59 protein-coding genes and 2 pseudogenes (1 of these 61 running past the window's edge) are annotated in these 55,425 nt (G+C 54.3%); 34 read left to right on the top strand and 27 right to left on the bottom strand.

Annotated features, from left to right (window positions below):
* Positions 1-64, bottom strand: partial view of a hypothetical protein gene (locus CKV94_RS04520; protein WP_035580624.1) — the start only. The gene continues 353 nt to the left of window position 1, outside the view; only the first 64 of its 417 coding nucleotides appear in the window; it begins with the start codon at positions 62-64; its stop codon lies off the left edge, out of view.
* On the opposite strand from CKV94_RS04520, the gene purB reads away from it, so the two are divergent.
* Positions 63-1,430 carry an adenylosuccinate lyase gene (purB, locus tag CKV94_RS04515; protein WP_003823651.1) on the top strand — a complete coding sequence of 456 codons (1,368 nt, stop codon included), beginning with the start codon at positions 63-65 and terminating at the stop codon, positions 1,428-1,430. The two genes, CKV94_RS04520 and purB, sit on opposite strands and share 2 nt — an antisense overlap.
* A 56-nt stretch (positions 1,431-1,486) precedes the next feature.
* Here the strand turns inward: purB and CKV94_RS04510 are convergent, their stop codons facing one another.
* The 5 genes from CKV94_RS04510 to hemN form a co-directional block, all read right to left on the bottom strand.
* On the bottom strand, positions 1,487-1,855 hold the full coding sequence (locus CKV94_RS04510; protein ID WP_003823649.1) for a DUF4298 domain-containing protein: 369 nt from the start codon (positions 1,853-1,855) through the stop codon (positions 1,487-1,489).
* A 110-nt stretch (positions 1,856-1,965) separates the two neighbouring features.
* Positions 1,966-2,880, bottom strand: a complete 915-nt coding sequence (gene era, locus CKV94_RS04505) for a GTPase Era (protein ID WP_003823648.1) — start codon at positions 2,878-2,880, stop codon at positions 1,966-1,968.
* Between the two features lie 85 nt (positions 2,881-2,965).
* Entirely contained in the window at positions 2,966-3,397 is a 432-nt protein-coding gene (locus tag CKV94_RS04500) for a hypothetical protein (protein ID WP_003823646.1), read from the bottom strand.
* Between the two features lie 137 nt (positions 3,398-3,534).
* Positions 3,535-4,308: a ribonuclease III gene (gene rnc / locus CKV94_RS04495; protein ID WP_003823645.1), complete on the bottom strand. Its 774-nt coding sequence runs from the start codon at positions 4,306-4,308 to the stop codon at positions 3,535-3,537.
* Between the two features lie 265 nt (positions 4,309-4,573).
* Positions 4,574-5,959, bottom strand: coding sequence for an oxygen-independent coproporphyrinogen III oxidase (gene hemN / locus CKV94_RS04490; protein WP_003823643.1), 1,386 nt, complete (start codon positions 5,957-5,959; stop codon positions 4,574-4,576).
* A 175-nt stretch (positions 5,960-6,134) separates the two neighbouring features.
* On the opposite strand from hemN, the gene CKV94_RS04485 reads away from it, so the two are divergent.
* Together CKV94_RS04485 and trkA are read left to right on the top strand one after the other, a co-directional pair.
* Positions 6,135-6,860 carry a helix-turn-helix domain-containing protein gene (locus CKV94_RS04485; RefSeq protein WP_003823642.1) on the top strand — a complete coding sequence of 242 codons (726 nt, stop codon included), beginning with the start codon at positions 6,135-6,137 and terminating at the stop codon, positions 6,858-6,860.
* A gap of 82 nt (positions 6,861-6,942) precedes the next feature.
* A complete protein-coding gene (trkA, locus tag CKV94_RS04480) occupies positions 6,943-8,352 on the top strand; it encodes a Trk system potassium transporter TrkA (RefSeq protein WP_003823641.1) in 1,410 nt (469 codons plus the stop codon).
* An 89-nt stretch (positions 8,353-8,441) separates the two neighbouring features.
* Here trkA and CKV94_RS04475 read toward each other — a convergent pair whose 3' ends face one another.
* Positions 8,442-9,314, bottom strand: a complete 873-nt coding sequence (locus CKV94_RS04475) for a lysophospholipid acyltransferase family protein (protein WP_003823640.1) — start codon at positions 9,312-9,314, stop codon at positions 8,442-8,444.
* On the opposite strand from CKV94_RS04475, the gene CKV94_RS11110 reads away from it, so the two are divergent.
* The 3 genes from CKV94_RS11110 to CKV94_RS04465 all read left to right on the top strand — a co-directional run bounded on the left by CKV94_RS11110 (position 9,313) and on the right by CKV94_RS04465 (position 12,855).
* Positions 9,313-9,468, top strand: coding sequence for a hypothetical protein (locus tag CKV94_RS11110; protein ID WP_003823639.1), 156 nt, complete (start codon positions 9,313-9,315; stop codon positions 9,466-9,468). The genes CKV94_RS04475 and CKV94_RS11110 overlap by 2 nt on opposite strands.
* A 250-nt stretch (positions 9,469-9,718) precedes the next feature.
* On the top strand, positions 9,719-11,167 hold the full coding sequence (locus CKV94_RS04470; protein ID WP_003823638.1) for an aminoacyl-histidine dipeptidase: 1,449 nt from the start codon (positions 9,719-9,721) through the stop codon (positions 11,165-11,167).
* Positions 11,168-11,445: 278 nt separating this feature from the next.
* Complete coding sequence (locus CKV94_RS04465) at positions 11,446-12,855, top strand: amino acid permease (protein WP_003823635.1); 1,410 nt, start codon at positions 11,446-11,448, stop codon at positions 12,853-12,855.
* A gap of 157 nt (positions 12,856-13,012) precedes the next feature.
* On the opposite strand, the gene CKV94_RS04460 is transcribed toward CKV94_RS04465, so the two are convergent.
* Entirely contained in the window at positions 13,013-13,591 is a 579-nt protein-coding gene (locus tag CKV94_RS04460; protein WP_003823634.1) for a LemA family protein, read from the bottom strand.
* Between the two features lie 112 nt (positions 13,592-13,703).
* On the opposite strand from CKV94_RS04460, the gene CKV94_RS04455 reads away from it, so the two are divergent.
* Together CKV94_RS04455 and CKV94_RS04450 are read left to right on the top strand one after the other, a co-directional pair.
* Complete coding sequence (locus tag CKV94_RS04455) at positions 13,704-14,684, top strand: hypothetical protein (protein WP_223417320.1); 981 nt, start codon at positions 13,704-13,706, stop codon at positions 14,682-14,684.
* 162 nt (positions 14,685-14,846) lie between these two features.
* The gene (locus CKV94_RS04450) at positions 14,847-15,926 is read left to right on the top strand and encodes a hypothetical protein (protein WP_003823632.1); all 1,080 of its coding nucleotides are present in this window, start codon (positions 14,847-14,849) and stop codon (positions 15,924-15,926) included.
* A gap of 160 nt (positions 15,927-16,086) precedes the next feature.
* Here the strand turns inward: CKV94_RS04450 and CKV94_RS04445 are convergent, their stop codons facing one another.
* The gene (locus tag CKV94_RS04445; protein ID WP_003823631.1) at positions 16,087-16,938 is read right to left on the bottom strand and encodes an MBL fold metallo-hydrolase; all 852 of its coding nucleotides are present in this window, start codon (positions 16,936-16,938) and stop codon (positions 16,087-16,089) included.
* Between the two features lie 97 nt (positions 16,939-17,035).
* Here CKV94_RS04445 and CKV94_RS04440 point away from each other — a divergent pair, with 97 nt between their 5' ends.
* Together CKV94_RS04440 and CKV94_RS04435 are read left to right on the top strand one after the other, a co-directional pair.
* Positions 17,036-18,022 carry a GlxA family transcriptional regulator gene (locus tag CKV94_RS04440; protein WP_003823630.1) on the top strand — a complete coding sequence of 329 codons (987 nt, stop codon included), beginning with the start codon at positions 17,036-17,038 and terminating at the stop codon, positions 18,020-18,022.
* A gap of 94 nt (positions 18,023-18,116) precedes the next feature.
* Positions 18,117-20,024 (top strand): ATP-binding cassette domain-containing protein, encoded by a 1,908-nt coding sequence (locus CKV94_RS04435; RefSeq protein ID WP_095114598.1) that lies wholly within the window; start codon positions 18,117-18,119, stop codon positions 20,022-20,024.
* A gap of 51 nt (positions 20,025-20,075) precedes the next feature.
* Here CKV94_RS04435 and CKV94_RS04430 read toward each other — a convergent pair whose 3' ends face one another.
* The 3 genes from CKV94_RS04430 to CKV94_RS04420 form a co-directional block, all read right to left on the bottom strand.
* Positions 20,076-20,411: a thioredoxin family protein gene (locus CKV94_RS04430; RefSeq protein WP_002641729.1), complete on the bottom strand. Its 336-nt coding sequence runs from the start codon at positions 20,409-20,411 to the stop codon at positions 20,076-20,078.
* A gap of 92 nt (positions 20,412-20,503) precedes the next feature.
* A complete protein-coding gene (locus CKV94_RS04425) occupies positions 20,504-21,004 on the bottom strand; it encodes an OsmC family protein (RefSeq protein ID WP_223417298.1) in 501 nt (166 codons plus the stop codon).
* Between the two features lie 46 nt (positions 21,005-21,050).
* Positions 21,051-21,899: an aldo/keto reductase gene (locus CKV94_RS04420; RefSeq protein WP_003824814.1), complete on the bottom strand. Its 849-nt coding sequence runs from the start codon at positions 21,897-21,899 to the stop codon at positions 21,051-21,053.
* A 128-nt stretch (positions 21,900-22,027) separates the two neighbouring features.
* On the opposite strand from CKV94_RS04420, the gene CKV94_RS04415 reads away from it, so the two are divergent.
* Positions 22,028-22,909 (top strand): LysR family transcriptional regulator, encoded by an 882-nt coding sequence (locus tag CKV94_RS04415; protein ID WP_095114597.1) that lies wholly within the window; start codon positions 22,028-22,030, stop codon positions 22,907-22,909.
* 79 nt (positions 22,910-22,988) lie between these two features.
* Here CKV94_RS04415 and CKV94_RS04410 read toward each other — a convergent pair whose 3' ends face one another.
* The 3 genes and pseudogenes from CKV94_RS04410 to CKV94_RS11460 all read right to left on the bottom strand — a co-directional run bounded on the left by CKV94_RS04410 (position 22,989) and on the right by CKV94_RS11460 (position 25,816).
* Positions 22,989-24,626: an NAD-dependent malic enzyme gene (locus CKV94_RS04410; RefSeq protein WP_003824810.1), complete on the bottom strand. Its 1,638-nt coding sequence runs from the start codon at positions 24,624-24,626 to the stop codon at positions 22,989-22,991.
* Positions 24,627-24,949: 323 nt separating this feature from the next.
* Positions 24,950-25,420, bottom strand: a pseudogene (locus CKV94_RS11465) (LysR substrate-binding domain-containing protein); the annotation flags it as partial.
* A gap of 18 nt (positions 25,421-25,438) precedes the next feature.
* Complete coding sequence (locus tag CKV94_RS11460) at positions 25,439-25,816, bottom strand: LysR family transcriptional regulator (RefSeq protein WP_003824808.1); 378 nt, start codon at positions 25,814-25,816, stop codon at positions 25,439-25,441.
* A 107-nt stretch (positions 25,817-25,923) separates the two neighbouring features.
* Here CKV94_RS11460 and CKV94_RS04400 point away from each other — a divergent pair, with 107 nt between their 5' ends.
* Together CKV94_RS04400 and CKV94_RS04395 are read left to right on the top strand one after the other, a co-directional pair.
* Positions 25,924-26,154 carry a DUF2798 domain-containing protein gene (locus CKV94_RS04400; RefSeq protein WP_003784226.1) on the top strand — a complete coding sequence of 77 codons (231 nt, stop codon included), beginning with the start codon at positions 25,924-25,926 and terminating at the stop codon, positions 26,152-26,154.
* A gap of 192 nt (positions 26,155-26,346) precedes the next feature.
* Positions 26,347-27,027, top strand: a complete 681-nt coding sequence (locus CKV94_RS04395) for a type 1 glutamine amidotransferase domain-containing protein (RefSeq protein ID WP_003778834.1) — start codon at positions 26,347-26,349, stop codon at positions 27,025-27,027.
* 84 nt (positions 27,028-27,111) lie between these two features.
* On the opposite strand, the gene CKV94_RS04390 is transcribed toward CKV94_RS04395, so the two are convergent.
* Positions 27,112-27,609, bottom strand: a complete 498-nt coding sequence (locus tag CKV94_RS04390) for a MarR family winged helix-turn-helix transcriptional regulator (protein ID WP_003824806.1) — start codon at positions 27,607-27,609, stop codon at positions 27,112-27,114.
* A 103-nt stretch (positions 27,610-27,712) separates the two neighbouring features.
* On the opposite strand from CKV94_RS04390, the gene CKV94_RS04385 reads away from it, so the two are divergent.
* From CKV94_RS04385 to CKV94_RS04330, 12 genes and pseudogenes are all read left to right on the top strand, one after another.
* Positions 27,713-28,378, top strand: a complete 666-nt coding sequence (locus tag CKV94_RS04385; RefSeq protein WP_003824805.1) for an NAD(P)H-dependent oxidoreductase — start codon at positions 27,713-27,715, stop codon at positions 28,376-28,378.
* A 15-nt stretch (positions 28,379-28,393) separates the two neighbouring features.
* A complete protein-coding gene (locus CKV94_RS04380; RefSeq protein WP_223417321.1) occupies positions 28,394-28,753 on the top strand; it encodes an aspartate/glutamate racemase family protein in 360 nt (119 codons plus the stop codon).
* 171 nt (positions 28,754-28,924) lie between these two features.
* A complete protein-coding gene (locus CKV94_RS04375) occupies positions 28,925-29,779 on the top strand; it encodes a HamA C-terminal domain-containing protein (RefSeq protein WP_035581231.1) in 855 nt (284 codons plus the stop codon).
* Positions 29,776-31,908, top strand: a complete 2,133-nt coding sequence (locus CKV94_RS04370; RefSeq protein WP_003824802.1) for a DEAD/DEAH box helicase — start codon at positions 29,776-29,778, stop codon at positions 31,906-31,908. The genes CKV94_RS04375 and CKV94_RS04370 overlap by 4 nt, the downstream gene beginning before the upstream one ends.
* 153 nt (positions 31,909-32,061) lie before the next feature.
* Positions 32,062-32,919, top strand: a complete 858-nt coding sequence (locus CKV94_RS04365; protein WP_003824801.1) for an EamA family transporter — start codon at positions 32,062-32,064, stop codon at positions 32,917-32,919.
* 185 nt (positions 32,920-33,104) lie between these two features.
* The gene (locus CKV94_RS04360; RefSeq protein ID WP_035581228.1) at positions 33,105-33,866 is read left to right on the top strand and encodes an SDR family oxidoreductase; all 762 of its coding nucleotides are present in this window, start codon (positions 33,105-33,107) and stop codon (positions 33,864-33,866) included.
* 85 nt (positions 33,867-33,951) lie between these two features.
* A pseudogene (locus CKV94_RS04355) lies at positions 33,952-34,242 on the top strand (FAD-dependent oxidoreductase); the annotation flags it as partial.
* A 51-nt stretch (positions 34,243-34,293) separates the two neighbouring features.
* On the top strand, positions 34,294-34,752 hold the full coding sequence (locus tag CKV94_RS04350; protein WP_003824797.1) for a methyltransferase family protein: 459 nt from the start codon (positions 34,294-34,296) through the stop codon (positions 34,750-34,752).
* A gap of 188 nt (positions 34,753-34,940) precedes the next feature.
* Complete coding sequence (locus tag CKV94_RS04345; protein ID WP_035581225.1) at positions 34,941-35,774, top strand: bifunctional transcriptional activator/DNA repair enzyme AdaA; 834 nt, start codon at positions 34,941-34,943, stop codon at positions 35,772-35,774.
* Complete coding sequence (locus CKV94_RS04340) at positions 35,764-36,390, top strand: alpha-ketoglutarate-dependent dioxygenase AlkB family protein (protein WP_003824795.1); 627 nt, start codon at positions 35,764-35,766, stop codon at positions 36,388-36,390. Before CKV94_RS04345 ends, CKV94_RS04340 begins: the two co-directional genes overlap by 11 nt.
* A 190-nt stretch (positions 36,391-36,580) precedes the next feature.
* Complete coding sequence (locus CKV94_RS04335) at positions 36,581-37,045, top strand: Imm63 family immunity protein (RefSeq protein WP_003824793.1); 465 nt, start codon at positions 36,581-36,583, stop codon at positions 37,043-37,045.
* A gap of 83 nt (positions 37,046-37,128) precedes the next feature.
* A complete protein-coding gene (locus tag CKV94_RS04330; protein WP_003824792.1) occupies positions 37,129-37,494 on the top strand; it encodes a hypothetical protein in 366 nt (121 codons plus the stop codon).
* A gap of 128 nt (positions 37,495-37,622) precedes the next feature.
* Here CKV94_RS04330 and CKV94_RS04325 read toward each other — a convergent pair whose 3' ends face one another.
* Positions 37,623-38,003: a carboxymuconolactone decarboxylase family protein gene (locus CKV94_RS04325; protein ID WP_003824791.1), complete on the bottom strand. Its 381-nt coding sequence runs from the start codon at positions 38,001-38,003 to the stop codon at positions 37,623-37,625.
* A gap of 79 nt (positions 38,004-38,082) precedes the next feature.
* Between CKV94_RS04325 and CKV94_RS04320 the strand changes: the two genes are divergently transcribed.
* Positions 38,083-38,442, top strand: coding sequence for a MerR family transcriptional regulator (locus tag CKV94_RS04320; protein WP_003824790.1), 360 nt, complete (start codon positions 38,083-38,085; stop codon positions 38,440-38,442).
* 100 nt (positions 38,443-38,542) lie between these two features.
* Here CKV94_RS04320 and CKV94_RS04315 read toward each other — a convergent pair whose 3' ends face one another.
* The gene (locus tag CKV94_RS04315; RefSeq protein WP_064086599.1) at positions 38,543-38,950 is read right to left on the bottom strand and encodes a hypothetical protein; all 408 of its coding nucleotides are present in this window, start codon (positions 38,948-38,950) and stop codon (positions 38,543-38,545) included.
* A 212-nt stretch (positions 38,951-39,162) separates the two neighbouring features.
* Between CKV94_RS04315 and CKV94_RS04310 the strand changes: the two genes are divergently transcribed.
* Positions 39,163-39,636, top strand: a complete 474-nt coding sequence (locus CKV94_RS04310; protein WP_003824788.1) for an OsmC family protein — start codon at positions 39,163-39,165, stop codon at positions 39,634-39,636.
* 157 nt (positions 39,637-39,793) lie between these two features.
* Here the strand turns inward: CKV94_RS04310 and CKV94_RS04305 are convergent, their stop codons facing one another.
* Together CKV94_RS04305 and fabG are read right to left on the bottom strand one after the other, a co-directional pair.
* Positions 39,794-41,017, bottom strand: coding sequence for a beta-ketoacyl-ACP synthase (locus CKV94_RS04305; RefSeq protein ID WP_003824785.1), 1,224 nt, complete (start codon positions 41,015-41,017; stop codon positions 39,794-39,796).
* The gene (fabG, locus tag CKV94_RS04300; protein ID WP_003824783.1) at positions 41,017-41,745 is read right to left on the bottom strand and encodes a 3-oxoacyl-ACP reductase FabG; all 729 of its coding nucleotides are present in this window, start codon (positions 41,743-41,745) and stop codon (positions 41,017-41,019) included. Before fabG ends, CKV94_RS04305 begins: the two co-directional genes overlap by 1 nt.
* Positions 41,746-42,302: 557 nt before the next feature.
* Between fabG and CKV94_RS04295 the strand changes: the two genes are divergently transcribed.
* Positions 42,303-42,689 (top strand): PH domain-containing protein, encoded by a 387-nt coding sequence (locus CKV94_RS04295; protein ID WP_157727248.1) that lies wholly within the window; start codon positions 42,303-42,305, stop codon positions 42,687-42,689.
* A gap of 80 nt (positions 42,690-42,769) precedes the next feature.
* Here CKV94_RS04295 and CKV94_RS04290 read toward each other — a convergent pair whose 3' ends face one another.
* The 6 genes from CKV94_RS04290 to orn all read right to left on the bottom strand — a co-directional run bounded on the left by CKV94_RS04290 (position 42,770) and on the right by orn (position 47,985).
* Positions 42,770-43,321, bottom strand: a complete 552-nt coding sequence (locus CKV94_RS04290; protein WP_003824779.1) for an OmpA family protein — start codon at positions 43,319-43,321, stop codon at positions 42,770-42,772.
* A 184-nt stretch (positions 43,322-43,505) separates the two neighbouring features.
* Entirely contained in the window at positions 43,506-44,105 is a 600-nt protein-coding gene (locus tag CKV94_RS04285; protein WP_003824778.1) for a hypothetical protein, read from the bottom strand.
* A 275-nt stretch (positions 44,106-44,380) separates the two neighbouring features.
* A complete protein-coding gene (ampD, locus tag CKV94_RS04280; RefSeq protein ID WP_003824775.1) occupies positions 44,381-44,944 on the bottom strand; it encodes a 1,6-anhydro-N-acetylmuramyl-L-alanine amidase AmpD in 564 nt (187 codons plus the stop codon).
* A 274-nt stretch (positions 44,945-45,218) separates the two neighbouring features.
* Positions 45,219-46,868: a glucose-6-phosphate isomerase gene (gene pgi, locus CKV94_RS04275; RefSeq protein ID WP_003824774.1), complete on the bottom strand. Its 1,650-nt coding sequence runs from the start codon at positions 46,866-46,868 to the stop codon at positions 45,219-45,221.
* A 7-nt stretch (positions 46,869-46,875) separates the two neighbouring features.
* Positions 46,876-47,271: an energy transducer TonB gene (locus CKV94_RS04270; protein ID WP_003824772.1), complete on the bottom strand. Its 396-nt coding sequence runs from the start codon at positions 47,269-47,271 to the stop codon at positions 46,876-46,878.
* A gap of 126 nt (positions 47,272-47,397) precedes the next feature.
* The gene (gene orn, locus CKV94_RS04265; protein WP_035581242.1) at positions 47,398-47,985 is read right to left on the bottom strand and encodes an oligoribonuclease; all 588 of its coding nucleotides are present in this window, start codon (positions 47,983-47,985) and stop codon (positions 47,398-47,400) included.
* 127 nt (positions 47,986-48,112) lie between these two features.
* On the opposite strand from orn, the gene CKV94_RS04260 reads away from it, so the two are divergent.
* The 6 genes from CKV94_RS04260 to tehB all read left to right on the top strand — a co-directional run bounded on the left by CKV94_RS04260 (position 48,113) and on the right by tehB (position 53,096).
* Positions 48,113-48,751 carry an MBL fold metallo-hydrolase gene (locus CKV94_RS04260; RefSeq protein WP_003824770.1) on the top strand — a complete coding sequence of 213 codons (639 nt, stop codon included), beginning with the start codon at positions 48,113-48,115 and terminating at the stop codon, positions 48,749-48,751.
* 301 nt (positions 48,752-49,052) lie between these two features.
* Positions 49,053-49,496, top strand: a complete 444-nt coding sequence (locus tag CKV94_RS04255) for an MliC family protein (protein ID WP_035581216.1) — start codon at positions 49,053-49,055, stop codon at positions 49,494-49,496.
* A gap of 294 nt (positions 49,497-49,790) precedes the next feature.
* The gene (gene tsaA / locus CKV94_RS04250) at positions 49,791-50,477 is read left to right on the top strand and encodes a tRNA (N6-threonylcarbamoyladenosine(37)-N6)-methyltransferase TrmO (RefSeq protein ID WP_003824767.1); all 687 of its coding nucleotides are present in this window, start codon (positions 49,791-49,793) and stop codon (positions 50,475-50,477) included.
* A gap of 562 nt (positions 50,478-51,039) precedes the next feature.
* Positions 51,040-51,522: a pilin gene (locus CKV94_RS04245; protein ID WP_035581213.1), complete on the top strand. Its 483-nt coding sequence runs from the start codon at positions 51,040-51,042 to the stop codon at positions 51,520-51,522.
* 74 nt (positions 51,523-51,596) lie between these two features.
* Complete coding sequence (locus CKV94_RS04240) at positions 51,597-52,076, top strand: pilin (RefSeq protein WP_003824763.1); 480 nt, start codon at positions 51,597-51,599, stop codon at positions 52,074-52,076.
* Positions 52,077-52,232: 156 nt separating this feature from the next.
* Entirely contained in the window at positions 52,233-53,096 is an 864-nt protein-coding gene (tehB, locus tag CKV94_RS04235) for a tellurite resistance methyltransferase TehB (RefSeq protein WP_003824762.1), read from the top strand.
* An 81-nt stretch (positions 53,097-53,177) separates the two neighbouring features.
* Here tehB and CKV94_RS04230 read toward each other — a convergent pair whose 3' ends face one another.
* Positions 53,178-55,049 carry an ABC transporter ATP-binding protein gene (locus tag CKV94_RS04230; RefSeq protein ID WP_003824761.1) on the bottom strand — a complete coding sequence of 624 codons (1,872 nt, stop codon included), beginning with the start codon at positions 55,047-55,049 and terminating at the stop codon, positions 53,178-53,180.
* Positions 55,050-55,425: the final 376 nt, after the last annotated feature.

Below are 55,425 nucleotides of genomic sequence, written 5' to 3'. Positions count from 1 at the left end.
AGCCTTCTCGCTTTTCGGGTAGAATACCGCCGTTTTGTTGGCCTTTTTTCATAGGAAACCACATGTCTGCCCTGCTTGCCCTTTCCCCGCTCGACGGCCGCTATGCCGCCGCCGTTGAAGCCCTGCGCCCCGTTTTTTCCGAATACGGCCTGATCCGCGCTCGCGTGCGCGTGGAGCTGGAATGGCTCAAATCGCTGGCTGCCGCGCCCGAAATTAGCGAAGTGCCGCCTTTTTCTGCCGCCACTTTGGCCGAAATCGATGCCGTGATTGCCGGTTTTTCGCCTGAACACGCTGCCGAAGTGAAAGCCATCGAAGCCACCACCAACCACGACGTGAAAGCCGTGGAATACTGGCTAAAACAGCGCTTCGAGAGGCTACCTGAAATCCAAAAGGCAAACGAATTCATCCACTTTGCCTGCACCAGTGAAGACATCAACAACCTTTCCCACGCCCTGATGCTGCGCGAAGCCCGCGATAGTGTGCTGCTGCCCAAGCTGGCCGAAATCGCTGCCAAGCTGCGCCAAATGGCACACAGCTTGGCCGCCCAACCCATGATGAGCCGCACCCACGGCCAGCCCGCCACCCCCACCACCCTAGGCAAGGAAATCGCCAACGTGCTTGCCCGTTTGCAGCGCCAAACCGCCCAGCTGGAGAAACAGGAGTTTTTGGGCAAAATCAACGGCGCCGTAGGCAACTATAACGCCCATCTCTCCGCCTACCCCGATATGGATTGGGAAGCGCATTGCCACCGCTTTGTCGAACAGTCGCTTGGGCTCACCTTCAACCCCTACACCATCCAAATCGAGCCGCACGACTACATGGCCGAGTTCTTCCAAACCCTCAGCCGCATCAACACCATCCTCATCGATTTCAACCGCGACGTGTGGGGCTATATTTCCCTTGGCTATTTCAAACAAAAAGTGAAGGCCGGCGAAGTCGGTTCCTCCACCATGCCGCACAAAGTGAACCCCATCGACTTTGAAAACTCCGAAGGCAACCTCGGCACCGCCAACGCTATCCTCGGCTTCATGGCCGAGAAACTGCCCGTATCTCGCTGGCAGCGTGACCTGACCGACAGCACCGTGCTGCGCAACATGGGCGTGGGCGCAGGCTACACCCTGCTCGGCTGGGCCGCCCACCTGCGCGGCCTGAACAAACTCGAAGCCAACCCCGCCGCCATGCAGGCCGACCTCGACGCCACCTGGGAACTATTGGCCGAGCCCATCCAAACCGTGATGCGCCGCCACGCCGTGCCGCAGGCCTATGAGCAGCTCAAAGCCCTCACCCGCGGCCAAGACGGCATCACACCCGCCACCCTCCAGTCCTTCATCCGCGGCCTCGACATCCCTGAAGAAGCCAAAGAGCGCCTGCTCGCGCTTACCCCCGCGCTGTATGTGGGCAAGGCGGAAGAGCTGGCCAAGCGGATTTAAGGCCGCCTGCTGACATCCAACAAAAAGGCTACCTGAAACTTTCAGGTAGCCTTTGTTTATTCATCGGTTGCTGCTGGATCGAAGTGGAAGCGGTTTTGCGGATCGAGCTCGCGGGTGGCGGCGCGCAGCCAGGCCCAGGCCAGGTCGTATTGCTGCTGGAAGGCGTTCCATAGGGCGTCTTCGCTCATGATGCTGTATTCGCCTTCGGTGGCCAGGGAAACGGGCAGGCCGCTTTCGATGGCTTGGTGCAGCGGCATATATTCGCGGTCGTAGAAATCAGACATTTCGCGCATCAGCTGCATGGCGTGCTGCCATTGCTCCTGAGCGGCTTCCAACTCGGGCAACAGGCGCTCCCATTCGCGGTAGAGGGATTGAATGCGGTCGATGCGTGCTTGGGCGGCTTCGGGGGTGATGGGGTTCGACATATTGCCTCCGGTGGGGATGGTTGGGTGAAATGTGGTGTTTGGTTGATATAGGTGGCAGGCGGGCAGAAATGTTGAGGCTACCTGAAAGCATGCGCTTCAACGAAGCATCCCTACAGCCCGAATTCCTGCAGGAAGCGGGCATCATCCGCCCAGCCGGATTTCACTTTCACCCAAACCTTGAGGAATACCTTGGTTTCAAACAGTTTTTCCATATCCAGCCGGGCTTCGGTGGAGATTTTTTTCAGTTTTTCGCCGCCTTTGCCGATGATGATGGCCTTTTGGCCGTCTTTATCCACCAACACGGCGATGTAGATGCGGTATAGCCCGTCTTCTTCTTCAAATTGTTCTACCGCCACGTTGGCGGCATAGGGCAGCTCTTCGCCGAGGTGGCGGAACAGCTTTTCGCGCACGATTTCGGCGGCCAGGAAGCGGGCAGAGCGATCGGTTACCGCGTCTTCGGGGTAGAGCGGCACACTTTCGGGCAGGTGGGGGCGCAGCCGGGCGAGCAGCTCGCCGATGCGCAGCCCATGTTTGGCGCTCACGGCTTCCGCGCCAGCAAAATCAAACTCTCGGCACACGGTTTCGATAAATTCTTCCAATTCGGCCTTGCTGTTGGCGCGGTCGATTTTGTTCACCACCAAAATCACGGGCAGGTGTTTGGGCAGCAGGCGGATCACGGCGCGGTCGGCTTCGCTGAAACGCATGGCTTCCACCACGAAAGCCACCACATCTACGCCGCCGATGGCTTCGGTAACGTTTTGGTTGAGCCGGTCGTTGAGCGCGTTGCGGTGGCGGGTTTGGAAGCCGGGGGTGTCCACGAAGATGAACTGGCTGCGCTCATCGGTATAAACGCCGGTGATTTTGTGGCGAGTGGTTTGGGCCTTCTTGCTGGTGATGCTGATTTTCTGGCCGATGAGGTGGTTCATCAGCGTGGATTTGCCCACGTTCGGCCGGCCAACGATGGCCACGAAGCCGCAGCGGAAGGCGGTTGGATGTTTGGTGTTGGAATAATTCATGTTGTTCATATGGATATATTTTCAGGTAGCCTGTGCGGAATGCTCAATAGGCTACCTGAAAACGTGGGCTTCAACAAAGCTAAAATGTAGCGGCTTAGTTTTTAATGCGAACTTTGTCTTCTGGGTTGCCGAACACGATTTCGGGCAGATTCCACTGTGCCATGAGTTTGTTCAGCGCTTTGATTTTCACCATGCGCACGGGTTTGCCGGCCAGAATGGGGGCGTTGATGGCGAAGCGGTTGATGCCGAGCAGGAAGTTGATGCACTCCTGCACCAACATATCGTTGCCTTCAAAGCGGATTTCGGTGGCGCTGGTGAGCATGCCGGTGCCTTTGGCCCACACGCCTTTGTCGTTCAGTTTATAGCCGTTCTCCTGTGCCCAAGCTTGCCATTCGGGTGAGTTTTCCGCACCTTCCGGCACGTGGATGCGCAGCTCGGGATAGTCTTTTACCGCGTTTTTGGAGGAGAACCATAGGAAGAAAATGCCGATAAATGCGCCGAATAAGACGCTGAACACAAAAACCATGATTGAATCCTTTATTAAGTTGAAAATGAGTGGCTAATATATAGCATGCCGTTTTCTGTCGGTAAATCCTGCCTGTAAGGCTTGTTTGTATTAGCTCAAATATTATTGGCCTGAATGATAGCGGCATCAGCAGCGATTCAGGCACGGGATTGGCGGTGTTTTTTGTTTTTGCCGGGCAGGGGGTGATGTTCCTGCAGCCAATCCAGCGCCTCTTTGGCCGCAGCTTGTTCGGCGGCGCGGCGGCTGGCGGCTTGGGCGCGGGTGATGTGGGCGAGTTCGCCCAGATCGCAGGCGATATCGAAACGGGCATCACAGCCCTCGCCGGACTGGTGTTCAATGCGGTATTTGGGCAGGGGCAGGCGGCGGGCTTGCAGGGCTTCTTGAAGCAGGGTTTTCGGGTCTTTGCCCTGGTTGCTTAAGTCGATGTTGGCAATGCGCCGGGCAAACAGGCGGCGCACGGTTTGCTCGGCGGCGGCGAAATCGGCATCGAAGCTGATGGCGGCCAGCAGGGCTTCCACGGCGTCGGCCAGGATGGAGGGGCGGTCGAAACCGCCGCTTTTGAGTTCGCCCACGCCCAAATAAAGCGCGTCGCCCACGCCCATGCTGCGGGCGATTTCGGCGAGCACGTCTTGGTTGACCAAATTGGCGCGCAGGCGGGAGAGTTCGCCTTCGCTATAGCCGGGGAAGGCGTCGAACAGCATTTTGGCCACGCTGTAATCTAGGATGGCGTCGCCGACAAACTCGAAGCGTTCGTTGTTTTGGGCGCTGTAGCTGCGGTGAGTAAGCGCCTGCTCGAAGAGGCGGGGATTTTGGAAGCTGTGGCCGAGATGGCGTTGCAGCTCTTCGCCGGCCCGGGCGCGGCGCGGATCGGGCTTCGGGATCTTGCGGGGTTTGGCGGTGGGTTTGCTCATGATGGCGGGATTATATCGGGTTTGGCGGTGCGGCGCAGGCAATAGATGATTTTCAGGTAGCCTCTATGCGGTTTGCGAGAGGCTACCTGAAAAGTGGCGGATTATAGCGAATGGAAATAAGGATGCTGCTGCCTTGCCATACCGGCTGGCCTGCCTGCGGCTCGCTGCCTAGCCCATTCGTTTTATCCACTATGCTTTGCTTGCCTTGCAGCTTATGTTTTCAGGTAGCCTTTGTTTGCCAGATAAAGGCTACCTGAAACCTTATTTACACGGTTTGCGAATACTTGGCGGCGGTGTCGCGGGAACGTAGGTGGCAGTCGAACACCATGGCGATGTTGCGGATGAGGAAGCGGCCTTTTGGGGTGACGGTTAGGCCGGTTGTATGGAGCTCAACCAGGCCTTTGGCGGCGAGGGTGGTCATATCGGCCAGCTCGGCGGCGAAATATTGGGCGAAGGGCTGGCGGCATTCGGCTTCGTAATCGGCAAACTCGAGGCCGAAGCGGCACATGAGGTCTTGGATGAGGCGGCGGCGCAGCAGGTCGTCTTCGTCGAGCAGGTAGCCGCGGAACAAGGGCAGCCGGCCGGCATCGAGGTCGGCATAGTAGGCTTCGAGCTGGCGCTGGTTTTGGCTGTAGATGCGGCCGATTTTGCCGATGGAGGAGAGGCCGACGGCGATGAGGTCGCAATCGGCGTGGGTGGAATAGCCTTGGAAGTTGCGTTGCAGGCGGCCTTCGCGCAGGGCAACGGCGAGTTCGTCTTGGGGCTTGGCGAAATGGTCCATGCCGATGAAGACGTAGCCTTCGCTGCCCAGCCGCTGCACGATTTGCTGGAGCATGTCGAGCTTGGTGTTGCTGTCGGGCACGGCATTGGTGTCGATGCGGCGCTGGGGTTTGAAGATGTGCGGCAGGTGGGCGTAGTGGTAAACTGCCAGCCGGTCGGGGGCGAGGGCGAGCACTTTATCCAGCGTTTGCTGCATGGTGGCGGGGGTTTGGTGCGGCAGGCCGTAAATCAAATCGACGCTCACGGATTGGAAGCCGGCTTCGCGGGCGGCATCGATCACCACACGGGTTTCTTCTTCGCTCTGGATGCGGTTTACGGCTTGCTGCACTTGCTGGTCGAAATCCTGAATGCCCACGCTCATGCGGTTGAAGCCGAGCGAGCCGAGAAACAGCACGGTTTCGCGGCTTACTTTGCGCGGGTCGATTTCGATGGAGTATTCGCCTTGCGGCATCAGGGTGAAGTGCTCGCGGATAAGGCTGAATACGAAATTGAGCTGGGCATCGGAGAGGAAGGTGGGGGTGCCGCCGCCGAAGTGCAGCTGCGCCAATTCGGGCTTGCCTTGCAGGAGTTCGGCCTGCAGGGCGAATTCTTTTTTCAGGTAGCCTAGGTATTGGTCGGCGCGGGTGGTGTCTTTGGTGATGATTTTGTTGCAGCCGCAGTAGTAGCAGATGGTGTTGCAGAAGGGGATGTGGATATAGAGCGAGAGGGGGCCGGGCGTGCGGTTTTGCACGGCTTGGATGTAGTCTTCGGCGGTAAAGCCTGTGTGGAAGCGGTCGGCGGTGGGGTAGGAGGTGTAGCGCGGGCCGTTGGCAGGCAGGGAGGCGATAAGCTTGCGGTCGAAGATGATTTCTTGGGTACGGTTGGCAGACATGGTAGTGGTTAGATTGCTGTTATTTTTTGATAAATATGCGGTAATAGGTTTTGTTTGTGAAATCGGGTAAAATGCCGGTGTTTGGCAAATTGCTCCGACTATTGCCGGGCGGTAAGTATAAACGATAATTGCCGCCGCTTCATAAGCTCAGATTGCTTAGAAAGTTAGCACACACATGAAAGCCATGCCCCACTCCACAACTTGCTCGCGCTGCGTTTTTAAAGAGCTATGCCAGCCCAATGCCGCGATTGCGGTGGTGGTAGAGCGTGTTGATGCGGTTATCAAACGCAGCCGCCGCCTGAAAAAGGGCGATTTCCTGTTTCGCAACGGCGACGGGTTTGATTCGCTGTTTGTGGTGCGCACCGGTTTCCTGAAAACGGTTATCGCCAGCCACGACGGGCGCGATCAGGTTACCGGTTTTTTTATGTCGGGCGAACTGGTGGGCATGGACGGCATCTGCAACCAAATACACTACTGCGATGCGGTGGCGCTGGAAGACACGGAAGTGTGCGAGCTGCCCTATGCCAGCATGGAGGAGCTTTGTGCGGCGGTGCCGGAATTGCAGCTGCATTTCTACCGCTTGTTTAGCCAGGAAATTGTGCGCGATCAAAATGTGATGCTGCTTTTGGGCAATATGCGCGCCGAAGAGCGGCTGGCGGCGTTTTTGCTGAATTTGTCGCAACGGCTGAAAAAACGCGGCCTCTCGGCCAATGATTTTATTTTGCGCATGTCGCGCGAGGAAATCGGCAGCTATTTGGGGCTGAAGCTGGAAACAGTGAGCCGCACGCTCTCCAAATTCAGCCAAGAAGGGCTGATTGAAGTGGAATACAAACATATCCGCCTGCTCAAGCCCGAGCGGCTCAAGCAGCTGGCTTCCGGCCTCCAGCCTGCTGTGGTTTAAAGCGGCATCCTGGATTTATCTTTATTTCCCAACCGCTTGGCAGGCTACCTGAAACTATGCTTGCCAAGCCCAATTTTCCAATATGAAAATCCTCATCTTAGGTAGCGGCCAAGTGGGCACTGCCGTGGCACAGAATTTGGTGGAAATCCCCAACCACGACGTGACCATTATCGACAACGATCCCGAAGCCCTGCGCAACATCGGCAGCAAGCTCGATGTGCAAACCCTGCTGGGCAACGGCTCTTCTCCCGCCGTGATGGCCGAAGGCGGCGCCTACGACACCGACCTGCTGCTCGCCCTCACCCGCCACGACGAAACCAATCTGGCCGCCTGCAAACTGGCTTCCAGCCTGTTCAACATCCCCAACCGCATCGCCCGCGTGCGCCTTTCCGATTATTTGGAGTTCACCGGTCCCGACGCCGAAGAAGATAACGACGGCCGCGGCACGCTCGATTTGTTCGGCGTGAGCGAATCCATCTGCCCCGAACAACTGGTTACCGAGCGGCTGGCCGATTTGCTCTGCCACCCCAGCGCCCTGCAGGTGCTCACCTTTGCCGAAGACAAAGTGCGCATGCTCGTGGTGCGCGCGCAAAGCGGCGGGCGGCTATTGGGACAGCCCATCCACACCATCCACGAACACCTGCCCGAAGGCACCGACTGCCAAATCTGCGCCATCTACCGCAACAACAAGCTGATTATGCCCACGCCGCAAACCGTGATTCAGCAGGGCGACGAAGTATTCGTGGCGGCCGCCACTTCGCAAGTGGCCGAAGTGTTGCGCGAATTGCGCCCGCAGCAGCAGCCCACGCGGCGTGTGATGATTGCCGGCGGCGGCCAAATCGGCTTCCGCCTTAGCCGCCAGCTGGAAGACCGCTTCGATGTGAAAATCATCGAAATCAATGAAAAGCGTGCCGAATGGCTTTCGGAAAACCTCAACAGCACCCTGGTGCTGCACGGCTCCGCCGCCGACGAAAGCCTGCTGGAAGGCGAATACATCGACGAAATCGACGTGTTCTGCGCGCTCACCAACGACGACGAAAACAACATCATGGCCGGCATGCTGGCCAAAAGCCTCGGCGCCAAACGCGTTATCGCCATCGTTAACCGTTCCAGCTATGTGGATTTGCTGCAAGGTAATACCATCGACATCGCCGTATCTCCCCACTTGGTGACTATCGGCTCAATTTTGGCGCACATCCGGCGCGGCGACGTGGAAGCCGTCCACCCCCTGCGTGGCGGCAATTCCGAAGCCATCGAAATCGTGGTACACGGCGACAAAGATACGTCCAAGCTGGTCGGCCGCCGCGTGAGCGCCGTGCGCTGGCCCAACGGCTGCCACGTTGCCGCCGTAGTGCGCGATGAAGAAGTGTTCATGGGGCATCAAGACGTGCAGCTGGCCGACGGCGACCACATCATCCTGTTCGTAGCCCGCCGCCGCGTGGTGAGCGAGTTGGAAAAACTGATTCAAGTGCGCATGGGCTTTTTTGGCTAGAAACAGCGGCTTGGAAATAACAACAGGCTACCTGAAAACAAAAATGGTTTTTCAGGTAGCCTTTTTGTATGGCAGGCCGAAGGTGTTGATTATTCCTGCGGTGGCAGCGGGGCACCAGAAGGATGTTTGTAGCGGTTGTACGCAAACAGGTATTGCTCGGGGAAACGGCGCACCCAGTTTTCCACATTGCGATTGATGATTTCGGCGTCGTGGGCTTTGTCGCCGTTGAAGCTGCCTTCCACGGGCTCGATGTGCAGGGCGAAGCCGCGGCTTTCAGGTAGCCTGATGCCGGCGAAAAACAGGGGGCGTACGTTTTTTACTTGCGCAAGGCGGCCGGCCAGGGTCATGGTGTAGGCGGGGCGGCCGAAGAAGGGCGCCCATACGCCGTCGCCATGTTCGTCGGGCACGTGGTCGGGCAGGACGATGGTGGCTTCGCCCTGGCGCAGGGCTTGGATGATTTGCTTCACGCCGTGCAGGTTGGTAGGGGCGGTGCGGCCTTTGTCGCGCACGCGGCCGGCCTGCATGATGTCGTCTAAAACTTTGATTTTCGGCGGCTTATACATGGCGGTGAGCGGGAAGGGCAGGCGGTGGCTGATGTAGCGGCCGGCGAGGTCGTAGTTGCCGATGTGGGGGGTGATGAGCAGCAGGCCTTCGCCGGCATCGAGGGCGGCCTGGATGTGTTCCCAGCCGTGGGTTTCCACGAATAGTGCGGCCACCTGCTCGGGGCTGCGGAAAAAGGCCAGCGGCAGCTCGAGCGCGCCTTTGGCAGTTTCGCGGAACACGGCGCGGATGTGGGCAGCATCGTTGGGCAGGCCGGCGGTGTGCAGGTGGTTGCGGATGCGTTCGCGGTCGGCACTGGCGAAACAATAAAGCAGGCCGCCGGCGCGGTTGGCGATGAAGTGCAGCACGGAAAGCGGCAGTACGGCCAGGGTGCGGAAGAGGAAGAAAACGAGGGTGCGCATGGGGATGGCGTTAGGGATGGGTTGGGGCGGTTTGGGCAGTATTGTAATGGAAAAGGGGGCGGGCAAGCCAATGGCGGAAAGGCTACCTGAAAGTATGGGTTCGAACGGAGTTAAAAGCCCAAACGGGTTTATGGTGTTGGCGCTGGTGTTTTAACTGCGTAGAAACGTAGGCGTAGTAGCGCCAAGATATCGCTTATTTCGCTGAAATTTATGCTTTAGTTGCGCAGAAACTCAGCCTTGGCTTAGGCAAAATATCAGTTTCAGGTAGCCTTTTGCCGGCTTGCCTGCCGTGCGATGCAGGTTTAAACTCAAGCCGCTTATTCGCGCCGATGCGTTTGCCATACAGTATCGGCTCTTGCTTCGGCTACATTTTCAGGTAGCCCATCATTCCCAAAGGAGACTCTATGAATCCGCTTCATTCTTTGCAGCCGCAGGCTGTTTGGCAGTGGTTTGCCGATATTTGCGCCATTCCGCACCCCACTTATCAAGAAGCCGCGCTGGCTGAAATGATTGTTTCCCGCGCCAAGGAAAAAGGCTTGGCGGTGCAGCAAGACGAAAAGGGCAATATTTATATCCGCAAGCCAGCGCATGGTGCGGGCATGGCCGATAAGCCCGGCGTGATTTTGCAGGGGCACATCGATATGGTGGCGCAAAAAACCCCCGATTCGCCGCACGATTTCGCCACCGACCCCATCCGGCCGCAAATCATCGATGGCTGGGTGCACGCCACGCAAACCACGCTGGGCGCAGATAACGGCCTCGGTTCGGCCATGGGCTTGGCCGTGGCTTTTGCCGACGATATCGAGCATCCGCCCTTGGAAGTGCTGCTCACGGTGGAAGAAGAAATCGGCATGGACGGCGCGCGCCAAATGCGTGGCGACTTGCTGCAAGGCCGTTATTTGATCAACTTGGATACCGAAGAAGCCGGTTGCGTGTATGTGGGTTGTGCCGGCGGGCGCGATGCCGATTTGAGCCTGCCTTTTGCCACCGAAGCCGCCGAAGGGCAGCATGTGCGCATTACCGTGTCTGGTTTATTGGGCGGGCATTCCGGCATCGATATTCACCGCGGCCATGGCAACGCCATCAAGGTGTTGGCCGATTTGTTGGCACGCCTGCCGGAAGAAAGCGGCTGGCGGCTGGCCGTCTTCCACAGCGGTGCGTTGCGTAACGTGATTCCTTCCGAGGCAGAAGCCGAAATCGTGCTGCCCCAGGCATTTGTTGGTGCGCTGGCCGAACTGGCCGACACCGTACGTGCCGAAACGCAAAACGAATTGGGCAAGTTTGCCGATAAATTGGCGATTCAGGTAGCCCCGCTCGGCCAGGGTGCACAAGCTGCCAGCCATGCCGACAGCCGCCGCATGATTGATTTGCTCGCTGCCGTTCCCAGCGGCGTACTTAAATGGAGCGAAGAGTTCGACGGCGTGGTGGACACCTCCAACTGCTTAAGCGTGGTGCACACGAAAGACGGCAAATTTACCGCCTCTATGCTGTTGCGTTCGCTGCGCGAACGGCCGAAAGACGACTTCTGCCGCCTGCTCGGCTCAATCGCCCGCCTCTCCGGCGCTACCCTGCATACCGAACAGGACTACACCGGCTGGGAGCCGCATATGTCGTCTGCCTTGCTGCAGAAAACCATCGAATCCTTTGCCGCCGTACGCGGGCAGCAGCCGCAAATCGAAGTGGTACACGCCGGCCTGGAATGCGGTTTGATGCAAAAACACCTGCCGCACACCGAAATGATTTCCTTCGGCCCGACCATCAAAGGCGCTCACTCGCCCAAAGAGCGGGTGCAGATTGATACCGTGGAAGAGTGCTGGCGCATTTTGCTGGATTTGCTCAAGCGGATTGCTTAATGAATTAAACGAAGCATTGAAAATCCCTGCCGACCAGTTGTTCTGGTCGGTATTTTTCATGCGAAATCGTATTTTTTAGGGGAAAGGCTTGCTAAAAAATGGATTGGAAAGGGATTTTAAATAACGATAATTTAATATTTTCCATAAAAATCAGTTGCCTATACTCTATTGGCTGGGTTATATTCCGCTTCGGGTTGCCGCAATGCTGCGGCGGCCGATTAAGTTAGCGCGGATGAAGCTCAAACTTCATCCGCGCTAGGAAGTACAAAGGAATACCCGTGAGCACTAACCAAGAAACCCCGCATAGCCTGCAACGCAACCTAAAAAACCGCCACTTGCAACTCATCGCCATCGGCGGCGCCATCGGCACCGGCCTGTTTATGGGCTCGGGCAAAACCATCCATCTGGCCGGTCCTTCCGTTATCCTCGCCTACATCATCATCGGCGCTTTCCTGTTTTTCATCATGCGCGCCATGGGCGAGCTGCTGCTCTCCAATCTCGAATATAAATCCTTCACCGATTTCACCCACGACTTGCTCGGCCCGGCCGCCGGTTTTTTTGTGGGCTGGACCTATTGGTTTTGCTGGGTGGTAATCGGTATGGCCGACATCATCGCCATCACCGGCTATACCCAATTCTGGTGGCCGGATGTGCCGCTGTGGCTGCCCGGGCTGCTGTGCATCATCCTCATGGCCAGTATGAATTTGCTCACGGTAAAACTCTTTGGCGAAATGGAATTTTGGTTTGCCCTGGTGAAAATCGTGGCCATTGTTGCCCTGATTGCCGTGGGCTGCTTTTTGGTGGTTAGCGGTTTTGTTGATCCCACCTCCGGCGAAAAAGCTTCGCTCAGCCACTTCTGGAATCATGGCGGTCTTTTCCCCAACGGCATCGGCGGCTTCTTCTCCGCCTTCCAGATTGCCGTGTTCGCCTTTGTGGGCATTGAGTTGGTGGGCACGGCTGCCGCCGAAACCAAAGACCCGGAAATCAACCTGCCCAAAGCCATCAACCGCATTCCCGTGCGCGTGATTATTTTCTACGTACTGGCCTTGAGCGTGATTATGGTGGTAACACCCTGGGACGAAATCGATCCCGCCAAGAGCCCGTTTGTAAACATGTTTACCCTTATCGGCATTCCGATTGCCGCCGGGTTGGTCAACCTCGTGGTGCTCACGTCCGCCCTTTCTTCCGCCAACGGCGGCATGTTTTCCACCGGCCGCATGTTGTATGGTTTGTCCGAAGCCGGCGTGGCTCCGCGCATGTTCAGCCGCCTCAACCGCAACGGCGTGCCTGCCACCGGCCTGCTTTATTCCTGCCTCTACCTGATTGTGGCCGTATTTCTGCTGTATCAGGAGGGAGACATCATGGCCATGTTCACCGTGGTTACTACCCTCTCCAGCATCGGCTTCATTTTCGTGTGGGCGATTATTCTGCTGGCCTACCTCAAATACCGCAAAACCCGCCCGCATCTGCACGAAAAATCCATCTACAAACTGCCCGGTGGTACCGCCATGGTGTGGGTGTGCCTCGCCTTCCTCGCCTTCGTGCTGGTGCTCTTCTCGCGCGATGCTGACACCCGGCTGGGGCTGATGTGCATGCCCATCTGGTTTGCCGCCTGCACCGTGCTGTATTGGGTACTGTATGCGCGCAAACACAGCCGTGCCCCAACCCCACAGCAGTCGCAGCAATAGCGGCAGAGAAAATACAAGGCTACCTGAAAGTTGTTGCTCAAACGAAGCTGAAATAGTTTTCAGGTAGCCTGATCGATGTAATCCAATGCTTCACGAAAAAGGCTACCTGAAAACGGAAAACCCGCTTTCAGGTAGCCTTTAAACCTATTGCCAGCCCTTAAAACCTCACCTCAGGCGGCACTTGGTGTTTGGCACGGTCGGGGAAGTCTAACAGCTGTGCCGGCTGCCGATGGCCGAAGTAGGCGGCGATGATCTTGTGCGGAAACAGTTGGCACAACGTGTTGTAGCCCATGGCTGCATCGTTATAAGCCTGGCGGGCGAAGGCGATGCGGTTTTCTGTGCTGGTGATTTCCTCAGCCAGCTGGCGCATATTGGTGGCAGCCTGCAAATCCGGATAGGCCTCAATCTGCACCATCAGGCTGCGCACGGCCTGGGTGAGCTGGGTTTCGGCGGCAGAAAGCTGCGCCACCGCCTCTGCATTTTCCGGCCGTGTGCCACCCAACACGCCGGCAGCCTGATTGCGCGCCTGCGTAACCTGCGTAAAGGTGTCGTTTTCATGTTTCAGGTAGCCTTTGGCGGCGGCCACCAAGTTGGGAATCAAATCATGCCGGCGTTGCAGCTGCACGCCGATTTGGGAGAAAGCATTTCGATATTGGTTTTGCGCGATCACCAGCCGGTTGTACACCATCACGCCCACCACGCCGCATGCGCCCAGCAGCAAAAGAATCCACAGCATCACGGTCTCCTGAAAGTGTTAAAATTACCAGCCCATCTTACCATATAGTTTGTGCGAACAGTGGCTTGAAGCGGTTTCAGGTAGCCTGCAATCTATTCTCGGAATATTCATCGTGCTAAACCTCCCCACTCTTATCTCCAAAACCCCGCATGCGCTCTACCGCGCCATGTTCTTCTACATCGTTGTCGCATTCGGCATCGGCTGGTTTCTGCCCGTAAACGGTGTGCTATGGGGCATACTGCTGGCCACCGCGCTGGTGCTGTATCTGCGCATCCGCTCGCTGGCACGCGGCGAGAAACGGCTTTACGACCGATTCCCCGCCAGCAAAAGCGGCATCTCTTCGCTGCAATGGATTTATCTGCTGATTGCCGTTACGGGTATGGTCGTCGCCTTTTACGGCGGCACGGCGGCCTCATACGGCGAATTGCGCGAAGCACGCGGCATCGTTCCCGCCAAACCATATAGCCAAATCTCCGAATGTTATGCCCGGCAGGAGGCTAAACAAAAAGACCTGTTCGATTGGATACTGCCCTACAATGCCTGCCGCTATAAAAGCAGCATCAGCTACCTTCCCTTCCCTAACGGCGGTGAGACCCTGTATTTGAACTGTGCCGCCAATCTTTACGACGCTTGCGAACTCGCCTACGCCCATGCCGGCAAACCGGCCGTAGTGAAATACAGCGGCTCGCGCCTGTATGAAATGCAAGTGGACGGCGTGCAAATCTACCGCTATGCCGAACAAGCCGCCCGATTCAACCGCGAGCGCAAATCCGCCCTGCTGGACGCGCTCATCGCCGTGCCGCTGTTCGCCCTGCCGCTGATGTGGTTCCACCGCCGCTTTGACGACTGGCAGAACGAGCTGGCCGAAGGCGAAACCGTGCCGGACGAAACGCCGCAATGGTGGAAATACACCGTGTTGTGCTGCTGGTATCTGCCGCTTGCCGCCGCCTTTGCATGGGCGGGCATCGGTTGGTGGCGCAATATAGACGAGCCGATTGCCTTGACCATCGGACTGCTGTTCATCGGCGCGTTGCTGTTTTTCACCCTGCGCGGCGCGTATCGCGTGTTTGTTCCGAAGCAGCCTGCATCCTAAAACGGCTTCACATCAACGGATAGCAATTGTCCACACAGCCGCTGACCACATTCAGGCCGTCTGAAAGCAGAGGCTTCAGCAAAATGAAAACTCCGTTTCCACCAAGAAACGGAGTTTCCGCAAAGTTAAAGCCAAAAAAGCAGCCTGCACAAAGGACACCCCATGCACTACCAATCGCTCAACGCCGCGCTGGAACAATACAGCGGCAACCTGACCCACCATCCCGCCTCCCCCAACAGCCTCGCCCTGCATATCGACCGTCAAACGCAAGGCTACCTGAAACTCCACACGCCCGACGGCATCAGCCTCAGCCTGACTTGCCACGATGAACCCGTGTTCTGGTCGTTCTTCAGCCACGATTTATACGACACTTACCTCGTCCGCAGCTACGCCGAAAGCTGGCAGGCATACCAGCCCGTCGGGCACATCGGCAGCCGCGTAAACGAACACATCGCCCGCCAACCCGCTGCCGAACAAGGCCTGTTGTGGAACAAATATTTCATCAAACAACTCGCCGCCCACAACGCAGGACTGCTCGGCATCGGCGAATGGCACTTTGACTACCGCCCCGCCCAACCTCTGCCGCCGCAATGGGGCGAATGCTGGCACGACACCGCCGTGGGGCAGCCTGAAACCGACGAAAACTACGCCCAATGGCTGTTTTCAGGCAGCCGTTTCGACGCACTGGACAACAATTTCTACACCCAAACCGAACGCTTCATCGCCCTGAAAACCCACCACGCCGAAGACGGTCGTCTGAAATACTGGCGCAAACGCGCACGGCAAAACCAACTGCCGCCCGTCTTGGTATACGAACTCCCTGCCCTATCCGACCGCTGGCTGATTTTAGACGGACACCTGCGCCTCGCCGCCGGGCTCGCCGAAGGACAACTACCACCCGTCATCACCATTCAAGCCACCACCGCCCGACACAGCCGGCAAACCGCCGCCGAACACGAAACCGCAAAAGCCGCCGCCCTGTCGCAATACGAAAAAATCGCCCGACAAACCGACCACAATCCCCAAGCCTTAAACGCCGTCAGCCAGCACATCGTCCAAGCTTTCGATACTCGCCCCTACCTGCTGCACACCACCCGCGCCGCCGCCGATATCGCCCCGAAAACCTGGTTGCAACAACTGCAAACCTACGCCGCACAACACGGTTTCGCCGAAGAATTTGAACGCGTTTGGACAACGAAATCATGGCCGATGAAACGAATTCCCGCTTTTCAGGCCGTCTGAAAGCGCAGCTTCAACGAAGTTAAAACGGAGTTTCCGAAGGAAGCTAAGTTTCTGCGGAGCTAAAACGAAGTTTCTGCACAGCCCAAAGGCTACCTGAAAGCCAAAAGCAGCCTGCACTTAAAAAACAAGGTGCAGGCTGCTTAGGGTAATGTGTCGTTTATCAATCCAGCTTCACGATTTCTCCGTCTTCCGGAACGTTCACACGGCTTTCAATGCCTTGACCGCGTATAAATTTACGCATATCGGCGCGGCTGACGGCGGTATGATTCACGGTATCCATGTGTACGGTGATGATTTTGGCTTTAGGCATGACTTGGCTGGCTTTTAATACATCAGCCGTCCCCATAATAATGCCGTCTGAAATGCCTGAAATCAGCGCGTAGCCCGTGTTCATAATCAGATAATCGGGTTTGTAGCGGTTCAATGCTTTGTTTACATCTGCCGTCCACACAGTATCACCCATAATATAAGCGGTTTTATGTCCGTTGCTTTGGAATACCACACCCATTGCATCACCTAAGATTTCGGCTAGCTGCGGGTTGGCATACATGGCTTCTGTACCGTGTACGCCGCCGGTTTTGCTGATGGTTACGCCGTTGAAGACGGCGCTGCCGTTCAACACGCGTACATCAGTAAAGCCTTGGCTGCGGATTTTTGCCGCGTCGGCTTGGTGCTGCACATATACAGGCAGGTTTTTCGGAATGGAACGTGCGGCGGTTTCGTCCCAATGGTCTTCGTGAGTATGGGTAACGATAACTGCATCCACACCGTCCAAAATTTTATTCACGCTCATCGGCAGCCCGACCAGCGGCATTTTGGCTTGGTTATTGAACGTGCCGGCAAAGCCGTTCATGGAATGCTTGGGGGCGAAAAACGGGTCAATCAAAAACGTCTGCCCCGCATATTCGACTTTGGCGGTAGCGTTACGGATATGTTGGTATGAATCGTCTGCCCAAGCGGAAAAGGCTGTCGCGCCCAAAACAGTGGCAAGAATAAATTGCTTGGATTTCATTATGTTGCTCCTTAAAAAATCATGGAGCGTATTTTAAGCAGCAGGTGTATCGGCTAAAATAGGCAATATTGCCAATAAACGTAAGGATAGTGCCAAAATGTCGTCTGAAAACGAGCGTAACGAGTTTCGCCAAAATCAAACTGTCCCTAAAATTGTGCTATATGCTCAATCGGGCATGAATGATTTTGTCTTCAACATTCCCTTTTCTGTTTTTCAGACGACCTATCGGGACAATCCACTCTTTGACCTGAAAATCTGTTCCGATGACAGCAAAGACGTTATCACGGCACTGGGCGCAAGCATTCCCGTACACGGCGGCTTGGATTTGACGGAAGAAGCCGACATCATCGTCATCGCAGGCTGGCGCAATATTGAAGAAGCCCCGACACCCGAGTTGAGCGCACATTTACAGAAAGCAGTACAACGTGGTGCGTATATCACCGCCCTATGTTACGGCACTTACGCCCTTGCCTACACAGGACTTTTAGACGGCAGAACCGCCGCCACCCACTGGCTTGCCGAAGACGACTTTGTCCGCCGTTTCCCTAAAATTCATCTGGATACCAACCGCCTATATGCGGAAGACGGCAACTTTTTAACATCGGCAGGTGCGGCGGGCGGGCTGGATTGCTGCCTGTACCTCGTCCGCAAAATCCACGGTGCAACCGTTGCCAACGACCTTGCCCGTACCTTGGTTGCGGCACCACACCGCGAAGGCGGGCAGGCACAGTTTATCCACCGACCTGTCGAACGTCGTACCGCCGATGACAAAATCAATCACTTATTGGACGAACTGCGCCAAAACCTTGCCACCCCATACCGCTTGGACGATTTGGCAAAAAAATTAGCCGTTTCCCGCCGTACCTTTATCCGCCATTTTTCTCAAGCCACAGGCATGAATTTCGGTGAGTGGCTCACCACAGAGCGGCTATGGCAGGTACAGGATTTGTTGGAAAATACGGATTTGCCGATAGAACGCATCGCCGAACAAAGCGGCTTCGGCAGCGCGTCAAACCTACGTTTGCAGTTCAAAGCCAAGTTTAAAATCAATCCGAATGCCTGGCGGAAAGTATTTGGCAGATAGCTAAACACAATACCCCCTCCAAGTGCAGGCTGCTTTTAAAGGCCGCCTAAAACCCCAAAAACCAGCCTGCACCCCAACCAAACAAGGACTTACCATGACCATCCTCCAAGCCGAAAACCTATCCTTCGCCTTCGGGCACGTTGCGCTGCTCGACAAAGCGTCTTTCCAACTGGCCGCGGGCGACAAAGTCGGCCTGATCGGGCGCAACGGCGCGGGCAAATCCAGCCTGCTGAAAATCCTCGCCGGCGTGCAGAAGCCCGACGACGGCCAGCTCATCCTGCAAAACGGGCTGAAAACCGTGTATGTGCCGCAGGAGAGCTTTTTCGACGGCGCGGCCACTGTATTCGACATCGTGTCCGAAGGGCTGGGCAGCCTGCGCGGCGTGCTGCGGCGGTACCACGAAATCGGCCGTGAGCTGGCACACGGACAAAACGACAGCATTATCAAAGAATTAAACGAACTGCAAAACCAAATCGAAGCGCAAAACGGCTGGCAGTTCGACGCGCTGGTGAGCCAGACCATCGGCGAGCTGGGGCTGCCTGAAAACGAAAAAATCGCCAATCTGTCCGGCGGGCAGAAAAAGCGCGTCGCGCTGGCGCAAGCGTGGGTGCAGAAGCCCGACATCCTGCTGCTGGACGAGCCGACCAACCATTTGGACATCGACGCGATTTTGTGGCTGGAAAACCTGCTGAAAAACTTTTCAGGCAGCCTGATTGTGATTACCCACGACCGCCGTTTTTTGGACAATGTGGCCAACCGCATTGTGGAACTCGACCGAGGCAGCCTGCGCTCCTATCCCGGCTCGTTCGCCAAATACAGCGAGAAAAAGGCGGAAGAACTGGCGGTGGAAGCCGAACACAACCGCCTGTTCGACAAATTCCACGCGCAGGAAGAGGCGTGGATTCGCAAAGGCATCGAAGCGCGGCGCACGCGCAACGAAGGCCGCGTTAAGCGTTTGGAAGAATTAAGGAAACAGCGTGCGGCGCGCCGCGAACGGCAGGGGCAGGTGTCGTTCAAACTCGATTCGGGCGAGAAAAGCGGCAAAATCGTCGCCGAGCTGGAACACGCCTCGTTTGCGTACGACAACAAACTGATTATGAACGATTTTTCCGCCGTGATTCAGCGCGGCGATAAGATTGGACTTATCGGCGCGAACGGCATCGGCAAAACCACGTTTTTGAAGCTGATTTTGGGCGAACTCGCGCCGACCGGCGGCAAAATCCGCCTCGGCAGCAAGCAGGAAGTGGCGTATTTCGACCAATTCCGCAGCGCGCTGAATGAAAACGACACCGTGTTTTACACGCTCGGTCAGGGCAACGATTATGTGGAAATCGGCGGCAAAAAGCGGCACGTGATGGGCTATCTGGAAGACTTCCTGTTCCACCCCGCCCGCGCCCAGTCGCCCGTGTCGTCGCTCTCCGGCGGCGAGCGCAACCGCCTGCTGCTGGCCAAACTGTTCACCCGCCCCGCCAACATTCTGGTGCTGGACGAGCCGACCAACGATTTGGACATCGACACGCAGGAATTGCTGGAAGAACTGCTGCGCGACTACGCCGGCACCGTGTTCCTCGTCAGCCACGACCGTATGTTTTTGGATAACGTGATTACGCAGAGCATTGTATTTGAAGGGAAAGGCCGTCTGAAAGAATACATCGGCGGCTATCAGGACTATGCCGATGCGAAAGCGCGCGAAGAGAAAGTACAGGCTGCTTCCACCCCCGCCGCCAAGCCCGAAAGGCCGTCTGAAAAAGACAAACCCAAGCCCAACCGCACGGCCAAGCTGTCGTACAAAGAACAGCGCGAACTCGACGCCCTGCCCGACGAAATCGCCGCGCTGGAAGCCGAACAGGCCGATTTGAACGCCCAACTTTCCGCCCCCGAAATCTTCAAAGACTACGAAAAAGCCGGCAGCCTGCAAGCGCGCGCGGAGGAAATCGAAACGCTGCTGCTGGAGAAATTGGAACGGTGGGAGATGCTGGAAGGGAAGCAGAACGGGGGGTGATTTTGAGGGTTCAGGTAGCCTGATAGGGCGTCTGAAACATTGATAGACCAGTTACTGATGTCCGCTTTCTGCTACTTTTGTCCATTTTGCCAATGTCTGCTTCATTTGTGCCTGAGGGATGAAGCGGGCCATCCGTTCTACTTCCTTGCCTTGATAAAACAGCAGCCATGCAGGTGCGGTCAGCACGTGGAAACGTCCGGCCATTTCGGGTATTTCAGCAATATCGGCTTTTACGGCATACACATTTCCTTCCTCCGCCAAAGCTGAGTCAAGCTGGGCGGCCACGACCGTACAAACACCGCAGATTGGGGCTTTGATGTACAGTGATACTAAAGGGTGTGTGGCGATGGCCTGTTCGATGTCTTTCAAAGTGTGCAGTTGTTGCATGTCATGTCCTCCTTTGAGCGATTAAGCCCTTTTCTAGTTGTCCAGAAAAGGGGCTTTTAACGAAATGAAAACAAGAAAACGTTTTGAGTCGTCTAGATTTTTTCCACAACCACTTTTGCCCGCGCTTTCAGGCTGTTCAACACTGGCGAGGTGGCGGCGGAGCGGTCGGCGAAATTTTGCAGGGTAGGAAGGTCGGCATCGGCTTTTACTTTTACGGTTAGCACCAGATTATCCAGTCCGCCGTAGCCATCTTCCATGCCGCACAGTTTGGCCATGTCGATACCGCCGCTTGCGGATATTTCAAACTGTTCCAGTTCCACGCCTGCTTGTGCTGCTTGCAACTCGAAACCTATGGCGCAGCAGCCTGCAGCAGCACCGATCAGGTATTCCATCGGACTTGGGGCGGCGTTTTCACCGCCCATGTTTTTCGGTTCGTCTGTGGTAAAGGCAGGGAAGCGGCGCACGGAGATTTCGTTCTTCGTGCCGGATACCCAGCGCGAATCGGCGCGCAATGCTGCCTTGCCTTTTGTATGGTCGTTTTCAATCGCTGCCATGGTAGTTCGGAAACGTTCGATATCTAACCCGTTAATCATGTTTTGTCCTTTCATATGATGAATTGCAGATGGTTTTTCGCTACACTTACACGTCCATTTTCCACGCGGCGATACGTTTCAAATTATCCACCGTGTCGTGATTGACGATAGCGTCGAACGTGCCGTCCAGTTTGGCAATTTCGGCTTTGTCTTCATCACTGAGAGCAAAATCAAAGACATTCAGGTTTTCCGCCATGCGTTCGGGTTTGGTGGATTTTGCCAATACAATGATGCCACGTTCCACCAGCCAGCGGGTAATCACTTGTGCCACAGATTTGCCGTATTTCGCACCGATTTTGCTTAACACGGGATTGTGGAAAATATCGTTTTTGCCTTCAGCAAACGGTGCCCATGCTTCCACGGCGATGCCTTCAGCCTGCAAAGCGGCAACGGCTTCGGTTTTTTGTTGGAACGGATTGATTTCAATCTGATTGGCTTGCGGCATCACTTTATTGAATAGTCCCAAATCCACCGCGCGTACGAGCGAAAAATTGCTCACGCCGATGGCGCAGATTTTGCCGGCTGCCTGATATTCTTCCAGCGCGCGCCATGTGCCGTAGCTGTCACCGTAAGGCTGATGAATCAGCACCATATCGATGTAATCCAAATTCAGACGGCCCAATGAACGATCCAACGAGGCTTTGGCGGCTTCGTAGCCGAAATTTTCCACCCAAATTTTGGTGGTAACAAACAATTCTTCGCGTGCCACGCCGCTGTTTTTAATCCCCAAACCGACTTCGGTTTCATTCATATAAATCTGTGCCGTGTCGACGTGGCGATAGCCTGCCTTGATGGCGGCAATCACGGCCTGTTCGGTTTCTGCAGGCGGAATTTGGAATACGCCGAAACCAAGTGCAGGAATTTGTACGCCTTTGTTTAATTTGATGTTTTGCATGATATTGTCTCCTGTTTGTTCTCATGAAAGTGTAGCCATTTTAGCCCGTGTTTTTATTGAGATAAATTAGGTTTGGTTTTATGATGTCGTGAATTAAATTCACTAATCACCTAAAACGGGGTAGGAAAATGCAGAACTTTAACGAGCTGAATTATTTTTTGACGCTGGCGCAAACGCAGAGTTTTGTGAAAGCGGGGCAGCTTTTGGGGATTTCTTCTTCGGCGTTGAGCCACAGCATGAAAAATCTAGAAACGCGGCTGAACCTGCTCCTGCTCAACCGCACTACGCGCAATGTGTCGCTGACCGAAGCGGGGCAGCAGCTTTTCGACCAACTTTCTCCACTTTATCAAGCCATAAACCAAGAAGTCGATGCGTTAAATGACTTTTTGAATACACCATCGGGGCTGATTCGTATCAATGCTCCGACGCTGGCGGCGGAAGCGGTGTTATACCCGAAATTAAAGCCGATTTTGAACCAATACCCGAAAATCCGCTTGGAAATCGTGGTGGACGATCGTTGGGCAGATATTGTGAAAGAAGGGTTTGATATGGGCGTACGGTTAGGCAACGATGTAGCGAAAGAGATGATTGCGGTGCCAATTTCCGCACCGCTCAAAATGGCGTTGGTCGCCTCGCCCGATTATTTGGCGCAACACGGTTCGCCGAAAAATATTGACGATTTGCAGCAGCACCGCCTTATCGGCACGAAGCTCTCCGCCGAACACGGCACGGTGATGCAGTGGGAATTCAAATACAAAAAAGAGCTGATTACATTCACGCCCAAATCGCAGTTTTCCATCAACAACCATCTACGCCTGCAAGCCGTTTCAGACGGCCTCGGCATTGCATGGGTGGCACATATGAGCGTGGCAGATGCACTCAATTCGGGGCACCTGGTCGAGCTGTTGCCTGAGTATGCGATGACTTACGAACCGCTTTACCTCTATTACCCCAGCCGCCGCGGGCATTCGAATGTGTTTAAGTTGATAGTGGATGCGCTGCGGATGTAGGCTACCTGAAAAATAAGAAGCAGCCTGCACTTCAATCAACAAAGTGCAGGCTGCTTTTTGCTTTCAGGTAACCTTATAGCTATTCATATACCGCCTGCCACATTGCGTCCTGCACCGCCTGTACCCAGTTTTCAGGTTGCTTGGTCGCTACACCGTCCTTGACCGCCTGTTTGGCAACAGCAACAGCAACAGTAGCAGACGATGCACGCAGGTTATTCACCGATGGCAGGAGCGACGCGCCTTCGTCCTGTGGATTGACTTGCGAGGCGACTGCTTCAGCTGCAGCCAGCAGCATCCCGTCAGTAACGTGTTTCGCACCGGAAACGATAACCCCCAGCCCCAACCCCGGGTAAAGCATGGCGTTGTTAGCTTGACCGATTTCGTAGTTCACGCCTTTATACGGCACGGGTGGCACAGGGATGCCGACAGAAATGAGCGCTTTGCCATCCGACCATTTTATAGCCTCACTCGGCATCACTTCGATTTTCTCGGTCGGGTTAGATAACGGCAGCAGAATTGGGCGCTCTACGCCCGCACATAGGGCTTTGACTACGTCTTCAGTGAATGCGCCGTGATCGGTGGATGTGCCAATCAAGATAGTCGGTTTTACTTGTTTTACAACTTCGAGCAAGCCGATTTTACCGTCCGTTTTCGCCCAATCGGCAACTTCGGCGGCGGGACGTGCATATTCCTGCTGGTAATCGGGCAAGCCGTCCATGTCGTCAGTAACCAGTCCGTTGATGTCAATCAGCCATACGCGTTGTTTCGCTTCTTCGCGACTCAGACCTTCGCGCTCCATCGCTGCACTGATTTGGTCGGCCATACCCGTACCTGCGGTGCCTGCACCATACACCACCAACCGCTGTTCGGCAAAGGTCTGTTTGGTCACTTTCAGGCCAGAGAATACGGCAGCCATCACAATCGCACCCGTTCCCTGCATATCGTCGTTGAAAATACGGTATTGGCGACGGTTCTCCATCAAAATGCGGCGGGCGTTGGACGGACCAAAGTCTTCAAAGTGCAACAGCGCATTGGGGAACATTTCAGCAGCAGTTTTCAGGTAGTTTGCAATCAATGCGTCGTAGCGTTCACCACGCACGCGGGCATGGCGATTGCCCAAATAAGCGGGATCATTGAGCAGGGCTTCATTATCTGTACCCACATCTAGATTCACAGCAATGGTGCGGCTGGGATGAATGCCCGCAGCAGCAGTATAAACTGCCAGTTTGCCGACGGAAATATCCGTGCCGTTCACACCCCAGTCGCCGATACCCAAAATCTCTTCCGCATCGGAAACCACAATCAAATCTACATCATCTGCACCCAAGCCCAGCGTTTCAAACGATGCACGGATGTTTTCAGGATGGTTTACATCCAGATAGACAGCTCGCGAACGGCGGTAGTCGCGGCTCCATTTTTTAATTGCTTCGCCGACAGTGGGGTCGTAAACGACGGGCAGCATTTCGGCTAGATGGTCAATCAGGAGTTTGTAGTACAGTACTTCGTTGCGGTTGTGCAGTTGATCGAGAAAGATATATTTTTCAATATCTTTTTCATAGGATGAAAACTGGCGGTAAGCACGCGTGGCCTGTTGTTCGAGCGTTTCCACAACGACAGGTAGGCGGCCGGTCAGGCCATATTTTGCTCGCTCTTCCAACGTGAAAGCGGTATCTTTGTTGGTGAGAGGGTTCTGTAGGATAGCGGGGGTGTTGCTCATATTGTGTCTCCTGTGAAGGTTAGGAAAAGCTCGTCCGAAAAATGGACTGTTATATTGTACTTAAAAAAATACGGATTAAAAGTTAATTTAACAACCTAGAAAGTCCTTAAAAGTTGATGATTAGCCTTTTAAAGACTAATAACGGACGTGTCACAATGAAACTGAATCTAAACCACGGCGAAATTAACAAACGTATCAGCAAGGCCATTGCTAAATATCGCCAAGCAAGCGTAGCCTACTTGGGTAGGGTGTGGTACACACGCACGTGGTTTTCAGTTTTCGGGTAACCTTTTCAGGCTACCTGAAACAGTGCAGGCTGCTTTTTATTGTGCCGACATGTGTTCCAACACCTCCGCGAAGTAATCCGCCACCGCCCTGACGCTGGGGCTGCGGCGTACGTCTTCGTGCATCACCAGAAAGAGTTCCGCTGCGAATTCAGGTAGCTGGGCATCCGGATTGAGTGAGACGGGATGCAGCCTGTCAGCGGGGAAAACGGCGAAATCAGGCAGGATACCGATGCCGATTTGTTCGCACACGGCTTGTTTGACAGCGGCGAAGTCGTTGCTGGCGAAGGAAATGTCGGCATCTTCGCCGATTTGTTCGGCAAACCAGCGGGAAAAACGGGTGTTTACGGCAATTTGCACGAAACGCCAGTCTTCGCGGCGGATGGTTTTCAGGTAGCCTTCATGGCCGTAGATGCGGTAGGAGAAATGGGCGATGCGGCGCACGGCAAGGTCGTTTTGGGTGGGGCGGACGAGGCGCAGGGCGATGTCGGCTTGGCGGCCATGCAGGTCGGCGAGTGCGGCATCACTTTAAATGATAAGACGTATGTCGTTGTGTTTGCGGTAGAAATCGGCAATGTGGGGCATCAGCAGGAGTCGGGCGACGAATGGCGGTGCGGAAATGACGACGCTGTGCCGCAGCTCGGCCTGTTCGCGCGCGGTACGCTGCAACATGCTTATATCTTTACAGATTTCGCAGGCATGGCGGTAAAGCCGTTCGCCTTCTGGGGTGAGCAGGTAGCGTTTGCCGATGCGGTCGAACAGGCGCAGGCCGAGTGCGTTTTCCAGCTGGGCGATTTGCCGCGAAACGGTGCTGTGCTGCACGCCCAGGTGTTCGGCAGCAGCGGTAAGGGTTTGTTTTTCCACGAGAGTGGTGAAGTGGCGGATGCCGTTCCAGTCCCAATCCATTATTGCTTCCTTTGTGTATTTTTTGGCTGTGTTTGCCAATTTATCTTATTTTCGTTTTTTTATAAACGGTTTAAACTGCACGATATGGATTTTTTGAGGGGAGCGAGATGAAAAAATTGCCGAAAAAATACGCGGGCGTATTGTTTTCTTTTTACGCCTCAGCGGTGATGGTGCTGATTGTGAGCGCGGTGCTGGTGGCGCTGAATACCGGTATCGACGCGGGCTACCTGCAGCGCTTGTTGAAATCATATTTGATTACTTGGCCGGTGGCATTCGCCAGCCTGCTCGGCGTGCGGCCGTTGGTGGTGAAATGGGTGGCGGCTTCGGTGGCGGATTGAGGCTACCTGAAAACATGAATAAAGCAGTGACAACCCTAATTGCATCAAAGTGCAGGCTGCTTTCAGTTTCACAAAAGCTCCGCTTTTCATAGACAAACTAATATTGTTTTTAAATTTCAGACGGCTGAATACAGCCAAAAGCTCCTCTGAAAACCAGCCTTTATTTACCAACCTTGCAGACAGGAGACACACATGTCCGACAAACCCATTCTCTACGTTGTAACCAGCAATGCCGTTAAAGGTGCAAGCGGCCAGCCCACCGGCTTTTGGTTGTCCGAACTCACGCACCCCATGCACGAAACCGAAGCCGCCGGGCACCGAAGCGAAATCGCCGCCATCCGAGCCGGAGTCGCCCCCGTTGATGCCGACAGCCTGAATATGGATGACCCCGTGAACGCCCATTACTGGCAGCAAACTGACCTGCAACAACGTTTGCAAGCTGCGCCCGGGCTGGGCGGTCTGAACGGCGCGGACTATTCCGCCATTCTGTTTACCGGCGGCTACGGTACGATGTGGGATTTCCGCGAAAGCCTTGACGCGCAACGCCTTATCCGCGAAGTGTACGAAAACGGCGGTATCGTTGCCGCCGTCTGCCACGGCCCTGCCGCGCTGGTGGACGCGAAACTTTCTAATGGCGAATATCTGGTCAGCGGCAAAAACGTTGCCGCTTTCACCAACGCCGAAGAAGAAGCAACGGGCGGAGCTAAAATCGTCCCCTTCCTGCTGGAAACCGCGCTCGTTGAACACGGCGCAAAACACCATGCCGCGCCGAACTGGGCGGAAAACGTGGTGGTGGATGGCCGTCTGATTACCGGTCAAAACCCGGCATCCGCCAAAGGCGTAGGGGTGGCGTTGGCAAAGGCATTGGGTTGATGAAGTGAAAAAAGCAGCCTGCACTTTGGAAATTGAAGTGCAGGCTGCTTTTTATTGTGCCAATTTTATGTTTTCAGACGGCCTTCACGTCTCCAAAGCCCTCAACCACGCCGCCAATCCTTGTTCGAGTTGCGTGCGGGTGTCCGCATCCAGCTTTTCCAGCAGCCGCTTTTCGTTTTCCACATGCGGGAACACGGCTTTTTCAATCAATTCTTCACCTTTATCTGTCAGGCGGACCAGCAGGCTGCGGGCATCGTCCGGGTTGGGCAGGCGGTCGATTAAGCCTTGGTTTTCCAGATTTTTCAGGCGCGTGGTCATGGTGCCGGACGTTACCATCAGCGATGAGAACAACTCGGTCGGGGTCAGCGTATAAGGCGCGCCACTGCGGCGCAAAGTGGCCAGCACATCGAACGAGCCTTCGGTTAAACCGTATTCTCCGTAAACTTTCTCCAGTTCGCGCGCGATGACGGCAGCGGCGCGTTTCAGACGGCCGATTAAAAGCATATTTTCGGCGGCCAATTCAGGCAGTTCCTGCTTCCATTGGGCAACGGCGCGGGCGGCTGCATCAAGGTGTTCGGTCATAGAATGCTCCGTTCGGTTTAAATGGCGATTATTTTATCTTGACCTCAAGCTAATCTCCATTTATATTTAACTTGAATTCAAGATAATTTTGCTGGAGAAAACCATGTTTGCCGATAAGCAAGCCGTTTTAAACGCCTTCCGTTTCCGCCACGCCTGCAAAAGTTATGATGCGGCGAAGAAAATCCCTGCCGATGATTTTGCTTATATTTTGGAAACCGCACACCTGTCTCCCAGCTCGTTCGGGCTGGAACCTTGGCGGTTTTTGGTGGTACAAAACCGTACTCTGCGCGAAGAGTTGCGCGACATCGCATGGGGCGCGGCGGAAAAAATCATGGATTGCAGCCATTTTGTGATTTTGTTGGCACGCACACAGGCTGCCATGCAGACGGATTATCAGGAAAAAATCTGGGGCGGCGTGCATGGTATGCCGTCTGAAACTTTTGAAATGATGCAAGGTTTTTTTAACCAGTTTGCCGAAACCGATTTTGTCATTGCCGATAATCCGCGCTCGTTTAACGACTGGGCAGCCAAGCAAACCTATATCGCGTTGGCGAATATGATGACCGCTGCCGCGTTGATTGGTGTGGATTCCACGCCGATGGAAGGCTTTCAAAAAGAAAATGTGGAAAAACTGCTGTCGGAAAAAGGTTTAATCAATCTTGACGAATACCGCGTCAGCGTCATGGCGGCGTTTGGCTATCGCGCAGGCGAACCCAAGCGAGCCAAAACGCGGCAGGCGGCGGGGGATGTTGTTCAGTGGGTGGAATAAACGGCGGTCGACGCCGTGAAAAAACAAGGCATGGACACGGTCGGGCTTTTAGGGACGCGCTTTACCGTGAGCGACGGCTTTTATACCGACTTTATGGGAACCCAAGGCGTGAAAACCATCGTCCCCACCGCGGCCGAACAGGGCGAAATTCACCGCATTATTTTCGACGAACTCTGCAAAAACAAAATCCTGTCCGAATCCACCCGCTATTTTTGCGACGTAATCAGCCGCCTCAAACAGGCAGGCGCGGCAGGCATCATCTTAGGCTGCACCAAAATCTGCCTGATTGTGAATGAAGAAAACAGCCCGCTGCCCGTGTTCGACAGCACAAAAATCCACGCGCTTGCGGCAGTGGATGAAGCGCTGGCGGGGTAAGGTCGTCTGAAAATACAGTTTTGTAGCGTGGGCTTTCCTGCAATTTTTGACGGACGGTAAAGTGATGGTGAGAGTATGAACCTTTTTCATTCTACAAAAGTTGTGTAAGATATAACTTGCTTAAAGCTAAAAACAATTTTCTTTTTGGGTGTTAATTAAGCGAGCCAAACTATGGATTATCCAGAACCACCAGCACCTTTTTTAGAAGTAAAAATTCACAAACTTGATATCACCCCTCCTATATCATCACTATGTGCAGGTTATGAATGCGGTGAATGGCGTTCATCTCAGCTTGCTGAGCATACAATGGAATGGCTACCTGAGTTTTGCCTTACCGCTAGTGAGTTGAAAAGCCTCAAGCCTGGAAACGCTTTTAGCATGATTAAGAAAGCTGCTAGAATGGTTTATCAAACAGAGAAATATAAATCACGTGGGGAATTTGGAGAGCTGTTCTTGCATATGATATTACGGCAAATCTATAAATCTATTCCCGCCATCAGTAAAATTTATTTTAAAGACTCCGTCAATCATACCGTTAAGGGATATGATGCTGTTCATATCGTTCAGATAGATGGAAAACTGGAGTTATGGCTTGGTGAAGTTAAATTTTATAACAACGCCGCTGATGCGATACGAGATGTTATAGCTGAAATTCAAGAACATACAAAGCAGGATTATTTAAGAAATGAAAAAATGCTTTTAGCCAATAAAATTGATCCTAATTCATCATTCTATCCGACATTATCAAAATTGCTTGATCAAAATACATCTCTTGACGAGTTATTTGATTGCGCTTGCATCCCTATTCTTATCACTTATGATAGCGGCACTTTGAAAAAACACAACAAAACAACAGATGACTTTAACAAAGAGCTGGAAGAAGAAGTTTTAGCAATTAGACAGAAAATTGAGGAAAAAATGTCCAACCTTAATTTACCAGTTAAAATCCATCTTTTTTTGCTTCCTCTTCAAGAAAAATCTGTGTTAATTCAAAAATTAGATGAACAGTTAAAAAGGCTGCAATGATACTTACAAAAAATGAAGTTGAAATAAAACTAAAAGATAGCAGAGAAATAAATCCTGACGATGCTTTCTTAGTTCTACAGTCTATGTGTTTTTTAGCCAATAAGGATCCTGAAGATAATGAGATACAGCAATTGCTTCTTCGTGTATTGGATCGAAAAGAAGAATTTAGTCCATTTATAGAAGTAGTAAATGGATTAATTCGACATTTTGGTCTTTATCCTTATTTGGATACGAATACAATTACTGTAAAAGATGCCATAGCAAGAGAAATTCATAGACCATCTTTGTTAGCAAACGATGATAACAACCAAAATATAGAAGATGAAGGTTTTGTATTCCACAGAGTACAGGCTGAAGTATTTCAATATTTGATGGATGGAGAAAATATCATACTAAGTGCCCCAACCAGTTTTGGAAAAAGTGCCTTAATTGATTCTCTAATTGAAAGTAAAAAGTTTGATAATATCATTATCATTGTACCAACTATCGCCTTAATCGACGAAACGAGAAGACGAATATCCGTATTAAAATGCGATCACAAAATTATCACACATGCTTCACAAGAGTTACAATCAAAAAATATATTTATTCTCACCCAAGAAAGAGCTATCGACTTTCCCGATTTGCCCAATTTTGATATTTTTATTTTAGATGAATTTTATAAGCTAGATCCAAGGGAGGATTCTGAAAGAGCAATGACTTTGAATCATGCCTTGTATAAATTACATAAGAAGTCCAAGCAATTCTATCTGTTAGGACCAAATATACAAAATGTACCTGAAGGACTGCCTGATCGATTGCAGTGTAAATTTATTCGAACCAATTATTCAACTGTCGTTACTGAGCTTATCCGAGTTGGATCAAATAAAGATCCATTTAATGATGAACTACTAAGTTTATGCAATAGCATTCAGGGCTCTACCTTAATATTCTGTTCATCTCCAAATAAAGCAAGAAAAATTACTGAACTACTTGCTAACCATTGTACTCAAATTGGTGAAGGATTAACGGATGCTGCCGATTGGGTTGCAGAAAATTATCATCCTGATTGGACGTTAGTGAAAGGTTTGAGAAAAGGTATTGGAATGCACCACGGTCAAATTCCAAGAGCGATAGCGCATCTTTGTGTGAAAGGTTTTAATGAAGGGAAATTACCATTTTTAGTCTGCACATCCACCCTGATTGAGGGTGTAAATACAAAAGCAAAAAATGTGATTATTTTTGATAACAAGATTGCAAACAAGAAATTTGATTTTTTTACTTTTAACAACATAAGAGGACGTTCCGGAAGAATGTTTCAGCATTTTATTGGACGTGTCTATTTATTCAATGATCCTCCTCAAGAGAAACTTCCTCTTGTTGAAATACCCGTATTTTCTCAAGAAGAAAATGCCGAAGAATCTCTTCTTATTCAACTTGATAAAACAGATATAACAGAACGGTCTTGGAACCGAATACAGAAATATTATGATCAGGATATTTTAGATATTAGTGTTCTACGCAGCAATTCAGGAATTAATCCAGATCTTCAAATCAATTTTGCCAATTATTTAATAGTAAACCGGATAGAGTTATCAATTTTAGCTTGGAAAAGCACTCCTACATATGATCAATTAGAACATTTGTGTTGCCTGATCTGGAAGTATTTTCTTAAAGGTAAAAAATTTCATAAGGTATCATCTGGCCGCCAATTAGCTTTTAAAATAAATCAATTAAGAAATAATGAAATTAAGGAAATTATATCGAATGAAATAACTCAAGAGAAAGAACCTGATGAAGCTGTAGAAAATACGCTGAGTTTCATTAGACAATGGGCACAATTTCATTTTCCTAGGTTGGCTATGGCTGTTTGTAGAATACAAAATGCAGTCGCTGAAAGATTAGGAGTTGCCCAGGCAGACTATTCTTTCTTTTGTGCGCAAGTAGAAAGCTTATTTACAGATTCAGCCCTAGTGGCTCTTGATGAATACGGGTTGCCCCTGCCTTTAGCAGAAAAGTTAGAGAATATGTTAAATTCAAATGGATCACTAGATACTGCTCTTAAGAATCTATCTATATTGAATTTTGATAAATTGAGTTTAACTATATTTGAGAAAGAAATGCTTAATGATGTAAAGAAATCTATTTAACTTTAACTCACCTGTGCCTGTACATTTTAATACAAATGTGCAGGCTGCTTTTTCAGCTATTCCCTAAGGTCATCTGAAAACCTTTCCCTTAATCCAGCGGCTTAAACTATCTTGATTTCAAGTTAAATAACCCAAACCTTCAGGAACAACGTCATGACAAGCCGCGCCGCCATTCTTCTTTCCACCGCGCTTGCTCCCGTGATTTGGGGCAGCACTTATCTCGTTACCACCGAATTTCTGCCGCCGAACCGCCCGTTCACCGCCGCGCTTATCCGCGTGTTGCCGGCCGGGCTGTTGCTGCTGGCGTGGACGCGCAGGCTGCCTCGGCGCGGTGAATGGGGCTTTGTCGCCCTGCTCGGTTTTTTAAACATCGGCTTTTTTCAGGCCATGCTGTTTGTGGCGGCGTACCGTTTGCCGGGCGGTTTGGCGGCGGTGCTGAGTTCCACGCAGACGCTGATGGTGCTGGTGTTCACTTGGTTAATCGGCAAAACCATGCCACCGAAAGCGGCTTGGGGCTGGGCGGCGGCGGGCGTGGCAGGGATTTCGCTGTTGGTGCTGTCGCCGCAGGCGCGCTATGACACGCTGGGCATTTTGGCGGCACTGGCGGGCGCGGCGGCGATGGCCTTGGGCGTGTATTTGTCGAAACACCGCCGCACTTCACTGCCCGTGCTGGCGTTCACCGGCTGGCAGCTGTTTATCGGCGGACTGTGCCTGCTGCCCGTCCCCTTATTGGCCGAACCGCCGCTGGAAGCGTTAAGCGCGGCCAACCTAGGCGGCTACCTGTATCTGTGCCTGTTCGGCGCGGTGCTGGCCTATGTACTGTGGTTCGACGGCATCGCCAAACTGCCGCCCGCCGCCGTGTCGTCGCTGGGATTGCTCAGCCCCGTCTGCGCCTTCGTGCTGGGCTGGCTGTTCCTCGGCCAGGGCATGGACGCAAAATCGCTGGCGGGCTTCGCACTGGTGCTGGCTTCGATTTTCGGGGTGCAGCGGGCGGTGGGGAAGACTGGCTGAAAGCGGATCTTCAACGAAGTTAAAAAGAAGTTTCTGCGAAGCTAAAAAGCAGCCTGCACTTTGTTTGCCAAATGTGCAGGCTGCTTTTTCTGTCCGTACTTCAATCTCATCAACAATCGGGTCGCTTTCACCTAGGCCTTTCCCTAAACTTGAGCCGTTTTCAACAGCAATATTGGGAAAAGACTATGTCAAATCTATTGGATTTAAAAGATAAAACAGCCGCCGTCATAGGTGCGTCGTCAGGCATCGGGCGTGCCGTTTCGTTACTGTTGGCGGAACACGGTGCCCATGTTGTTTTGTGTGCCCGCCGTACCGACAAATTGGAAGAAACCGCCGCCCTGATTCGTGCACACGGCGGACGGGCGGTTACCGTGGCAGGCGATGCGGTGTTGCCTGAAACGCACGAAACGGTTGTCCGCACGGCGCAGCAAAAGTTCGGCGGCTTGGACATCGCAATCAACAATGCTGGCACGCTGGGTGCGTACAAGCCTCTGGCGGAGCTTTCCCCCGAAGAATGGCGGGCTACGCTGGACGGCAATCTGACTGCCGCCTTCCTCGGCGCACGCAGCCAAATCCCCGCCATGCTGGCACGTGGCGGCGGTGCGATGGTATTCACGTCCAGCTTTGTCGGCACCAGTTGTGCCCTGCCGAACATGGGTGCATACGGCTGTGCCAAAGCCGCACTTTCCGCATTGGCCAAAAGCATTACCGCCGATTACGCCGCCCAAGGCATCCGCGCCAACGCCCTGCTGCCCGGCGGCACGGACACGGAAATGATGTCTGCCGACCCTCAACAGCGCGCGTGGGCAGAAGGGCTGCACGCGGTCAAACGCATTGCCCGCCCGGAAGAAATCGCTGCCGCGATTTTATTTTTGGTCAGCCCGATGAGCAGTTTTACCACGGGTGCGGCAATATCTGCGGATGGGGGAAATTCGGCGGTAAAATAGGTTTTCAGACGGCCTGAAAGCGTAAAAAAGCAGCCTGCACTTTGTGTTGTGAATGTGCAGGCTGCTTTTTCTGCTTTCAGACGACCTGCGTTCCGGGTTGGAACTCTTGTACGCACTCTATGCCGCCCATCCCGCCTTTGGCGAAGCCGACATTCTCGAAATCGCCACCGGTCTGCACCCAACGCTCAACCACCACAACCCATAAATCCGTTACAGCCGCGCCCAACGCCTGATTGAAATCAAAGGCCTTTTCCGCCACGGTTTCATGATTTCCCCCACCGTAACCGCCGCCGTCAGATTGGCAGTTGCCCTGTTTGACGGAAAAGACGCACCCGAACGTGATGAAAAAAGCGGTTTGACTTATACTGAAGAATAAGTTGGGAATCGTCTGAAAACGTCGCCCTATCAGTTTTATAAAGGTAACAATATGAATTTAGAAACCAAAATTCCGCCGCCGGCGATATGTTTTATTTGTGCGTTGTTGATGTACATCTCTGCCCAAGTGTCGGCGTTAGCCGGCATATTGCCGCGCTTTCCTATATTGCTGTCGGTTGTTTTGCTGGTGTTTGGGACGGCGTTGGGCGTATTGGGTATGTGGGCGTTTCGCCGTGTGCGCACGACCGTCAGCCCGTTCAACCCCGAACAAACCGAACACTTTGTTTCAGACGGCGTGTTCCGTTTCAGCCGCAACCCGATGTATGCGGGCATGGGCTGCTGGCTGGTTGCATGGGCGGGCTATTTGGCTCACCCACTGCCGTGGTTGTTTTTGGCTGCATTTGTTGCCTATATGACACGCTTTCAAATCATGCCCGAAGAACGCGTCTTGGCACAAAATTTCGGTGCAGAGTACGAGTCTTACTGTCGGCGCGTTCGCCGTTGGTTATAAAAGCGGAAGCCAAGCTGGGCAAACTGACGCTGTTGTAACTCAAGACCGTCTGAAAAGCAGCCTGCACTTTGTGTTGTGAATGTGCAGGCTGCTTTTTTATGCCCGAACCGCAACCCCATCAACAATCGGGTCGCCCCCCCCGCCCGCTTTGTGCGTATCCTAATGCCATGAAACTTCAAAACAACTCCATGTCCCCGAATCAAACCCGCCAATTCACGCGCATTGCCCGCGCCATCGAATACCTTTACGACCATGCCGCCGAGCAGCCCGATTTGGCGCAGGTGGCGGCAGCAGTGCACGTCAGACCCGAACACTTGCAGCGTGAATTTTCCGCATGGGCGGGCATCAGCCCGAAAAAAATGCTGCAACACATCAGCATCAGCCGCGCCAAGGCCGCCCTGAAAAATAGCGAAAGCGTGGCGGAAGCGGCGCACAGCGGCGGATTGAGCGGCACGGGACGGCTGCACGATTTGTTTATAAACATCGAAAAAATGACACCGGGCGAAGACAAAAACGGTGGCGCAGGCCTGCAAATCCATTACACCCTGATTCCCGGCCTCTTCGGCGACCTGTTGGCAGCAGCAACAGACAAAGGCATCTGCTTCATGCGTTTTTCAGACGACCCTTCAGCCGCCCTGAACGAATTGCGCGCCGAATATCCGAACGCCCGCCTAATCGGGCAGGAAACCGCGTTCCACCGCCGAGCCGCCGATATCTTCCGCACCCGGTGCGGCCGCATTACCCTGCACATCAAAGGCACGCCCTTCCAGCTCAAAGTCTGGCAGGCGCTGCTCGATATTCCCGCAGGCAGCCTGCAAAGCTACGGCACAGTGGCGCAGGCCGTCGGTTCGCCCAACGCCGCGCGAGCCGTTGGGATGGCCATCGGGCAGAATCCCGTTGCATTACTCATCCCCTGTCACCGCGTCATCCGCGAAAGCGGCATCATCGGCGGCTACCGCTGGCAACGCGGGCGCAAAATGGCGATATTGGCTCACGAATTGGGAGACGCTGATGACGCTTGACCTCTTCCCCGAAACCGCCAACCCGCACGCCAACCTTCTGCCCTACGACGGCATCGTCAGCGATTTCGGACGAATTTTCACCGCCGCCGAAGCTGACCGTTATTTTGAAATTTTGCAGCGTGATATTCCCTGGCGGCACGACGAAGCCGTGATATACGGCAAACACATCATCACCGTCCGCGAAGTCGCGTGGTACGGCGACACGTCCTACAACTACGGCTATTCCGGCGCAAACCGTATCGCCCTGCCGTGGGGTGGCGTCTTGCCCGAACTCAAAAACCGCGTGGAAGCCGCCATCGCCGGCATCTGCCCCACCCGCTTCAACTCCTGCCTGCTCAACCGCTACAACAACGGCAACGAAGGCATGGCATGGCACAGCGACGAAGGGCAGGGGCTGGCCGAAGACAGCGCCATCGCCTCCCTCAGCCTCGGCGCAGCGCGCAAATTCGCCTTCAAACACAAAGAAAGCAAGGAAAAACGCGAAATGTGGCTGGAACACGGTCAGCTCATCGTCATGCACGGCGAAACGCAGAAACACTGGCTGCACACAATCCTGAAAAGCACCCGCATCCAAGAGCCGCGGATTAATCTGACGTTTCGGGTGATGGCGGGATAGAATAGAAAAAGCCGTCTGAAAACTGAAAAGCAGCCTGCACTTCACCAATCAAGCGCAGCCTGTCCCAATCCCGTCAAAGAATCCCCCATACAGAAAACCACCGCCAAACTCTATTTCAACGAAACGGCCATTTTGAACCGACGGGGAAGAACCTGAAGCCTACACCCCACAAACCCGCAAGGAGAACATCATGTCTGCCGAATCCCTCGCCATCCTGCGCCAAAAAATCCGCCAAGTTTGCGATACACTCCTCGTCGCCGTGCGCCGCGCGGGGCTGCCCGACGACTGCCTGAACTGGCTCTATTTCGCCGACAGCACCACCGAAGCCTTTTCAGACGGCACCACCATCACCTACCGCGATTACGACCCGCACGCCCCATACCGCTACATCACCGCCGAACGCGGCACAATTTACTGCGACGAAGGCGCTGCCGACCTGCACCGCTTCCTGTATTACCCGCTGCAAGACATCACCCACTATATCGCCGGACAATACGAACTGGACCACCGCCAGCCCGACCAAGACTTCCGCCGCATCCTGTTTGCCAAACAACTCGAACTTTTGGCCGCTATCCACCCCGATTACGCCGCATGGCGCAAAGCGGAAATAGACACCATCTTGCAGCAACACCCCTATCGCGACGGTGCAGCCTGAAAACGAAGTTTCCGAAGGAAGCCGAGTTTCTGCGGAGCTAAAAAGCAGCCTGCACCCCATGTTCCCAACGAAAGGCCCGAACCATGTGCGATTACTGCGCCGACCTGCATCCCACCGTCCGCATCAAAACCCCGCAAAAACTGTCGAAAATACTGCTGCGCGCCGCCGACCGCCTGGCAGACGGCACGCTGGCAGACATCACCCTCGCCTACGCCAAAGTCCGGCGCATCAGCCCCGACTATGTTCAAACCTTCGCCCGCAGCGGCTACGTCATCGATACCGACCCGCAGGGTAACCGCCGCCTGCACGGCTGGTACGATTTCCTGACCCACTATTTCCAATGCACGCACTGCAACGCCGTGTTCGAAATTGATGCCGAAACCTACCACGGCAGCGGTGGCGAATGGAAAATGCTGGAAGTGGCGGCCAAGCGTTTCCCGGCCGCCTGAACACGCAAAAAGCAGCCTGCACTTTGTTTTGTGGATGTGCAGGCTGCTTTTCGTTTCGCAGAAACTCCGTTTTAACTTCGTTGAAGCTGCGCTTTCAGGTAGCCTTTTTAGGTTTCAGGCAGCCTGCATCACTCCGCCGACGCAAACACCTCCTTCGCCACAAACACCGCATTCAGCACCTTCGGAAAACCCAAATACGGGATACATTGGATAAACGCCTCCACAATTTCATCGCGCGTCAGCCCCACGTTCAGCGAAGCATGGATATGCACGCGCAACTGGTTTTCACAGCCGCCCTGCGCCGCCAGAGCCGCCAGCGTTACCAGCTCGCGCTGCCGCACATCAAGCTGCGGGCGTTGGTAAATCTCGCCGAATGCGAAACCGATGATGTATTTGCCCAAATCAGGCGAAATATCCGCCAACGCCTGCATCACCTTGTCGCCCTGTTCGCCGTCGATTTCGTTCAGCTTTGCCAAGCCGCGTGCCATTAAATCCTGATTATTCAACATTTTTCGTCTCTGTATCAAAATAGGCAAAATTGCGCAGGCAGGTTAAACTATCAAGCGTACTTTATAGCAAGGAGATTTGATGCAGACCAAGGAATTTGCCGAGCAAACGGGTTTGTCCGCCGCCACGCTGCGCTACTACGAGCAGGAAGGGCTGCTGTGCCCCGAACGCAACGCCAACGGTTACCGTGAATACGGTGCGCGCGATTTGGAATGGGTGGGCTTCATCCTGCGGCTGAAAGACATGGGTGTGCCGCTGGCGCAAATCAAGGAATACGCGCGGCTGCGGCATTTGGGCGATGAAACCGTCCCCGAACGTTACCGGATTTTGCAGGAACATCAGGCGGCTTTGGAACGCAAACGGCAGGAATTGGACGCTCATTGGGCGTTTTTGGAGCGGAAGCTGGCGTGGTATCGTGAGAAGATGGGCGGGCGGGGATAAGCAGCCTGAAAGCGTGAAAAGCAGCCTGCACATTGTTTTATGAATGTGCAGGCTGCTTTTTGTGTTTCAACTTCGTTAAAGCGCGCGCTTTCAGGCGGACTTATCGGGGCGGCCGTCCCATAACATGATTGTTACAATTCACGCGCCATGAATTGCTGAGCGCCCAGTGATAATCGATGATGATGCCTTCCGAATTGGTGAAAAAGGTGCGGTCGCTGTGCTGGCCGTAGCAGACGTTGCTGTAATAGTTGGTGATGATGGGGCCGTTTTGGCTGCTGCCTTGGTATTCTTGGCCGCCGGGGTAATAGTAGGTGAAACGCCAGAAATAGGAATAGCGGTTTTCGCCCACCTTGATGCGTGCAGTGTCGGGCGCGCGACCGTAGCGTTCGTAAACGATATCGATGGGTTTGCCGACATAGCGTTTCATACTGGAATCGAGGCTGGAGCAGGCGGCGGACAGGCAAACAAGGCCGGCCAGAAGCGCGGTGCGGACAAAGGAAATGGACATGGCGTTCTTTCTTCGGGTAAAACAAAGTGCGGGATAATAAAGAAAGAAAAGGAATCGGGCAAGGCGGCCGTCTGAAAAAGCAGCCTGCACATCCAATCAATGCACGGAAATCCGGATATTTGACTGCGCCGCCCGTTCGGTATAATCCGTGCAGGCTGCCCTCAAAACGCAGTTTCAACGCAGCAAAACCACCAAGCCACAAGGAGACATCCATGAGCAAACAACACACCTACCGCGCCACCGTCGAATGGACGGGCAATTTGGGCAGCGGCACATCGTCCTACACCGCCTATTCGCGCGACTACACTGTCCAAATCGCCGGCAAGCCCGACTTGTTCGGCTCGTCCGACCCCGCCTTTCGCGGCGACGAACACCGCCACAACCCCGAAGACATGCTGCTGGCCGCCGTTTCCGCCTGCCACAAACTCTGGTACCTGCACCTGTGCAGCGCCGCCGGCATCACCGTCACCGCCTACACCGACCACGCCGAAGCCGTGATGGACGAAGGTAGCCGCACACAGCCTGGCAGGTTCGTCAAAGCCACGCTGCGCCCGCAGGTTACCATCACCCAAGCGCAGCACATCGAACAAGCCAAAGCCCTGCACCACGAAGCGCATCGTTTGTGCTTTATCGCCAATTCGTTGAATTTTGAGGTGGAATGTGAGTGTGAGATTGTGGTGGAGTGAGGGCTGATAAAACGCAGCTTATATCTGAATATTTAGGCTACCTGAAAGTTTCAGGTAGCCTTTACAGTAGTGTCTACCCAAACATGTGCAAACAAACGAAAGGCTACCTGAAAATATTTCAAACCGCTTTCAGGTAGCCTCTTAGTTGCCACGAGCCTTACCAACGCTTGAATATTAGTGATGTATTTACGCCGCCGAAGGCGAAGTTGTTGTTCATCACGTATTCGGTGTCGATGCGGCGGCCGGAGCCGGTGAGGTAGTCGGCTTCGCCGCAGCGGGGGTCGATGTCGTTCAGGTTCAGCGTGGGGACGAACCAGCCGCTGCGCATCATTTCGATGGCAAACCAGGATTCGAGTGCGCCGCAAGCGCCGAGGGTGTGGCCGAGGTAGCTTTTTTGCGAGCTGATCGGGATGTGGCCGAACACGGCGGCGGTGGCTTGGGTTTCGGCGATGTCGCCCTGTTCGGTGGCCGTGCCGTGGCCGCTGACGTAGCCGACGGCGGAGGGCGGCAGTGCGGCGTCTTCGAGGGCGAGCTCCATGCAGCGTTGCATGGTGCGCATCTCGGGGCGGGTGATGTGGCTGCCGTCGCAGTTGGCACCGTAGCCGACGATTTCGGCGATGATGTGCGCGCCGCGTGCCTGTGCGTGTTCTAATTCTTCCAGCACCATCATGCAGCCGCCTTCGCCGAGCACGAGGCCGTCGCGTGCGCTGTCGTAGGGGCGCGGGGTGAGTTCGGGCTCGTGGTTGCGGCGGCTGGCGGCGTAGAGGCTGTCGAACACGTAGGCCTCGGAGGGGCAGAGCTGGTCGGCGCCGCCGGCCAGCATCATGGGGATTTTGCCGTATTTGATGGCTTCGTAGGCGTAGCCTATGCCTTGGCTGCCGGAGGTGCAGGCGCTGGAGGTGGGAATCAGGCGGCCGGTGAGGCCGAAGAAGATGGCCACGTTGGCGGCGGTGGTGTGCGGCATCATGCGCACATAGGTGTTGGCGTTGAAATTGTTAGGTTGGTGGGCGAGCAGCAGGCCGATGTCGAGCACGTCGGCAGTGCTGCCGCTGGAAGAGCCGGCGGCCACACCCATGCTGCCGTTGCGAATAACGGGATCGCCGAGCAAGCCTGCCTGCTTCAGTGCTTGTTCGGCGGCATCGGTGCAGTATTGCGCCAGCGGGCCCATGCTGCGCAGCTGTTTGCGCGTCCAATGTGCGGGTGGCGCGTAGGCGGGTAGCGGCGCGCCGAGGCGGGTTTCCATTTCGGGGAAGGCATCCCACGCTTCCATGCGGCGCACGGCGTTTTTGCCTGCGCGGAAAGCGGCTTCGATTTCGTGCCACTCGCGGCCGAAGGCGCACACCGCGCCCACACCGGTAATCACCACCCGTTTTGTTTTCATCAACACAATCCTCCGTTTACCGCAATGACCTGCCGCGTGATGTAGGCGGCGTGTTCGCTCATTAAAAAGCGCACGGCATGCGCCACTTCTTCAGGCAGCCCCATGCGTTGCGCCGGAATGGCTTTCAAAATTTCCTCCACCGGCACGTTTTCGTCCAAAATTTCCGTATCGATCAGGCCGGGGGCAACGCAGTTGACCGTAATCTTGCGTTTGGCCAGTTCCACCGCCAAAGCCTTGGCCGCGCCAATCAGCCCCGCCTTCGACGCGCTGTAGTTCACTTGCCCGCGGTTGCCGATCAGGCCGGACACGGAGGCCATGCACACAATCCGCCCCGGCGCGCGGCGGCGGATCATCGGCATGATGAGCGGGTGCAGTACGTTGTAGAAGCCGTCCAGATTGGTGCGCAATACGCGGTCCCAATCCTCGTCTTCCAGCGCGGGGAAGGCATTGTCACGTGTCAGCCCCGCATTCAGCACCACGCCGTAATACGCGCCATGCACTTCAATATCCGCTTCCAGCACGCGGCGGCATTCGGCGCGGTTGGCCACGTCAAACTGCAACACCCGCGCCTGCCGCCCTAACGAACGGATTTGTTCCGCCACCGCTTCGGCCTCCGCCATGCGGCTGCGGCCGTGCACCACAATGTCGAAGCCGTCTTGTGCCAAGGCCAAAGCGGCCGCACGGCCGATGCCGCGGGTGGAGCCGGTGATGAGGATGGTTTGGGTCATGGTGTGTTCCTTTGATATGGGTTGGCGGCGGCCTATGTCGAGTGGAGGCTACCTGAAAACAAAGCGCGGCAAGTTTCCACCAAGCTGAAGTTTGAGCTGTATTTGGATTGGATGCGCAGCACGTGGATTGTACCTGCGAACCGGATTTGTCGGAATGGCTAGGCGGCTGTTTTGGCATTTCGTTGCCGTTTCATATTTGGATGGCATTGAAATTCTGTTTTCAGGTAGCCTGTGGCGGCTTGAGGCCGTCTGAAAGGGTGGATGTTAATGAAATTATCTGTATGCAGGCGGAAGTTTTGGTGAGGCCATGTGAGATAGCATGAAATTGGAGGTATGGATTGAGTGCTACAATACCCATGCTTCATTACCCGTCAGGAGGGAACATGCTTCAACGCTTCACCGACCCGAACGAAAACATCTTATGGTAGGGCAAGCCGCACCGTTTTTTATACATATTGGGCAATCCGCTGATTTATCCGTTCGCCCTGTGCTGGGGCTTGTTCGACTTGTTTTTTATCGGCAAGTTTAATGCCGCATCGCACGGTTTGTTCCCGTATGTGAATTTTTTTATACTTTTTCATCTGGCTCCGGTGTGGTACGCCATTTTTTCGCCGGTTTACCGCTTCTTCAATTGGTACCGCATCGATTACGCGCTCACCGATAAACGCCTGTATTTCACCTCCGGGCTGATCGGGCTGGATATTGCCAGTGCCGAGCTGCCTGAAGTGCAGAATTTGCGGGTGTATGTAGGCGTGCTGGAAGCCATGTTCAAACGGGGTACGATCCGCTTCGGTGCTAGAAATGCCCTGTGTTATGTGGAAAATCCTTACGAAGTGTATAAGCTGATTCAGCAAACCGCTGTGGACATCACCACAGACCGCCAGTTCCCCAACCAGTTGCGTCCCGAAGAAAACCCCGGCTACCGCACCCGATATAAGCCCTAATAATGCAGGCTGCAAAAAGGCCGTCTGAAACGGATTAGTTGTTTTCAGACGGCCTTTTATTGCTTAAAACAGGGGGAGACCTAATTCCCTAATTGCGTGGTTTTATTCACAATAATTTCCACACGACGGTTTTGGGCACGGCCTTCCGGGTTGTCGCTGCCGTCTGGGTGGGTGTTGGGCGCAATGGGGCGTGTGGCGCCGAGGCCTTCAAGCTGATAATTCTGTTGCAAGCCTTTTGCTTCAAACCAGTTTTTTACTGCCTGGGCACGAGCTAAAGACAAGCGTTGGTTGTAAGCATCGGAGCCTTTGCTGTCGGTATGGCCGGTAATCAGAATCACCCCTTGGCCTTTTTGACGAATGATGTCGGCAGCTTTTTGCAGATCGGCATCGGCTTCGGGTTTGAGTTCGGCTTTGTCGAAATCAAACAGCACATCTGATGACAAATTGATTTCAATATTAAACCCTGTTTCGGTAGCGCTCAAACCGCTGCCTTGTGATGACAGGTTGCTGCCTTGGGCAGAAAGGCTGTTGCCCTGTGCGGAAAGGGCAGACGATGCTGATGCAACAGCGGATGCCTGCTCGTCGGCAGCAGGTGCCGAGGCATTAGATGCATCAGATGCGGTTTGGGGCATAACAGTTGTGCTGGCGGCAGAAGCCTGCGCTTGTGGCTCAGCAGGTTTGGGGTCTTGTCCGCAAGCACACAGGGTGGCAAGTGCTGTAATACAAGCAAGTAAACGCAAATTTTTCATAAAGTCACCTCTAACAGGGGCAGCGTACAGGCTGCACAAAGCAGCCTGCACACCGCCAAATGGAAAATTAGCGACCCACCGGCACCGAATCAAACGAACCGGCACCCGGGAAATCGATGGTGATGGTGGGCGATGTTTCGGGCGGGGCGGGGAATTTGAGCGCGATGATTTTGGGTGAATTGCCCGTGAGTCCTATTGTATTGCTCACGCCGGCAGCAGGATCGGTCATGTATTTGCCGCTTTCATCTTGCAGCAGGCTGATGCGTTTGCTGGTGGCTTCATCAATATAGGCAAAATCGGTGATTTTGCCGGAGTGCTCATTAGTAAATTTATAGCTGCCATCTTCATTTTTAGGCGGGATATACATAAATTCCACGTTCAGAATCTGGCCGACCACTTTGGCCTTGGTCAAAGCCAGCGTGCCTTGGCCAAACGGTTTGGATTGGATGGCCTGTGCAGCAGGATCCTGCTGTTGCTGCGGGGCAGCCGGTTCGCGAATCAGGCTGGGGTTAGATGCTGGTGTGGGAGTAGGAGCAGGCGGGGCGGGATTAGGGTTGGGGGCTTGCTCCTGCGATTGAGGGGGCGGAGTGGGCTCAGGTTCTTTCTGGCAGGCAGTCAGCAGGGCCAAAGCAGATAAAACGACAAGGGCACTTTGAGAAACACGCATTTTGAATACCTCTCTTAAGGTTGGATACTGCAGTGAAAATATGATAGGACTGCGTTTCGTGTATACCAAAAATCCCAATAAAACTCAAGCAGACTATTGCTGGTATGCACGCGCCAACTCACAGATGAATAATGGTTTGTGCAGCATTAAAAATTCATTTTAAATTTAGTGAAACCCATGCTTTCAGGTAGCCTGCATGCTGTTGCGGGCCACACAGTTTGCTACGCATAGTACAGAATTCAGGTCTTATTAAACGCAAAAACGCTGGACAGTGGCTAATCCGCAATCCCTTCCGCCAGCACCACGCCGGCGGCAGCCAGGCGCGGCCAGTCGAAGAAGTGGCCGGGGTCGCTTTTGCGGCCGGGGGCGATGTGTTGGTGGCCGGTTACGGCTTCGATGGGGTAGTGTGCCGCCATGCTGTGCAGCAGCGGAATCAGGGCTTGGTATTGCGCCTCGGTGAAAGGTTCGAAATCGCAGCCTTCCAGCTCGATGCCGAGCGAAAAGGCGTTGCAGCCGCTACGGCCGCGATATTGCGACACGCCGGCGTGGTGTGCCGCGTCGTTGCCCGACACAAACTGCACCACCTGCCCGCTGCGTTCAATCAAAAAATGGCTGGACACGCGCAAATCCACCAGCTGCGGGAAGAAGGGGTGCGCCTGTGGGTTGATGCGGTTGGTGAACAAATCGCGGATGGCGCTGCCGCTGTATTCGAAGGGCGGCAGGGAGATGTTGTGCAGCACCACCAGAGAAACGGTTTCGCCGGCGGGGCGGGGCGAGAAGTTGGGCGAAGGGCAATGTACCGCGCCCTGCCACCAGCCGTTGTGCCAAGTTGTGGTCATGATGGGTTCCGAAGGGGAGTGAGAAGGGGATTATAGCGGGTTGGCGGGGCAGGCTACCTGAAAAATACGTTGGTATTGGCAGGTATGGCGGATTGACTGAATTTCCAATATAGCGTTGGCTCGCCTTGTTATATGTGTGAACGGCATTCGGTTTACCAGCCTGTAATATTTTGATTGGTCGCAAACAAAACTAGAGAGAAGTATTCGCCCGTAGCAAAGAAAAAGGCTACCTGAAAATGCCCGCTTGGCTTTCAGGTAGCCTTCTCTTTGGCCGTTACGGCTGTTTGTTGCCCATCTGCTGCCGATAGCGTTGAATCAGAGTGGCGGTGGAGGAATCGTGCCCGGCGGGGGCGGTGCCTTGCAGTTCGGGCAGGATGGTTTGGGCGAGTTCTTTGCCGTATTCTACGCCCCATTGGTCGAAGGAGTTGATGCCCCACACGGCGCCCTGCATGAAGACTTTGTGTTCGTACATGGCGAGAATCAGGCCGAGGGTGTAGGGCGTGATGCGTTCGACGAGGATGGTGTTGCTGGGGCGGTTGCCGGGGAAGCTGCGCTGGCTGGCAAGGGCGGCTTGTTCGCTTTCAGGTAGCCCTTTGTCGGCTGTTTCGGCGCGGGCTTCGGCTTCGCTTTTGCCGCGCATGAGGGCTTCGGCTTGGGCAAAGGCGTTGGCTACGAGCCGGAGGTGGCGGCCGTCGTCGGCCCCTTCGCCGTTGAGGGGGACGATGAAATCGACGGGAATCACCTGCGTGCCTTGGTGGATGAGCTGGAAGAAGGCGTGCTGGCAGTTGACGCCGGCTTCGCCCCAAATGGCGGCGCCGGTGGCGAAATCCACGGGCTTGCCGTGGCGGTTGCGGCTTTTGCCGTTGCTTTCCATATCGAGCTGCTGGAGGTGGGCAGGCAGGCGGCGCAGGCCGTGGCTGTAGGGGATGACGATGTGGCTGGTGCTGCCGCAGAAGTTTTGCTGCCAGATGCCGATGAGGGCGAGCAGGGCGGGGATGTTGCGCCGCCACGGGGCGTGCAGGAAGTGCTCGTCCATATCGTGCCCGCCGCGCAGGAATTCGCGGAAATGTTCGCGGCCGATGGCGCACATCACGGGCAGGCCGATGGCCGACCACACGGAATAGCGCCCGCCCACCCAGTCGAACATGCCGAACACCTTTTGCGGGGCGATGCCGAATTCGGCAGCGGCTTCCACATTGGCCGATACGGCGGCGAAGTGCTGCGCGATATCGGCTTTGCTGCGGCCGGATTGCAGAAACCAGCGGTGCGCGGCTTGGGCGTTGAGCAGGGTTTCGGGGGTGCGGAAGGATTTGCTGGCCACGATAAACAGCGTGGTTTCGGGCGCTACGCGGCGCAGGATGCCGTCTAAATCGGCGCTATCCAGATTGGCGGCGAAGTGTACGTTCAGGTTTTGTTGATAGGGGGCGAGGGCTTGCGCCACCATGCGCGGGCCCAAATCCGAGCCGCCGATACCGATGTTCACCACGTCGCGGATGGGTAATCCGGTGCAGCCCGTGTGCGTGCCGTTTTGCAGGCGTTCGGCGAAATCGAGGGCGCGGTTTAGTTCGGCGTGTACCTGCGGCACGATATTGATGTCGTCCACATACACGGGCGCGGTGTTTTCAGGCAGCCTCAGGGCGGTGTGCAGCACGGCGCGGTGTTCGCTCAGATTGATTTTTCCGCCGGCATACATTTGGCGGCGCAGTTCGGCCGCGCCGGATTCGTCGGCCAGGCGGCAGAGCAAATCGAGAGTGTCTTCGCCAATGAGGTTTTTGCTGTAGTCGAGCAGCAGGCCGTTGAGTTCGGCGTGCATGCGCTCGAAACGGTTTGGCTCGGCGGCGAAGCGTTCGCGCAGGTGGAGGTGCGCGGTGGCGCGGCGGTGTTCGGCCAGGGCTTGCCAGGCGGGGAGGGAGGTGGGGAGCATGGCGGGTTTATTGTGTGGGAAGGGGTGGGCGGGGCGGTTGGGCGGTTTCTGAATGGTCGGGGTTTTCTTCCGACACTCGGAATCTAAATGTTTGGGTGAAGGCGGATTCCACCGGCCGGCCGTTTTGTTTTGCCGGAGTGAAGCGATATTGGCTGACGGCACGCACGGCGGAGCGGGCGAATAAGGGGTGGGTGGCGGAGAGCACCTGTGCTTCGCTCACGCTGCCCCGGGTGTCGATGCGCATCTGCATTCTGGCATGGCCGCTGATGCCTTCTTCTTCCAGCTGCGGCGGGTAAACCGGTTGCACGGAGTGGACGAGCATGGCCGGCTCAAATGAAGGCTTGGCGGCGCAGGCGGCCAGCAGCAGGGCGGCGAGGGCGGACAGGAGGATTTTGCGGATCATGGTCTTCTTAAATAGGGATGGATGGGCTACCTGAAAACATGGGGGAAGGCTACCTGAAAGCGTAAGCTTCAACGGAATCCAAACGGGCGGGATGTTGCGGCTTCGCAGAAGCTTCGCTATTTTGTTTCAGGTAGCCTCTTGGTTTGTTCCGTTGGCCTCGGGCAGGCGCAGGAAGGTTTGGCGGTAGTGGCGAAACTCTTCGATGCTCTCCAAGATATCGTCCAGCGCGCGGTGCGAGCCTTTTTTGCTGAAGCTTTTGTAGGCGGCGGGATGCCAGCGGCGGGCGAGCTCTTTGAGGGTGGATACGTCGAGGTTGCGGTAGTGGAACCAGGCTTCCAACTTAGGCATGTAGCGCTGCATGAAGCGGCGGTCTTGGTGCACGGTGTTGCCGCACAAGGGGCTGGTGCCCTGCGGAATCCATTGGGCAATAAAATCGAGTAGGCGTTGTTCCACTTCGGCTTCGGAAAGGGTGGAATCTTTCACGCGCTGGGTGAGGCCGGTGCGCTCGTGGGTGCTGGTGTTCCAGGCATCCATGCCTTCGAGCAGTTCGTCGCTTTGGTGGATGGCGTAGGATTCGGATTGGGCGAGGATGTTTAAATCGGCATCGGTAATCACCACGGCGGCTTCGATAATGCGGTCGTGCTCGGGGTTGAGGCCGGTCATTTCCATATCGAGCCAGCAGAGGTTGAGGGGGTTGGGCTTGGGCGTGTGCATGAACTTGCTCGCAAAGGGGATAAATGGTGCATTGTAGCGGATACACCAAACCTTAAAAAGGTTTACCTTTGGCGCGCGCGGCGGCACAATGCGGGCTACCTGAAAATTCTTATAAAGAAAGCCACCCATGCCACTCAACCTTACCGTGTTCGCCGTTACCCCCTTCCGCCAAAACTGTTCGCTCTTGTGGGACGAAGAAAGCAAAGAAGCCGTGTGGATAGACGTGGGCGGCGATGTGCCGCAGCTGTTGGAAGAAGCCGCCAAACTCGGCGTGCAGCCAAAAGCCATTTGGCTCACCCACGGCCACCTCGACCACGCCGGTGGTGTGACCGAGATGATTCAGCATACCCAGTTGCCGGTAATCGGCCCGCACCGCGACGACCAATGGCTACTCGACAACCTGCCCGAAATCACCGCCAACTTCGGTTTCCCCGTGTCTGCGCCGGTTAGCCCGAGCCGCTGGCTGGAAGAGGGCGATGAATTAAGCGTGGGCGCATACCGCTTCCAAGTGCTGCACATCCCCGGCCACACTCCCGGCCATGTGGTGTTTTACTGCGCCGAACAAAACCTGCTGATTGCCGGCGACGTGTTGTTCTACGAATCCATCGGCCGCACCGATTTCGAACGCAGCAGTCATGCCGACCTTTTGCGCAATATCCGCGAGAAATTGCTGGTGTTGCCCGAAGACACCATAGTCTTGCCCGGCCACGGCCGCAGCACCACCATCGGCCACGAAAAACGGCACAACCCGTTTTTGCAGGATTAAAACAGCAGGCGGCAGGCGATACATACAGCCCGCCTTAAAAGAGGCTACCTGAGAAATGATGTCTTGGCGTAGCCAAGGGTGAGTTTCTGCGAAGCTAAAACGTGAAAACCAAAGCTTAATGTTTGCCAAAACTAAAGGCTACCTGAAAGCAGCCAAATGCTTTCAGGTAGCCTTTTCACCGGAATAATTTAGATATTGCCGTAAATCTTGGTTAATCCCCCTTTTTATGCCGCATGCTTTGGGCTAAGATGCTCTTGCCGCCGGCTATGGCGGTATTTTCTCATTTTATAGGAAATACACAATGAAAGTACGTACTTGGGCTGTACCGGCCTCTTTGGCTTTGTTGTTGACCGCCTGCGTGGTGAACACTCCGCAAGACGACGGTCACGGTCACCGTCATCACCATCACCAACGCCATGAAAACAGCATGCAAGATCCGAGCAACGAGCCGGCTCCGCGCCACGAGCACCGTGGCGAGCGCCGTGCAAGCGTTGAGCGCTTCAGCTGCGAAAACGGCCTGTCTGTAACCGTGCGCCAGCAAGGTACCGACCGCGTGAGCCTGCAGCTTGACGACAAGAGCGCCGTGCTCAACCGCGCCACTTCCGGTTCCGGCGAGCGCTACACCTCTAACCGCGGCCTGTTCGGCAGCGGCGCCGAGTGGCATCGCAAGGGCAATGAAGCTGCGTTCAGCTTCAAAGACCCCTATGGCAACAGCGTAGAAACCGCTTGCCAACGCCAGCAGTAAGCTGATTTCAATTCAACGCCGCATTAGTGAAATCAGGCCGGCAGCCCGGGAATTCCGAGGCTGCCGGTTTTTATTAGGCACAGAAAACGGAGCGGGTAGCACGGCGGAGTGGTGGTGCCAACTTGCTGCCTTGCCAAAATCTAATCTCAATCTCATAGAAACTCCGCTTCCTACGGAAACTTCGTCTGAACTGCGTTAAACTGACGCTTTCGCTTCGCAGAAACTCAGCCTTGGCTATGCCAAGACATCGCTTTCAGGTAGCCTTTTATCTTTTCCTATTAATCGCCCTAAGCCATGCCAGCCACCCACACCCTGCAAACCATTGCCTACGTCCGCTCTCCTTATAAACAGAAATTCGGCGTGCCGCGCCAGCCAGGCTTGGTACCGTCCGCCCGGGTATGTATTGAATTCCTGCCCGAGTTTTCTGCCGATTGCGTGCGCGGGTTGGAAAGCTTCAGCCATATCTGGGTGCAGTTTGTGTTTCACGGCGTGGCCGGGGCAGGCTGGCAGCCCTTGGTGCGGCCGCCGCGTTTGGGCGGCAACCGGAAAATGGGCGTATTTGCCACGCGCAGCCCGTTCCGCCCCAATCCGCTGGGGCTCTCCTTGCTCAAGCTGGAGCGTATTGAAACCGAGGGTGGAGTGCGGTTATGGTGTGGAGGGGCGGATTTGCTTGATGGCACGCCGGTGTTAGACATCAAGCCCTATCTGCCTTTTGTGGAAGCACAGCCCGATGCCGCCCCAGGCTTCGCCGCCGTTCCGCCCGTTCCGCTCGAAGTAGCTTGGGCAGACGAGATAAGCGCAGCATCCCTGCCGCCGCCCATTCGCCTGCTGATTGAACAAAGCATCGCCCAAGACCCGCGTCCGGCTTATCAGGATACGCCACAGCGGGTATATAAGATGGCAGTGGACGATTGGGAAGTGGCGTTTCGGATTGAAAAAGGAATGGCTTTAATTGAAGCAGTAATGGCGGTGGAAGGCTAAAGGCTACCTGAAAGCTGCGGCATGGCTTGCGCGTGGTTAAAGAGGAGTCTTTATTAAAGGGGCGAGTTGCTGCGAAGCGAACTCTTCCTTAATCAAGAGGCGGCATAGTAATGCCGCCTTACCTTATTTTTGCACTAAGACAGTATTGCCACACCGATGGAAGTGGATAGATATAGTGGAGTGCCAAAAATCGCCGCTTAAAATGGCAGCAACCTAAATTGCCAAGCCACGAGCCCCATAAAATGGCAATCTGTGCAAAATAGCGGGCCAAAAACTGACGATAAATGTCAGTTTTGCAGATTAGCCAGCTATGCAGAATAGCCGTATAGGTAGGTCGCTTAAATTGGAAAATAAACAAAAAATAATTTAAAAACAAATATTTATAATGCAAATAAAGCTATTTTTTAATTTTTTGGCATAGCCGTTGCTTTATGTTTCTCGTGGCGACGGCAAACAAGCCTAGCCGGAAATGAAGTTTTTTAGTTGTCTCCTTCTTTTGGTTGAAGTTCCCGGGTCGGAAGATTCGGTTTATTTAAGTTCCATTTTTAACAAGGAAAATGTCATGTTGAAACAAGTACAAAAAGGTTTTACCCTGATCGAGTTGATGATCGTTATCGCCATTATCGGTATCTTGGCTGCTATCGCCCTGCCGCTGTACCAAGATTACATCTCTAAATCTCAGGTAACCCGTGCATATGGCGAAATGGCTGGCACCAAAACCGCTATTGAAGCTGCTCTGTTTGAAGGTCGTACTCCTGTATTGGCTGCTACTGCTGCCGCCGGTGCTGCCGTTACTCCTCCGAACGAATGGGTAGGCATGCTGGATAACCCGACTTCTAACCTGTTGTCTGCTGCTACTCTGACTCCGGGCGCTAACGCTGGTGATGTTACTTTTGTAGGTACTCTTGGTGAAAACGCTAATAGCAGCATTCATGGTGCTACCATTACCTTGACTCGTACTGCAAATGGTGAATGGACTTGTGCTGTTGCTGCTGGTACCGCGACTGGCTGGAAAACTAAATTCGTTCCCAGCGGTTGTAACTAATAAGGCTTGACTGTTAGTTAAAAACAGCCACCTGAGGGTGGCTGTTTTGATATCAACAAACTGCGGTAATAAATATGTATAAGCAAAAAGGCTTTACTTTGATTGAGCTGATGATTGTGATTGCCATCATCGGCATTTTGGCTGCCATTGCATTGCCATTGTATCAAGATCATATGGCTAAGGCTCAGATTAACCGTGTCTTTTATGAGTTGGGTAGTACTAAGACAGCGGTGGAATCTATTTTGGCGCATGGCGGAATTCCCACTGTTGATCCGAGCCAGGACGGAGTGGTGCAAAATGGTAGAAGGTTGGAATTTTTAGGTTTGAACCAAAACCCGAATTCCAATTTAATATTTACGGCCTCAGTTGGATTAAATAGCAACCAATTTGAACGGGTCAATGCCACCTTTGGCCGCAATGCTTTGCCACAAATACAGGGTGCAGTAATTAGCTTTGTACGGGATAATCAAGGGCAGTGGACTTGCGAGATAGATAAATCTAATGCTGCATATTGGCCTCCGAAATATACACCTGCCACTTGCGTGACAATTTGATTTATAGAATATTGATAATGGGAGGGTCATCTGTGAGAGGATGGCCTTTTATATTATTTTAGATAGTAGTAATTTACAGTGATTAATTGATTGTTTTCCATGTAGGGTATGGAAATATGGTAAGTGCTCTTTCATGTACACATTAGAGGAGATGCTATGCAATCCGAACTCATCTGCTACAAAACCATGCCGGTATGGGATAAAGCCACTATTCCGGCAGCAGTTTTGTCGCAGCACAACACACAGGTTGGTACCTACGGCAAGCTGCGCGTATTGCGCGGGCGGCTGAAGTTTTATGAATTGCAGGAAGACGGTACGGTGCTGGCGGAGCATATTTTGCAGCCGGATTCCGGTGTGTGGACGATTTATCCGCAGGCTTGGCACAAGGTGGAGCCGTTGGATGATGATTTTGCCGTGCAGCTGGAATTTCATTGCGAAAAAGCAGATTATTTCCACAAAAAATACGGCATGACTACCACCCATTCCGCCATCCGCGAGGCGGTGCAAACCGTGGCGCCGTGTAAGACCTTGGATTTAGGCTGTGGGCAGGGGCGCAATGCGCTGTTTTTGAGCTTGGCCGGATATGATGTGCACGCTGTGGACCACAGCCCGGCGGCAGTGGCTTCGGTGCTGGATATGGCTGCACGCGAACAGTTGCCGCTGCGGGCGGATGCTTACGATATTAACGCTGCTGCTTTGAATGAAGATTACGATTTTATCTTTGCCACGGTGGTGTTTATGTTCCTCCAGGCAGGCCGTGTGCCGGAGATTATTGCCGATATGCAGGCGCATACTCGGCCTGGTGGCTATAACTTGATCGTGTCGGCAATGGATACAGCAGACTACCCCTGTCATATGCCGTTTTCGTTCACATTCAAAGAAGACGAGCTGCGGCAGTATTATGCCGACTGGGAATTGTTGAAATACGAAGAAGCCGTGGGCTCGATGCACGCTACTGATGCGCAAGGGCGGCCGATTCAATTGAAATTTGTGACGATGTTGGCGAAGAAGCCCGGCTGAATAATTTTGTATTGTATGAAAAAGGCTACCTGAAAACTTTCAGGTAGCCTTCTTTTATGTTCGCGCGGCAACTAGCCGGACTTACTCTTTCGCAAGTATCTGCCCAGCCTCCGGCTCTTTCACATTGAGAAAACCGCCGCTTTGGTGTGCCCACAGGCTGGCGTAGAGGCCGCCCTTGGCTAAGAGCTCGGCGTGGTTGCCTTCTTCCACGATGCGGCCTTTATCGAGCACGATGAGGCGATCCATGGCGGCGATGGTGGAGAGCCGGTGGGCGATGGCAATAACGGTTTTGCCTTCCATCATGGTATCGAGGCTTTCTTGGATGGCGGCTTCCACTTCGGAATCGAGCGCGCTGGTGGCTTCATCTAAAAGCAGAATCGGTGCGTCTTTGAGCATCACTCGTGCGATAGCGATGCGCTGGCGCTGGCCGCCGGAAAGCTTCACGCCGCGCTCGCCCACGTGGGCATCGTAGCCTTTGTGGCCTTTGGCATCGGAAAGCTGGGGGATGAATTCGGCGGCTTCGGCACGTCGGGCGGCTTGCAGCATATCTTCTTCGGTGGCGTCGGGGCGGCCGTAGACAATATTGTCGCGCACCGAGCGGTGCAGCAGGCTGGTGTCTTGCGTTACCAAACCGATTTGGGCGCGCAGGCTTTCTTGGGTAACGCTATCGATATTTTGCCCATCGATGCAGATTTGGCCGCTTTGTGGCTCGTAGAAGCGCAACAGCAGGTTCACAATGGTGGATTTGCCGGCACCGCTGCGGCCGATGAGGCCGACTTTTTCGCCGGGGCGAATGTGCAGGCTGAAACCGTTGAGCAGGGGCTTGCCGGACTCATAGGAGAAATCGATGTGGTTGAAGCAGATTTCACCTTTGTTCACCAACAGCGGCTTGGCATCGGGCTTATCGAGGATGGTTTGCGGCTTGGAAAGCGTGCCCATGCCGTCGGCCACGGTGCCGATATTCTCAAACAGTCGGGCGGATTCCCACATGATGTATTGCGAGAGCCCGTTCACGCGCAGTGCCATGGCAGTGGCGGTGGCCACTGCGCCCACGCCCACCTGGCCGTTGTGCCACAGCCAAATGCCGAGCACGGCGGTGGAAAGGGTGAGCGCGGTGTTTACTGCGGCGCTGGCACTGTAGAGCAGCGTGGCCAGCCGCATTTGGGCGTGCACGGTTACCATAAACTCTTCCATCGAGCGGCGGGCATAATCGGCTTCGCGCGCACCGTGGGAGAAGAGTTTCACCGTGGCGATGTTGGCGTAGGCATCGGTAACGCGACCGGTCATCAGCGAGCGGGCATCGGCCTGGCGGGCGGCGGTTTGGCCGAGCCGGGGAATCAGAAAACGCATCACCAGGCTGAAGCCGATGAGCCAGCCCACGAAAGGCAGCAGCAGCCAGCTATCCAGCGCCACTAGAATCACGCCGGAAGTGATGAAATACACCAGCACATACATCACCATATCGGCGATGGTCATCACCGTATCGCGCACGGCCAGCGCAGTTTGCATCACTTTGGCCGACACGCGCCTGGCAAATTCGTCTTGATAAAAGCTGAGCGATTGGCCGAGCATCAGGCGGTGGAAATTCCAACGCAGGCGCATGGGAAACACGCCCTGCAACACCTGCAGGCGGATAGCGGAAGTGAAAAACGTCCAAATCACCAGCACTACCATCAGCACGCCCATGCCAACGAGCGCCAAGCCTTTTTCGGCAAACAGTGTTTCAGGCGTATAGCGGCCGAGCCAATCAACGATTTTGCCGATAAACTGAAACAGCAAGGCTTCGCCAATGCCGATGCCGCCGGAGAGCAGTGCCAGCAGCACAAGCCAGCCGCGCACGCCTTCGAGATTGCTCCAAATGAAGCCAAACAGCCCGTTGCGAGGGGTTTTCGGCTCGCTGGAGGGATAGGGATCGACGCGGTTTTCAAACCAGGAGAATAAGCGGTTGAACATGGTGTGGTGCTTTATATTTAAAATATGAATTTAGGTTTTAGCTTTGGCCGGGGCTGATGTTTTAACTTTGTTGAAGCTCACGCTTTCAGGTAGCCTGTATGGAGGCTACCTGAAAAATATGGTTGCCCACTTGGTATTCAAGAGCGGCCAAAAAGACGGCTATCATAACAGAAACAGAGGGCTGGGCACAGAACGGGGTTAGGAAGGCAATAGATAGAGAGCGGCGAATTGGCAGCCTCATGTGCAGCATTTTGGACGCAGCTGGCTCGCACATCCAATTATTCAGGCTACCTGAAGCATGGTTTAGCCAAAGAACACCCCGATTGTTTGCAGGTAGCCTCAATCTAGAGACAAGCAATCATGTGTACATCTTGCA

It is taken from the genome of Eikenella corrodens (assembly GCF_900187105.1).
Lineage (GTDB): Bacteria > Pseudomonadota > Gammaproteobacteria > Burkholderiales > Neisseriaceae > Eikenella > Eikenella corrodens.
Note: the sequence above shows the minus strand (reverse complement) of the source record. Positions and strands in the feature narration are given on the sequence as shown.

Coding starts and splice junctions, on each gene's coding strand:
- purB (WP_003823651.1), top strand. CDS start 63: ATGTCTGCCCTGCTTGCCCTTTCCCCGCTCGACGGCCGCTATGCCGCC.
- CKV94_RS04510 (WP_003823649.1), bottom strand. CDS start 1,855: ATGTCGAACCCCATCACCCCCGAAGCCGCCCAAGCACGCATCGACCGC.
- era (WP_003823648.1), bottom strand. CDS start 2,880: ATGAACAACATGAATTATTCCAACACCAAACATCCAACCGCCTTCCGC.
- CKV94_RS04500 (WP_003823646.1), bottom strand. CDS start 3,397: ATGGTTTTTGTGTTCAGCGTCTTATTCGGCGCATTTATCGGCATTTTC.
- rnc (WP_003823645.1), bottom strand. CDS start 4,308: ATGAGCAAACCCACCGCCAAACCCCGCAAGATCCCGAAGCCCGATCCG.
- hemN (WP_003823643.1), bottom strand. CDS start 5,959: ATGTCTGCCAACCGTACCCAAGAAATCATCTTCGACCGCAAGCTTATC.
- CKV94_RS04485 (WP_003823642.1), top strand. CDS start 6,135: ATGAAAGCCATGCCCCACTCCACAACTTGCTCGCGCTGCGTTTTTAAA.
- trkA (WP_003823641.1), top strand. CDS start 6,943: ATGAAAATCCTCATCTTAGGTAGCGGCCAAGTGGGCACTGCCGTGGCA.
- CKV94_RS11110 (WP_003823639.1), top strand. CDS start 9,313: ATGGGGATGGCGTTAGGGATGGGTTGGGGCGGTTTGGGCAGTATTGTA.
- CKV94_RS04475 (WP_003823640.1), bottom strand. CDS start 9,314: ATGCGCACCCTCGTTTTCTTCCTCTTCCGCACCCTGGCCGTACTGCCG.
- CKV94_RS04470 (WP_003823638.1), top strand. CDS start 9,719: ATGAATCCGCTTCATTCTTTGCAGCCGCAGGCTGTTTGGCAGTGGTTT.
- CKV94_RS04460 (WP_003823634.1), bottom strand. CDS start 13,591: ATGCTGTGGATTCTTTTGCTGCTGGGCGCATGCGGCGTGGTGGGCGTG.
- CKV94_RS04450 (WP_003823632.1), top strand. CDS start 14,847: ATGCACTACCAATCGCTCAACGCCGCGCTGGAACAATACAGCGGCAAC.
- CKV94_RS04445 (WP_003823631.1), bottom strand. CDS start 16,938: ATGAAATCCAAGCAATTTATTCTTGCCACTGTTTTGGGCGCGACAGCC.
- CKV94_RS04440 (WP_003823630.1), top strand. CDS start 17,036: ATGTCGTCTGAAAACGAGCGTAACGAGTTTCGCCAAAATCAAACTGTC.
- CKV94_RS04435 (WP_095114598.1), top strand. CDS start 18,117: ATGACCATCCTCCAAGCCGAAAACCTATCCTTCGCCTTCGGGCACGTT.
- CKV94_RS04430 (WP_002641729.1), bottom strand. CDS start 20,411: ATGCAACAACTGCACACTTTGAAAGACATCGAACAGGCCATCGCCACA.
- CKV94_RS04425 (WP_223417298.1), bottom strand. CDS start 21,004: ATGATTAACGGGTTAGATATCGAACGTTTCCGAACTACCATGGCAGCG.
- CKV94_RS04420 (WP_003824814.1), bottom strand. CDS start 21,899: ATGCAAAACATCAAATTAAACAAAGGCGTACAAATTCCTGCACTTGGT.
- CKV94_RS04415 (WP_095114597.1), top strand. CDS start 22,028: ATGCAGAACTTTAACGAGCTGAATTATTTTTTGACGCTGGCGCAAACG.
- CKV94_RS04410 (WP_003824810.1), bottom strand. CDS start 24,626: ATGAGCAACACCCCCGCTATCCTACAGAACCCTCTCACCAACAAAGAT.
- CKV94_RS11460 (WP_003824808.1), bottom strand. CDS start 25,816: ATGGATTGGGACTGGAACGGCATCCGCCACTTCACCACTCTCGTGGAA.
- CKV94_RS04400 (WP_003784226.1), top strand. CDS start 25,924: ATGAAAAAATTGCCGAAAAAATACGCGGGCGTATTGTTTTCTTTTTAC.
- CKV94_RS04395 (WP_003778834.1), top strand. CDS start 26,347: ATGTCCGACAAACCCATTCTCTACGTTGTAACCAGCAATGCCGTTAAA.
- CKV94_RS04390 (WP_003824806.1), bottom strand. CDS start 27,609: ATGACCGAACACCTTGATGCAGCCGCCCGCGCCGTTGCCCAATGGAAG.
- CKV94_RS04385 (WP_003824805.1), top strand. CDS start 27,713: ATGTTTGCCGATAAGCAAGCCGTTTTAAACGCCTTCCGTTTCCGCCAC.
- CKV94_RS04375 (WP_035581231.1), top strand. CDS start 28,925: ATGGATTATCCAGAACCACCAGCACCTTTTTTAGAAGTAAAAATTCAC.
- CKV94_RS04370 (WP_003824802.1), top strand. CDS start 29,776: ATGATACTTACAAAAAATGAAGTTGAAATAAAACTAAAAGATAGCAGA.
- CKV94_RS04365 (WP_003824801.1), top strand. CDS start 32,062: ATGACAAGCCGCGCCGCCATTCTTCTTTCCACCGCGCTTGCTCCCGTG.
- CKV94_RS04360 (WP_035581228.1), top strand. CDS start 33,105: ATGTCAAATCTATTGGATTTAAAAGATAAAACAGCCGCCGTCATAGGT.
- CKV94_RS04350 (WP_003824797.1), top strand. CDS start 34,294: ATGAATTTAGAAACCAAAATTCCGCCGCCGGCGATATGTTTTATTTGT.
- CKV94_RS04345 (WP_035581225.1), top strand. CDS start 34,941: ATGTCCCCGAATCAAACCCGCCAATTCACGCGCATTGCCCGCGCCATC.
- CKV94_RS04340 (WP_003824795.1), top strand. CDS start 35,764: ATGACGCTTGACCTCTTCCCCGAAACCGCCAACCCGCACGCCAACCTT.
- CKV94_RS04335 (WP_003824793.1), top strand. CDS start 36,581: ATGTCTGCCGAATCCCTCGCCATCCTGCGCCAAAAAATCCGCCAAGTT.
- CKV94_RS04330 (WP_003824792.1), top strand. CDS start 37,129: ATGTGCGATTACTGCGCCGACCTGCATCCCACCGTCCGCATCAAAACC.
- CKV94_RS04325 (WP_003824791.1), bottom strand. CDS start 38,003: ATGTTGAATAATCAGGATTTAATGGCACGCGGCTTGGCAAAGCTGAAC.
- CKV94_RS04320 (WP_003824790.1), top strand. CDS start 38,083: ATGCAGACCAAGGAATTTGCCGAGCAAACGGGTTTGTCCGCCGCCACG.
- CKV94_RS04315 (WP_064086599.1), bottom strand. CDS start 38,950: ATGTCCATTTCCTTTGTCCGCACCGCGCTTCTGGCCGGCCTTGTTTGC.
- CKV94_RS04310 (WP_003824788.1), top strand. CDS start 39,163: ATGAGCAAACAACACACCTACCGCGCCACCGTCGAATGGACGGGCAAT.
- CKV94_RS04305 (WP_003824785.1), bottom strand. CDS start 41,017: ATGAAAACAAAACGGGTGGTGATTACCGGTGTGGGCGCGGTGTGCGCC.
- fabG (WP_003824783.1), bottom strand. CDS start 41,745: ATGACCCAAACCATCCTCATCACCGGCTCCACCCGCGGCATCGGCCGT.
- CKV94_RS04290 (WP_003824779.1), bottom strand. CDS start 43,321: ATGCCCCAAACCGCATCTGATGCATCTAATGCCTCGGCACCTGCTGCC.
- CKV94_RS04285 (WP_003824778.1), bottom strand. CDS start 44,105: ATGCGTGTTTCTCAAAGTGCCCTTGTCGTTTTATCTGCTTTGGCCCTG.
- ampD (WP_003824775.1), bottom strand. CDS start 44,944: ATGACCACAACTTGGCACAACGGCTGGTGGCAGGGCGCGGTACATTGC.
- pgi (WP_003824774.1), bottom strand. CDS start 46,868: ATGCTCCCCACCTCCCTCCCCGCCTGGCAAGCCCTGGCCGAACACCGC.
- CKV94_RS04270 (WP_003824772.1), bottom strand. CDS start 47,271: ATGATCCGCAAAATCCTCCTGTCCGCCCTCGCCGCCCTGCTGCTGGCC.
- orn (WP_035581242.1), bottom strand. CDS start 47,985: ATGCACACGCCCAAGCCCAACCCCCTCAACCTCTGCTGGCTCGATATG.
- CKV94_RS04260 (WP_003824770.1), top strand. CDS start 48,113: ATGCCACTCAACCTTACCGTGTTCGCCGTTACCCCCTTCCGCCAAAAC.
- CKV94_RS04255 (WP_035581216.1), top strand. CDS start 49,053: ATGAAAGTACGTACTTGGGCTGTACCGGCCTCTTTGGCTTTGTTGTTG.
- tsaA (WP_003824767.1), top strand. CDS start 49,791: ATGCCAGCCACCCACACCCTGCAAACCATTGCCTACGTCCGCTCTCCT.
- CKV94_RS04245 (WP_035581213.1), top strand. CDS start 51,040: ATGTTGAAACAAGTACAAAAAGGTTTTACCCTGATCGAGTTGATGATC.
- CKV94_RS04240 (WP_003824763.1), top strand. CDS start 51,597: ATGTATAAGCAAAAAGGCTTTACTTTGATTGAGCTGATGATTGTGATT.
- tehB (WP_003824762.1), top strand. CDS start 52,233: ATGCAATCCGAACTCATCTGCTACAAAACCATGCCGGTATGGGATAAA.
- CKV94_RS04230 (WP_003824761.1), bottom strand. CDS start 55,049: ATGTTCAACCGCTTATTCTCCTGGTTTGAAAACCGCGTCGATCCCTAT.